Annotated in this window: 53 protein-coding genes, 2 tRNA genes and 1 pseudogene (2 of these 56 only partly in view); 37 read left to right on the forward strand and 19 right to left on the reverse strand. The window is 60.1% G+C overall.

Annotated elements, in window-relative coordinates; genetic code table 11:
- Window positions 1–975 carry the 3' end of an esterase-like activity of phytase family protein gene (locus tag AF71_RS13965; RefSeq protein WP_210258266.1) on the forward strand. It extends 1,236 nt beyond the left edge of the window, so only the last 975 of its 2,211 coding nucleotides appear in the window; its start codon lies off the left edge, out of view; it ends in the stop codon at window positions 973–975.
- 65 nt (window positions 976–1,040) lie between these two features.
- On the opposite strand, the gene AF71_RS13970 is transcribed toward AF71_RS13965, so the two are convergent.
- A complete protein-coding gene (locus AF71_RS13970; RefSeq protein ID WP_018857063.1) occupies window positions 1,041–2,027 on the reverse strand; it encodes an aldo/keto reductase in 987 nt (328 codons plus the stop codon).
- A gap of 308 nt (window positions 2,028–2,335) precedes the next feature.
- Here AF71_RS13970 and AF71_RS13975 point away from each other — a divergent pair, with 308 nt between their 5' ends.
- Entirely contained in the window at window positions 2,336–2,737 is a 402-nt protein-coding gene (locus AF71_RS13975) for a cupin domain-containing protein (protein WP_169681839.1), read from the forward strand.
- A gap of 6 nt (window positions 2,738–2,743) precedes the next feature.
- Here AF71_RS13975 and AF71_RS13980 read toward each other — a convergent pair whose 3' ends face one another.
- Together AF71_RS13980 and AF71_RS13985 are read right to left on the reverse strand one after the other, a co-directional pair.
- Entirely contained in the window at window positions 2,744–3,349 is a 606-nt protein-coding gene (locus AF71_RS13980; RefSeq protein ID WP_169681799.1) for a class I SAM-dependent methyltransferase, read from the reverse strand.
- 133 nt (window positions 3,350–3,482) lie between these two features.
- Window positions 3,483–4,529 (reverse strand): GGDEF domain-containing protein, encoded by a 1,047-nt coding sequence (locus tag AF71_RS13985; protein WP_018857060.1) that lies wholly within the window; start codon window positions 4,527–4,529, stop codon window positions 3,483–3,485.
- Between the two features lie 543 nt (window positions 4,530–5,072).
- Here AF71_RS13985 and AF71_RS13990 point away from each other — a divergent pair.
- The 25 genes from AF71_RS13990 (at window position 5,073) to AF71_RS14110 (ending at window position 28,935) form a co-directional block, all read left to right on the forward strand.
- Window positions 5,073–5,149: transfer RNA gene (locus tag AF71_RS13990), tRNA-Asp, on the forward strand.
- A 52-nt stretch (window positions 5,150–5,201) separates the two neighbouring features.
- Window positions 5,202–5,278, forward strand: a tRNA-Asp gene (locus AF71_RS13995).
- Between the two features lie 314 nt (window positions 5,279–5,592).
- On the forward strand, window positions 5,593–5,958 hold the full coding sequence (locus AF71_RS14000) for an NADH-quinone oxidoreductase subunit A (protein ID WP_169681801.1): 366 nt from the start codon (window positions 5,593–5,595) through the stop codon (window positions 5,956–5,958).
- Window positions 5,949–6,533, forward strand: coding sequence for an NADH-quinone oxidoreductase subunit B (locus tag AF71_RS14005; protein ID WP_018857058.1), 585 nt, complete (start codon window positions 5,949–5,951; stop codon window positions 6,531–6,533). Before AF71_RS14000 ends, AF71_RS14005 begins: the two co-directional genes overlap by 10 nt.
- A gap of 15 nt (window positions 6,534–6,548) precedes the next feature.
- Window positions 6,549–7,151, forward strand: a complete 603-nt coding sequence (locus tag AF71_RS14010; protein ID WP_018857057.1) for an NADH-quinone oxidoreductase subunit C — start codon at window positions 6,549–6,551, stop codon at window positions 7,149–7,151.
- Between the two features lie 73 nt (window positions 7,152–7,224).
- Window positions 7,225–8,415, forward strand: coding sequence for an NADH-quinone oxidoreductase subunit D (locus AF71_RS14015; RefSeq protein ID WP_025659947.1), 1,191 nt, complete (start codon window positions 7,225–7,227; stop codon window positions 8,413–8,415).
- Window positions 8,415–8,687: a hypothetical protein gene (locus AF71_RS14020; protein WP_025659948.1), complete on the forward strand. Its 273-nt coding sequence runs from the start codon at window positions 8,415–8,417 to the stop codon at window positions 8,685–8,687. Before AF71_RS14015 ends, AF71_RS14020 begins: the two co-directional genes overlap by 1 nt.
- Window positions 8,688–8,703: 16 nt before the next feature.
- Window positions 8,704–9,840, forward strand: a complete 1,137-nt coding sequence (locus tag AF71_RS14025; protein WP_018857054.1) for an NADH-quinone oxidoreductase subunit E — start codon at window positions 8,704–8,706, stop codon at window positions 9,838–9,840.
- A gap of 10 nt (window positions 9,841–9,850) precedes the next feature.
- Window positions 9,851–11,155 carry an NADH-quinone oxidoreductase subunit NuoF gene (gene nuoF, locus AF71_RS14030; RefSeq protein WP_018857053.1) on the forward strand — a complete coding sequence of 435 codons (1,305 nt, stop codon included), beginning with the start codon at window positions 9,851–9,853 and terminating at the stop codon, window positions 11,153–11,155.
- A 4-nt stretch (window positions 11,156–11,159) separates the two neighbouring features.
- The gene (locus tag AF71_RS14035; RefSeq protein ID WP_169681802.1) at window positions 11,160–11,783 is read left to right on the forward strand and encodes a 5' DNA nuclease; all 624 of its coding nucleotides are present in this window, start codon (window positions 11,160–11,162) and stop codon (window positions 11,781–11,783) included.
- 219 nt (window positions 11,784–12,002) lie between these two features.
- Window positions 12,003–14,084, forward strand: coding sequence for an NADH-quinone oxidoreductase subunit NuoG (nuoG, locus tag AF71_RS14040; RefSeq protein ID WP_018857051.1), 2,082 nt, complete (start codon window positions 12,003–12,005; stop codon window positions 14,082–14,084).
- A 12-nt stretch (window positions 14,085–14,096) separates the two neighbouring features.
- Window positions 14,097–15,140: an NADH-quinone oxidoreductase subunit NuoH gene (gene nuoH, locus AF71_RS14045; protein WP_018857050.1), complete on the forward strand. Its 1,044-nt coding sequence runs from the start codon at window positions 14,097–14,099 to the stop codon at window positions 15,138–15,140.
- A 40-nt stretch (window positions 15,141–15,180) separates the two neighbouring features.
- Window positions 15,181–15,672: an NADH-quinone oxidoreductase subunit NuoI gene (nuoI, locus tag AF71_RS14050; RefSeq protein ID WP_007789671.1), complete on the forward strand. Its 492-nt coding sequence runs from the start codon at window positions 15,181–15,183 to the stop codon at window positions 15,670–15,672.
- 141 nt (window positions 15,673–15,813) lie between these two features.
- Window positions 15,814–16,428 carry an NADH-quinone oxidoreductase subunit J gene (locus tag AF71_RS14055; protein ID WP_018857049.1) on the forward strand — a complete coding sequence of 205 codons (615 nt, stop codon included), beginning with the start codon at window positions 15,814–15,816 and terminating at the stop codon, window positions 16,426–16,428.
- A gap of 29 nt (window positions 16,429–16,457) precedes the next feature.
- Window positions 16,458–16,766, forward strand: a complete 309-nt coding sequence (gene nuoK / locus AF71_RS14060) for an NADH-quinone oxidoreductase subunit NuoK (RefSeq protein WP_007531803.1) — start codon at window positions 16,458–16,460, stop codon at window positions 16,764–16,766.
- 7 nt (window positions 16,767–16,773) lie between these two features.
- Entirely contained in the window at window positions 16,774–18,774 is a 2,001-nt protein-coding gene (gene nuoL, locus AF71_RS14065) for an NADH-quinone oxidoreductase subunit L (RefSeq protein WP_018857048.1), read from the forward strand.
- Window positions 18,774–20,285, forward strand: a complete 1,512-nt coding sequence (locus AF71_RS14070; protein ID WP_018857047.1) for an NADH-quinone oxidoreductase subunit M — start codon at window positions 18,774–18,776, stop codon at window positions 20,283–20,285. The genes nuoL and AF71_RS14070 overlap by 1 nt, the downstream gene beginning before the upstream one ends.
- An 18-nt stretch (window positions 20,286–20,303) precedes the next feature.
- Window positions 20,304–21,749: an NADH-quinone oxidoreductase subunit NuoN gene (nuoN, locus tag AF71_RS14075; protein ID WP_018857046.1), complete on the forward strand. Its 1,446-nt coding sequence runs from the start codon at window positions 20,304–20,306 to the stop codon at window positions 21,747–21,749.
- Entirely contained in the window at window positions 21,749–22,513 is a 765-nt protein-coding gene (locus tag AF71_RS14080) for a biotin--[acetyl-CoA-carboxylase] ligase (RefSeq protein ID WP_018857045.1), read from the forward strand. The genes nuoN and AF71_RS14080 overlap by 1 nt, the downstream gene beginning before the upstream one ends.
- 17 nt (window positions 22,514–22,530) lie before the next feature.
- Window positions 22,531–24,201: a ribonuclease J gene (locus AF71_RS14085; protein WP_169681804.1), complete on the forward strand. Its 1,671-nt coding sequence runs from the start codon at window positions 22,531–22,533 to the stop codon at window positions 24,199–24,201.
- A gap of 3 nt (window positions 24,202–24,204) precedes the next feature.
- Entirely contained in the window at window positions 24,205–24,609 is a 405-nt protein-coding gene (mce, locus tag AF71_RS14090) for a methylmalonyl-CoA epimerase (RefSeq protein ID WP_018857043.1), read from the forward strand.
- A 124-nt stretch (window positions 24,610–24,733) separates the two neighbouring features.
- Window positions 24,734–25,015: a DUF1467 family protein gene (locus tag AF71_RS14095; protein WP_018857042.1), complete on the forward strand. Its 282-nt coding sequence runs from the start codon at window positions 24,734–24,736 to the stop codon at window positions 25,013–25,015.
- Between the two features lie 575 nt (window positions 25,016–25,590).
- Window positions 25,591–26,913 carry a proline--tRNA ligase gene (proS, locus tag AF71_RS14100; RefSeq protein ID WP_018857041.1) on the forward strand — a complete coding sequence of 441 codons (1,323 nt, stop codon included), beginning with the start codon at window positions 25,591–25,593 and terminating at the stop codon, window positions 26,911–26,913.
- Window positions 26,914–26,929: 16 nt separating this feature from the next.
- A complete protein-coding gene (locus tag AF71_RS14105; protein WP_018857040.1) occupies window positions 26,930–28,237 on the forward strand; it encodes a lipoprotein-releasing ABC transporter permease subunit in 1,308 nt (435 codons plus the stop codon).
- A gap of 14 nt (window positions 28,238–28,251) precedes the next feature.
- A complete protein-coding gene (locus AF71_RS14110; RefSeq protein ID WP_018857039.1) occupies window positions 28,252–28,935 on the forward strand; it encodes an ABC transporter ATP-binding protein in 684 nt (227 codons plus the stop codon).
- Here AF71_RS14110 and AF71_RS14115 read toward each other — a convergent pair whose 3' ends face one another.
- Entirely contained in the window at window positions 28,936–29,400 is a 465-nt protein-coding gene (locus tag AF71_RS14115; protein WP_169681806.1) for a DUF5680 domain-containing protein, read from the reverse strand. It lies immediately after the preceding gene.
- Window positions 29,401–29,468: 68 nt separating this feature from the next.
- Window positions 29,469–30,053, reverse strand: coding sequence for a hypothetical protein (locus tag AF71_RS14120; protein ID WP_113470093.1), 585 nt, complete (start codon window positions 30,051–30,053; stop codon window positions 29,469–29,471).
- A 303-nt stretch (window positions 30,054–30,356) separates the two neighbouring features.
- On the opposite strand from AF71_RS14120, the gene dnaE reads away from it, so the two are divergent.
- Window positions 30,357–33,857: a DNA polymerase III subunit alpha gene (gene dnaE / locus AF71_RS14125; protein ID WP_169681808.1), complete on the forward strand. Its 3,501-nt coding sequence runs from the start codon at window positions 30,357–30,359 to the stop codon at window positions 33,855–33,857.
- A gap of 2 nt (window positions 33,858–33,859) precedes the next feature.
- Here dnaE and AF71_RS14130 read toward each other — a convergent pair whose 3' ends face one another.
- Together AF71_RS14130 and AF71_RS14135 are read right to left on the reverse strand one after the other, a co-directional pair.
- The gene (locus tag AF71_RS14130) at window positions 33,860–35,095 is read right to left on the reverse strand and encodes a L,D-transpeptidase family protein (RefSeq protein ID WP_018857034.1); all 1,236 of its coding nucleotides are present in this window, start codon (window positions 35,093–35,095) and stop codon (window positions 33,860–33,862) included.
- Window positions 35,096–35,189: 94 nt separating this feature from the next.
- Window positions 35,190–36,479, reverse strand: a complete 1,290-nt coding sequence (locus tag AF71_RS14135; protein WP_026371766.1) for a DNA polymerase IV — start codon at window positions 36,477–36,479, stop codon at window positions 35,190–35,192.
- Between the two features lie 75 nt (window positions 36,480–36,554).
- Here AF71_RS14135 and AF71_RS14140 point away from each other — a divergent pair, with 75 nt between their 5' ends.
- Window positions 36,555–37,142, forward strand: coding sequence for a GNAT family N-acetyltransferase (locus tag AF71_RS14140; protein ID WP_018857032.1), 588 nt, complete (start codon window positions 36,555–36,557; stop codon window positions 37,140–37,142).
- Here AF71_RS14140 and AF71_RS14145 read toward each other — a convergent pair.
- The gene (locus AF71_RS14145) at window positions 37,117–37,788 is read right to left on the reverse strand and encodes a hypothetical protein (RefSeq protein ID WP_169681810.1); all 672 of its coding nucleotides are present in this window, start codon (window positions 37,786–37,788) and stop codon (window positions 37,117–37,119) included. The two genes, AF71_RS14140 and AF71_RS14145, sit on opposite strands and share 26 nt — an antisense overlap.
- A 2-nt stretch (window positions 37,789–37,790) precedes the next feature.
- The gene (locus AF71_RS14150) at window positions 37,791–38,099 is read right to left on the reverse strand and encodes a DUF3572 domain-containing protein (protein WP_018857030.1); all 309 of its coding nucleotides are present in this window, start codon (window positions 38,097–38,099) and stop codon (window positions 37,791–37,793) included.
- Window positions 38,100–38,231: 132 nt separating this feature from the next.
- Here AF71_RS14150 and AF71_RS14155 point away from each other — a divergent pair, with 132 nt between their 5' ends.
- Window positions 38,232–38,603 (forward strand): response regulator, encoded by a 372-nt coding sequence (locus AF71_RS14155; protein WP_007531841.1) that lies wholly within the window; start codon window positions 38,232–38,234, stop codon window positions 38,601–38,603.
- Window positions 38,604–38,621: 18 nt separating this feature from the next.
- Entirely contained in the window at window positions 38,622–39,992 is a 1,371-nt protein-coding gene (locus AF71_RS14160) for a PleD family two-component system response regulator (protein ID WP_018857029.1), read from the forward strand.
- A 706-nt stretch (window positions 39,993–40,698) separates the two neighbouring features.
- Here the strand turns inward: AF71_RS14160 and rpmG are convergent.
- From rpmG to topA, 5 genes are all read right to left on the reverse strand, one after another.
- Window positions 40,699–40,866, reverse strand: a complete 168-nt coding sequence (gene rpmG, locus AF71_RS14165) for a 50S ribosomal protein L33 (protein WP_003587245.1) — start codon at window positions 40,864–40,866, stop codon at window positions 40,699–40,701.
- Window positions 40,867–40,959: 93 nt separating this feature from the next.
- Complete coding sequence (locus AF71_RS14170) at window positions 40,960–42,147, reverse strand: MFS transporter (protein ID WP_018857028.1); 1,188 nt, start codon at window positions 42,145–42,147, stop codon at window positions 40,960–40,962.
- A gap of 256 nt (window positions 42,148–42,403) precedes the next feature.
- Complete coding sequence (locus AF71_RS14175) at window positions 42,404–42,859, reverse strand: DUF983 domain-containing protein (RefSeq protein ID WP_018857027.1); 456 nt, start codon at window positions 42,857–42,859, stop codon at window positions 42,404–42,406.
- A gap of 31 nt (window positions 42,860–42,890) precedes the next feature.
- The gene (rnr, locus tag AF71_RS14180; protein WP_169681812.1) at window positions 42,891–45,263 is read right to left on the reverse strand and encodes a ribonuclease R; all 2,373 of its coding nucleotides are present in this window, start codon (window positions 45,261–45,263) and stop codon (window positions 42,891–42,893) included.
- On the reverse strand, window positions 45,260–47,911 hold the full coding sequence (topA, locus tag AF71_RS14185; RefSeq protein WP_018857025.1) for a type I DNA topoisomerase: 2,652 nt from the start codon (window positions 47,909–47,911) through the stop codon (window positions 45,260–45,262). The genes rnr and topA overlap by 4 nt, the downstream gene beginning before the upstream one ends.
- A 258-nt stretch (window positions 47,912–48,169) precedes the next feature.
- On the opposite strand from topA, the gene AF71_RS14190 reads away from it, so the two are divergent.
- Window positions 48,170–48,349, forward strand: coding sequence for a hypothetical protein (locus AF71_RS14190; RefSeq protein WP_018857024.1), 180 nt, complete (start codon window positions 48,170–48,172; stop codon window positions 48,347–48,349).
- Window positions 48,350–48,354: 5 nt separating this feature from the next.
- Here AF71_RS14190 and dprA read toward each other — a convergent pair.
- From dprA to AF71_RS14210, 4 genes and pseudogenes are all read right to left on the reverse strand, one after another.
- Window positions 48,355–49,463 (reverse strand): annotated as a pseudogene (gene dprA, locus AF71_RS14195) (DNA-processing protein DprA).
- A gap of 1 nt (window position 49,464) precedes the next feature.
- Window positions 49,465–50,085: a glycerol-3-phosphate 1-O-acyltransferase PlsY gene (plsY, locus tag AF71_RS14200; RefSeq protein WP_169681814.1), complete on the reverse strand. Its 621-nt coding sequence runs from the start codon at window positions 50,083–50,085 to the stop codon at window positions 49,465–49,467.
- 20 nt (window positions 50,086–50,105) lie between these two features.
- Window positions 50,106–51,395, reverse strand: a complete 1,290-nt coding sequence (locus tag AF71_RS14205) for a dihydroorotase (RefSeq protein WP_018857022.1) — start codon at window positions 51,393–51,395, stop codon at window positions 50,106–50,108.
- Window positions 51,392–52,348, reverse strand: a complete 957-nt coding sequence (locus AF71_RS14210; protein WP_018857021.1) for an aspartate carbamoyltransferase catalytic subunit — start codon at window positions 52,346–52,348, stop codon at window positions 51,392–51,394. Before AF71_RS14210 ends, AF71_RS14205 begins: the two co-directional genes overlap by 4 nt.
- A gap of 180 nt (window positions 52,349–52,528) precedes the next feature.
- Here AF71_RS14210 and AF71_RS14215 point away from each other — a divergent pair, with 180 nt between their 5' ends.
- The 5 genes from AF71_RS14215 to AF71_RS14235 all read left to right on the forward strand — a co-directional run bounded on the left by AF71_RS14215 (window position 52,529) and on the right by AF71_RS14235 (window position 56,233).
- Window positions 52,529–54,178, forward strand: coding sequence for an acyl-CoA dehydrogenase family protein (locus AF71_RS14215; protein WP_169681816.1), 1,650 nt, complete (start codon window positions 52,529–52,531; stop codon window positions 54,176–54,178).
- Window positions 54,178–54,795 (forward strand): GNAT family N-acetyltransferase, encoded by a 618-nt coding sequence (locus AF71_RS14220; RefSeq protein WP_029792758.1) that lies wholly within the window; start codon window positions 54,178–54,180, stop codon window positions 54,793–54,795. The genes AF71_RS14215 and AF71_RS14220 overlap by 1 nt, the downstream gene beginning before the upstream one ends.
- A 150-nt stretch (window positions 54,796–54,945) precedes the next feature.
- Entirely contained in the window at window positions 54,946–55,608 is a 663-nt protein-coding gene (locus tag AF71_RS14225) for a TetR/AcrR family transcriptional regulator (RefSeq protein WP_018857018.1), read from the forward strand.
- Between the two features lie 122 nt (window positions 55,609–55,730).
- On the forward strand, window positions 55,731–55,904 hold the full coding sequence (locus AF71_RS14230; RefSeq protein WP_018857017.1) for a hypothetical protein: 174 nt from the start codon (window positions 55,731–55,733) through the stop codon (window positions 55,902–55,904).
- On the forward strand, window positions 55,901–56,233 hold the full coding sequence (locus tag AF71_RS14235; protein WP_018857016.1) for a DUF6105 family protein: 333 nt from the start codon (window positions 55,901–55,903) through the stop codon (window positions 56,231–56,233). The genes AF71_RS14230 and AF71_RS14235 overlap by 4 nt, the downstream gene beginning before the upstream one ends.
- Here AF71_RS14235 and ruvX read toward each other — a convergent pair.
- Window positions 56,170–56,627: the 3' portion of a Holliday junction resolvase RuvX gene (gene ruvX / locus AF71_RS14240; RefSeq protein ID WP_018857015.1), read on the reverse strand. It continues 37 nt past the right edge of the window; 458 of the gene's 495 nt are visible here — the last part of the coding sequence; its start codon lies beyond the right edge, outside the window — the gene reads right to left on this strand; its stop codon occupies window positions 56,170–56,172. The two genes, AF71_RS14235 and ruvX, sit on opposite strands and share 64 nt — an antisense overlap.

The raw sequence follows: 56,627 nt of genomic DNA on the forward strand, positions 1-56,627 counted from the left end.
GTCGATCTCGGCAAGGATGGCGGACCGCGATCCCACGTAATGATCTATCAACTTGCGGAAGGCGAAATGGCCTATCCGCAGATCGTTGCGGCGGAGAAGGAGGGCAATCCGCTCGGCTTTGCAGCACTTTCGGGTCTTGCCGCCGTTCCGGAAAAGCCGGGCCAGCTGTTTGCCGTCAGCGACAGCGTTCTCGGCATGCAGCCGACGATCTACACTATCGACGCCACCAAGAAACCGGCCGTCATCACCGAATCGCTGACCGTCAAGCGCGATGGCCAGCCGGCCCAAAAGCTCGACATCGAGGGTATCGCCGTCGACGAGAAGGGCTGGTTCTGGCTGGCCTCGGAAGGCAACAGCGAGAAGCTTTTGCCGCACGCGCTGTACCACGTAAACCCGAAGGGCGAGATCAAGGAAGAAATCGCTCTGCCGAGCGAACTGACCGCCAACGAAATCCGCTACGGCTTCGAAGGCGTGACGATCATCGGTTCCGGCGACGATGCCACCCTGTGGATGGCTGTTCAGCGCGAATGGAAGGATGACGAGAAGGGTTTCGTAAAGCTCGTCTCGTACAACCCGAAGAGCACGGAGTGGGGCGCCGTGCGCTATCCGCTGGACAAGTCCGAAGCCGCTTGGGTTGGTCTGTCTGAGATTTCCGCTCAGGGCGACGGCGTCTATATCATCGAGCGCGACAACCTCGTCGGTGACGCAGCCAAGCTGAAGAAGCTCTACAAGGTCGCGGTATCGGATCTGAAGCCCGGCAAGCTTGGAGGCGAGTTGCCGCTCGTCAAGAAGACGGAAGCCCACGACTTCCTTCCGGAGCTGAAGACTGCCACCAACGGCTACGTCCTCGACAAGCTGGAAGGTTTCGCCTTCGACGCCTCCGGCAAGGCTTACGCTGTCACGGACAATGATGGCGTGGATGATTCCTCGGGTGAAACTCTGTTCTTCGAGGTCAACCTCGTCGGTACGAACTGAGATTGATTGAGCCAGAAACAGAATGGCCGGGTCTATGCCCGGCCATTTTTCTTGCAATGCCTGCCTTACCAGCGCTGGTGGACGTAAGGGGCGACCAGTCGGTCGTAGATCTCGCGCGTGGCCTCCATCACTTCGTGTGAGAGCGGCGCGAGGCTTGCTGCAGCAGCGTTGGCGCGTGCCTGTTCGGCGTTGCGTGCACCCGGAATGACGACAGTGACCGCATCGCTCATCAGGATCCAGCGCAGCGCGAAGGCCGCCATGGTCGTGCCTGATGGCACGAGCTTGCGCACTTCCTCCACGGCCTGCAGGCCGACCTCGAAGGGAACGCCAGCGAAGGTCTCGCCGACATCGAAAGCCTCGCCGTGGCGGTTGAAATTGCGGTGGTCGTCGCTCGCAAATTTCGTCTCGCGGGTGATCTTCCCTGACAGCAGCCCGCTTGCGAGCGGCACGCGGGCGATGACGGCGATGTTCCTCCGTCGAGCCTCCTGGAAGAACAGGTGATCGGGCCGCTGGCGGAAGATGTTGTAGATGATCTGGATGCTGACGACGCCAGGATATTCGATTGCCTTCAGCGCTTCCTCGACCTTCTCGACACTGACGCCGTAGCCCATGATCTTGCCGGCTTTCTGCAATTCGTTCAGGCCTTCGAAGACCTCCTGGCGATAAAGCACTTCGGTCGGGGGGCAATGCAATTGTACGAGATCGAGGCTGTCGACCCTCAGGTTCTTCAGGCTACGATCGATGAAGCCTTCGAGGTTGGCTTTGGTGTAGCCATCGGCGACATGCGGGTTGAGCCGGCGACCTGCCTTTGTCGCAACCATCGGCCGTTCTCCGCCACGGGTCGCAAGAACGTCGGCGATGATCTTTTCCGACCGGCCGTCGCCGTAAACGTCGGCGGTATCGATGAAGGTCATACCGGCATCGAGCGCCGCATTCAACGCATCGCGACCGTCCGCTTCGCTCACATCGCCCCAGGCGCCGCCGATCTGCCATGCGCCGAAGCCGATATTCGTGACGGTATGGGGCAGGTGGCCGAAAGAATGCTGTTTCATGGAAATCCTCCGCGTGATGAAATGCCTCGCCACTAGCAGTCGCCCAGGCAAGGAGCAAGCGCCTGCAGCGGAGATAGGGCGGTGTGTTGCGGTCGTCGCCATTTCTTCTGAGAAGCGACGCAATGGCGTAGCTGAGCGAGTGATTTGCGAGTTGCCTATCGTCGGATGCGCCGAAGTCTCCGACTGGTGATGCGGCGGAGGAAGTTGACATGACAGCACGTGCGATCAAGCAGGTATCGCTTGGATGCCGGGGACGCTTGGCTTACGGTCGGCTCAACTGGCCAGATCATCTTCGAAAGGAAAATCTGATGGAGATCAAACCCTGCGGATCGCGGCCCTCAATGAAGGCGCCGGCGGAATATTTCACGGGAGCGGTACGCCAGGATCCGTTGATGGACGCGCCGAGCCCGGCGCGAGTCAGGGTGGTCAGCGTCACTTTCGAACCGGGCGCGCGAACCGCCTGGCACACGCATCCTCTAGGGCAGACCCTTGTGGTGACGGCCGGAAAGGGTCTCGCGCAGAGCGAAGGCGGCCCGCTTCGTGAAATTCGCGCCGGCGACACGATCTGGTTTGCGCCAGGCGAAAAACACTGGCATGGCGCCGTACCCGATACCGCGATGACGCACATTGCAATTCAGGAAGCACTTGATGGCAGCGCCGCCGACTGGATGGAGCACGTCAGCGACGAGCAATACGCCGGAAAGGCCTGAAGCCGGTCAGAGCCGCTTCAGGCAGTAAGAAAAGTGCGCGTGCGATTCGACCGTCAGGAATTCGAATTGCCAGCCGTGGTCCTTGCAGAACTTGGTGACCGCTTCGACGACGCCATAGACGATTGGCTTCACAGTGTTGCCGGTGCAGAAGTCATGCCCGGCAATTCTTCCCGTTCGCTTGACCTTTTTCTCGCAGAGCAGAAGTTCCTGCCAGGTGAGCTCGAAGGAATGGTCCGTGTCGATGTAGGCCCAATCGAGGAAGTCGTCCTCGAATTCGGCAAGCTTTTCGAGCGAGGTTCCCTGCATCAGGTGCAGTTGCCCGCTCTCGATCTGGTCTTTGAACTGGGTGTGGATTTGAGCGAGCCCCGAACTGTAGCGGTCCATGCTCCAGGGGTCGATCAGGTAAAGCTGCGCGGGCCGGTTCTTCTCGAGAATCTCGGCCGTGTATTCTCCGAACGCTGCTCCCACCTCGACGCCAACGCCGCCATTCGGGATCCGGTACAAGAGCTCGCCGCGATCCGGCAGCAGCCGTGCATTTTCCATATGGTGCGCGCTCAACTGCGTGCGCGGCATCCCCGCCCGCTGCGCCTGCCGTTCTTCGCGTGTCTTCATGATGATGTCTCGGATATGGCTTCAGTGTCTTAGGGCTTAGGCCCGCGAAACGACCTTATAGCCATCCCTCAGCAACCTTGGCTAGGCTTTATCGGACGAACAACGTGCGACACCGTTGGCCGCGATGCAAAGTCTAACGATAGATCAGCCAATCCTTGGGTACAGTCGCGACATTGGTCACGCCGTGCACGGAAACGCTGTCTCCGCCCGATGCCTTCGCCATGCCAAGCGCCTGTTCGGCAAAGGCCATCAGGGAATCGGCTGTGCGTGCCTGCTTGGACATGCATATCCCCACGGCCAGCGACAGAACCGCCGCCTGTTTGCCAGTTACCGGGTGTGCAACGGAAATTCCCTTCAAGCGATCGCGAAGCCGGTCGACAAGCCGCATGATCTCGGATTCGTCGGCGGTCCGGAAAACGAAGCCGAAACGGCCGCGGTCGAATCGGCAGGCAACATCCTCCTTGCCGAACACAGCGCGGATCAATTCACCCGTTTTCTTCAGAACAGGCTCGATGAGATTCGGAATGCTCGCGATTGTCTCGTAGTTGTCGATGTCCGCAAACGCGATTCCACACAGGTCCGGCAGGCCTGCCTTCTCATAGATTCTCGCGAGCTCCTTGTTGAATACCCGGCGATTGCCCAATCCGGTCACGGGATCGGTGAATCTTGCGGCGTTCGCGGCGGCCGCCTCCCGCTGCACCTCTTCGAGCTTCTGCGATTTTTCGACAACCTTCGAGGCGAGCATGGCGCTGTGTGCCGCGTGTGCGTGCGTTGCAGAACTCACCGATTGGAGCGAATGGGTGAGGGCACCCTTGTCGCTTAGATCGTTACTGTCGAATATCCGCGCAGCCTGGTTGATGACACTGCCGTAGCGCGAGAGCGCCGACTTCTCCTCGTCGAGCAAGGAAAGGATGCTTTGCAGCTCTTGCTGTACTTGGCTCGAGCGTGCTTCAAGCAGACCGGCCTCGAAATGATGCGGCAGATACCGGCGGCCAAGTCGATCCAGGGCCTCCTGCGTCTTTATCGCGCCGAGCGACCTGATCTCGCGAGCGAGATCAGGCGCGTTGCCGGTCATCGCCTCGAATATAAGCTCATAATTCCTTGGCAGGCCCTCGATGCCTAGTTGCTGCAGAATCGTTGCAACGCGAAAGGCGAGATTCGTAGATGTGTTAGGCTGCACCAGATGCTCTCCGACGTGACGCTGTGTTATCGTCAACGAATTGCACCTGGGGCGGTGACCCCGATGCACTTTCGTCGAGGTAGGCAAGATATGCTGTGAATCTCGGCGGCCTTCATCGGGTTTGCCGAGGGCATGAGGCAGGGGTGATAAAGCGCCGCTGACGCATCATGCGTAAGCGGCAAAGCAACTTAGAGGAATGTTATCTACCGAGCTCAATTAAAACGAGGTAAATTAGTGTTTGCGGCCCCAGCTTTGGGCGAGAAACGTGGTGGCACGGCCAAATGCGTAAACCGGACACCGCTGGCAGGCGGGGCGGGCGTCAGGGACAGGTGGTTATTTCCGCGTGGCTCTAAAGGCACGTCTTTAATAATGCTCTGAATTTTCCCGGAGAACTTGGCTCGCTAAAAACAATTCGCGGACTGTCATCGTTTTGTCTCCAAAGCTGCTTGACACTCAAATGCGAACCCCTTAGTTAGCCGCTCATCGAAGCGGCGAAGCTGCTTTGACACGGACGCGAAAGCTTCCGGATCGCTTGAAATGAATGCGGGTGTAGCTCAGTCGGTTAGAGTGCCGGCCTGTCACGCCGGAGGTCGCGGGTTCGAGCCCCGTCACTCGCGCCATTTCAAGAAAGGCGCTGCATAGTGCTTGATCCGGTCTTTTTGTCCATGATGCGCGGGTGTAGCTCAGTCGGTTAGAGTGCCGGCCTGTCACGCCGGAGGTCGCGGGTTCGAGCCCCGTCACTCGCGCCATTCTCCCTCTCTATATTGACGTCTAGGTGGTCGCCGATTTCGCTGTTATCGCTCTGCTGCGACTTTGTCTTTTGCCGTTAGCCATGCAATATCCGACGGGCTGGCATGCAGTCTGAATCAACTTGTGTGGATTTGTCGCGACATCATTGCATCTGCTTGATAATGTCGCGCCTCGACAGTCGAATTGGTGCTCTAAAAGTCTTGCGCCGTGGCCCCGGCTGCGCTAACCACGGCTCTGTTGCAACGCACGTTCGCTTGCCGGGCAATTGCCCAGGTGCGCCGCCTGGCGCAGCCCGCAAGCAGGGAAGAACCTGATGACTGGACTGCTCAGTTCCTATACTCCGATCGCTATCTTCATTGCTATCGCCCTTGTGATCGGCCTGGCGCTTCTGATTGCGCCGTTTGCCGTTGCCTTCAAGGCGCCTGATTCGGAAAAGCTCTCGGCCTTCGAGTGCGGCTTCAACGCATTCGATGACGCTCGCATGAAGTTCGATATCCGCTTCTATCTGGTGTCGATCCTCTTCATCATCTTCGACCTCGAAGTGGCCTTCCTCTTTCCGTGGGCCGTTTCGTTCGGCGCGATCGGCTGGTTCGGCTTCTGGTCCATGATGGTCTTCCTCGGCGTGCTGACCATCGGCTTTATCTATGAATGGAAAAAGGGAGCCCTGGAATGGGAGTAGCCCCAAGCGACAAGGCGCTCGTCGCGCCGCACCCGAAAGGCATCATTGATCCCGCAACGGGCAAGCCGATCGGCAGCGACAGCGCCTTCTTCGGCGAAATCAACGATGAGTTGGCCGACAAGGGCTTCCTCGTTACGTCGACCCGCGATCTGATTACCTGGGCCCGCACCGGCTCGCTGATGTGGATGCAGTTCGGTCTCGCCTGCTGTGCCGTTGAAGGCCTGATGCAGGTCTCCGGTCCGCGTTACGACATGGAGCGCTTCGGCGTTGCTCCGCGCGCCTCGCCGCGCCAGTCCGACGTCATGATCGTTGCCGGCACGCTGACCAACAAGATGGCGCCTGCGCTCCGCAAGGTGTACGACCAGATGCCTGAGCCGCGTTACGTCATTTCGATGGGCTCCTGCGCCAACGGCGGCGGCTACTATCATTATTCATATTCGGTCGTGCGTGGCTGCGACCGTGTCGTTCCTGTCGATATCTACGTGCCGGGCTGTCCCCCCACGGCGGAAGCGCTGCTCTACGGGGTGCTGCTTCTGCAGAAGAAGATCCGTCGAACCGGAACGATTGAGCGCTAAGGGCGGAGGACTGTCATGAGTGAAGCCTTGAGCGAACTGTCCTCGTATCTCCGGGAGATGCGTGGTGATCTCTTTCTCGATGCATCCATCAGCTATGACGAGCTGAACGTAACTGCGACGCCGGAAACGATTCTGGCGCTGCTGACGTTCCTGCGCGACGACGCACGTTGCGGCTTTATTAGCATGATCGATATCTGCGGTGTCGACTGGCCGCAGCGCGAAAAGCGTTTCGATGTCGTTTATCACCTACTGTCGCCGAAGCAGAACCTGCGCATCCGCATCAAGGTTGCTGTGGCTGACGGCGAGTCCGTGCCGTCGGCAACCGCGGTTTACAAGGGTGCCGAGTGGTTCGAGCGTGAAGCCTGGGACATGTACGGCATTCCGTTCTCCGGCCATGCCGACCTGCGCCGTCTTCTCACCGATTACGGCTTTGAAGGCCATCCGCTGCGCAAGGACTTCCCGACGACTGGCTACGTCGAAGTGCGTTATGACGATGCCGCCAAGCGCGTCGTCTACGAACCCGTCGAGCTGAAGCAGGAATTCCGCAATTTCGACTTCATGTCCCCTTGGGAAGGCACCGAATATGTGCTGCCGGGAGACGAGAAGGCGGCGAAGTAAAGATGAGGCTCGGATTTCTTGAAGCCTCTTTATTTGCCGTCTCATGCCAATTGCCAGCGCGGAGCGCGTCGCTATGACTGAACATAACGTTCGCAATTTTACGATCAATTTCGGACCGGAACACCCGTCCGCGCACGGTGTTCTGCGTCTCGTGCTCGAACTCGATGGCGAAATCATCGAGCGCGTCGATCCGCACATCGGCCTGCTGCACCGCGGCACCGAGAAGCTGATCGAGACGAAGACCTACCTGCAGGCCGTCCCTTATTTCGACCGTCTCGACTACGTCGCGCCGATGAATCAGGAACACGCTTTCGCGCTCGCTGTCGAAAAGATGCTGAAGCTCGAAATTCCGATTCGCGGTCAGCTGATTCGAGTTCTGTACTCCGAAATTGGCCGAATCTTGTCTCACATCATGAACGTGACGACCCAGGCCATGGACGTCGGCGCGATGACGCCGCCGGTCTGGGGCTTCGAAGAGCGCGAAAAGCTGATGGTGTTCTATGAGCGCGCCTGCGGCGCCCGTATGCACTCGGCCTATTTCCGTCCGGGCGGCGTCCATCAGGATCTCCCGCCGGAGCTGGTCGAGGATATCGGCAAGTGGTGCGATCCGTTCCTGAAGATCCTCGACGATATCGAAGGCCTGCTCACGGACAACCGCATCTTCAAGCAGCGTAACGTCGATATTGGCGTCGTGTCGCTGGCGGATGCCTGGTCATGGGGCTTCTCGGGCGTGATGGTTCGCGGTTCCGGCGCCGCTTGGGACCTGCGCCGCTCGCAACCTTACGAATGCTATTCCGATCTCGAATTCGACATTCCGATCGGGAAGAACGGCGACTGCTACGACCGCTACCTGATCCGCATGATCGAGATGCGCCAGTCGGTTCGCATCATGAAGCAGTGCGTCGAGCGCCTGATGGGCAGCGCCAAGACCGGCCCTGTTTCGTCGATCGACGGTAAGGTCGTGCCGCCGAAGCGCGGCGAGATGAAGCGTTCGATGGAAGCGCTCATCCACCACTTCAAGCTCTACACCGAAGGCTATCACGTGCCGGCCGGCGAAGTGTACGCGGCCGTCGAAGCGCCGAAGGGCGAATTCGGCGTGTACGTCGTCGCCGATGGCAGCAACAAGCCGTACCGCTGCAAGATCCGTGCACCGGGTTACGCCCACCTGCAGGCGATGGACTTCCTCTGCAAGGGTCACATGCTCGCTGACGTGACGGCCGTGCTCGGCTCGCTCGACATCGTGTTCGGCGAGGTGGACCGCTGATGAAGCTGCTGCCGCTTGCCACCATCGCTCTTTTCACTGCCTCCGGAGCTTTCGCCCAGGAGGTTGGGGGAATGGGTCCAAAGCTGGGCCAGAGCGAGGTGCAGCCGCCGGCAGCAAAAGCCTCCATGGGCGAGCTTTTGTCCAAGGGCTATGAAATCAAGGCTGCCGTTCCGAACGGCGGCAAGTTCGTTGTGTTTTTGCAAAAAGACCAGTCGGCCTACGCTTGCGAGATGAAGTCTCTGACGGCATCGCAGTGTGGGACCCTAAACTGACAAGGCGTGAGGAAGAATGTCCGTTCGTCGATTAGCCGAAGATCAATTCCAGCCTGCCGCGTTCGCCTTCAATGACGAGAACGCGGTTTGGGCGGAAAAGACGATCAAGAAATATCCCGCAGGCCGTCAGCAATCCGCGGTCATCCCGCTGTTGATGCGGGCGCAGGAACAGGATGGTTGGGTCACCCGCGCCGCGATCGAAAAGGTCGCCGACATGCTCGACATGGCCTATATCCGCGTTCTCGAAGTTGCGACTTTCTACACGCAGTTCCAGCTGAACCCGGTCGGCACGCGCGCCCACATCCAGGTGTGCGGCACGACGCCTTGCATGCTGCGCGGTTCGGAAAGCCTGATGGCCGTTTGCAAGAGCAAGATCCATCATCACCCCTTCGAACGTAACGCTGAAGGCACGCTCTCTTGGGAAGAAGTCGAATGTCTCGGGGCCTGCGTTAACGCGCCCATGGTGATGATCGGCAAGGATACCTACGAGGACCTGACGCCGGAACGTCTCGAAGAGATCATTGATACCTTCGAAGCCGGCAATGGCGCCAGCATCACGCCCGGCCCGCAGATTGATCGTCACTTCTCCTCCCCCGAGGGTGGTCCGACGACGCTCGTAGCCGACGAGCCGAAGGCCAAGAGGGTTTCCGCCAAGAAGGCTGTCGAGGATGCCGCGACGGCAACCGTTGACGCAGCCCCGGTTCCCCCGTCTGAGGCCGCACGTGCAAAGAGCACCGACGCCGAGACCAATGCTGCGCTGAAGACGCCGGCCACCGCGCCGAAGGCGGCCGCGAAGAACGTCAAGGCTGTCGAAGAGCAGCCGGCGCCGGCGACGGCCGCACAGGCCGCTGCTACTGGCAAGCCCTCCCTCAGCGACAAGAACCGCCCGGCGGGCATCGAGAAGCCCGCGACGCCTGACGATCTGAAGATGATCTCCGGCGTCGGCCCGAAGATCGAGGCGACACTGCATGAGATCGGCATCTTCACCTTCGCGCAGGTCGCGGGCTGGAAGAAGGCTGAGCGCGAATGGGTCGACGGATACCTGAATTTCAAGGGCCGCATCGAGCGCGACGACTGGGTCAAGCAGGCCAAGGCGCTCGCCAAGGGCGGCGAAGCCGAATACATTAAAGTCTTCGGTAAGAAGCCGCGGTAAGGGGTGAAGCATGTTACAAGATAAAGACCGCATCTTTACCAACATCTACGGCCTCAAGGATAAGTCTCTGAAGGGCGCGATGAGCCGCGGCCACTGGGACGGCACCAAGCAGATCCTCGAAAAGGGTCGCGATTGGATCATCAACGAGATGAAGGCATCGGGTCTTCGCGGCCGTGGCGGCGCAGGCTTCCCGACCGGGCTCAAGTGGTCCTTCATGCCGAAGGAAAGCGATGGTCGTCCGCACTACCTCGTCGTCAATGCCGACGAGTCCGAGCCCGGAACCTGCAAAGACCGCGACATCATGCGCCACGATCCGCATACGCTGATCGAAGGCTGCGTTATCGCGAGTTTCGCTATGGGTGCGAACGCTGCCTACATCTACGTTCGCGGCGAATACATCCGCGAGCGTGAAGCGCTGCAGGCGGCAATCGACGAGTGCTATGACTACGGCCTGCTCGGCAAGAACAACAAGCTGGGCTGGGACATGGACATCTTCGTCCATCACGGTGCTGGCGCCTACATCTGCGGCGAAGAAACCGCGCTGCTCGAAAGCCTGGAAGGCAAGAAGGGTCAGCCGCGCCTGAAGCCGCCGTTCCCGGCAAACATGGGTCTCTACGGTTGCCCGACGACGGTCAACAACGTCGAGTCGATCGCCGTTGCTCCGACCATCCTGCGTCGTGGCGCTGGCTGGTTTTCGTCGATCGGTCGCCCGAACAACGTCGGCACCAAGCTGTTCATGCTTTCCGGCCACGTCAACAAGCCGTGCACGGTCGAAGAAGAAATGGGCATCACGTTCCGTGAGCTGGTCGATCGCCATGCCGGCGGCATCCGCGGCGGTTGGGATAACCTGCTCGCGGTTATTCCGGGCGGCGCATCGTGCCCGATCGTTCCGGCCAAGGACATCATCGACTGCCCGATGGATTTCGACGGCCTGCGCGCTGTCGGCTCGTCCTTCGGTACCGCGGCTGCGATCGTCATGGACAAGTCCACCGACGTCATCAAGGCTATCGCCCGCATCTCGGCCTTCTTCAAGCACGAGAGCTGCGGCCAGTGCACGCCGTGCCGCGAAGGCACCGGCTGGATGTGGCGCGTGATGGAGCGCATGGCCAAGGGCAATGCCCAGAAGCGCGAAATCGACATGCTGTTCCAGGTCACCAAGCAGATCGAGGGCCATACCATCTGTGCGCTCGGCGATGCGGCCGCATGGCCGGTGCAGGGTCTGATCCGCAACTTCCGTCATGAGATCGAAGCGCGCATCGACCAGTATACCGCAAGCGCACTGGATCACGGTGCGGTTCTCGAGGCGGCAGAGTAAGCTGATGACGAAGGCGTCCGACAGCATAGGCAAGGAAGGAGCGGCTGATTTCTCGGCCGACTTCGGCCGTCTTGCTGCCGAGATGCTGGAGAACGCCCGCGCGCTTCCGGTGCCGCCTGTGATGGTCAACCCGGCTGCGGCAATGGCGGCGGCCACGGCGATCGGCTTCGGCTTTTCGACGCAGATGGCGGGCGCTTTTTTCGGCGCGCTGCAGGGGGCGCTCGATGCAACGAGCAAGCTTGCAGCAGTTCTCCACGAAACGCCGCCCGACGAAGGTAAGCCGCAGGTCGAGATCCGGCCGGAGAACGTTCGTCCGGCGCCTGCCAGGAAAGCTGCAGAGAAGGTCAAGCTGTCTGTCGTTCCAGCAGAGCCGGTCGCAAAGCCCGCGGCCAAGCCCGCTTCGCGCGCTCGCAGGGCTGACGATCTGAAGCAGATTTCCGGCATCGGTCCGAAGATCGAGCAGGTGTTGAATAGCAAGGGTATTCGCTCCTTTGCCGTCATCGCCGGCTGGTCGGACGAGGACGCGGCGCGGATCGACGCAGAGCTTGGGTTTGATGGGCGGATCGCTCGTGATGGTTGGGTGGGCCAAGCCAAGGCCCTGGTCGCCAAGGGGCGAAAGCGGAAGTGAATTTTCGGCCGAATAGGCCGGAGCAAGGTCAAGGCTGAAGAGTGAAAGGGCAGGGGCCCGACACTATTGAGGCCCGAGGCTGATCCCGGGTCTCGGGATTGGCGGAGAATTTGAGCGACACCGATGCCAACGGGATAAGAATCCGGCCTGGCAGCGAAACTGTTGCAAAGTGGGTTTGTTTGCCGCCATCCGGCAAACGGAAAACAGGACTGAGTGACGATGGCAAAACTGAAGATTGACGGCAACGAGATCGAGGTTCCGGATCATTACACCCTCATTCAGGCGTGTGAGGAAGCCGGTGCTGAAGTTCCGCGCTTCTGCTTCCATGAGCGCCTTTCGGTTGCCGGCAACTGCCGCATGTGCCTCGTTGAGGTAAAGGGTGGTCCGCCGAAGCCGCAGGCATCTTGCGCCATGGGCGTGCGCGATATCCGCGGCGGCCCGAATGGCGAACTTCCTGAGGTCTTCACCAACACGCCGATGGTCAAAAAGGCCCGCGAAGGCGTGATGGAGTTCCTGCTGATCAACCATCCGCTCGATTGCCCGATCTGCGACCAGGGCGGCGAATGCGACCTGCAGGACCAGGCAATGGCCTTCGGTATCGACAGCTCGCGCTATCAGGAAGACAAGCGCGCCGTCGAAGACAAGTACATCGGACCGCTCGTCAAGACGGTCATGAACCGCTGCATTCACTGCACGCGCTGCGTTCGCTTCACGACCGAAGTTGCCGGCATCTCCGAACTCGGCCTGATCGGTCGCGGCGAGGACGCCGAAATCACCACCTATCTCGAGCAGGCGATGACCTCCGAGCTGCAGGGCAACGTCGTTGACCTCTGCCCGGTCGGTGCGCTGACCTCCAAGCCCTTCGCCTTCACGGCCCGTCCGTGGGAGCTGAACAAGACCGAATCGATCGACGTCATGGACGCCCTCGGTTCTGCGATCCGCGTCGATACGCGTGGCCGTGAAGTCATGCGCGTGCTGCCGCGCGTCAACGACCAGATCAATGAAGAGTGGATCTCCGACAAGAGCCGCTACATCTGGGACGGCCTGAAGACGCAGCGTATCGACCGCCCATACGTTCGCAAGGATGGCCGCCTGCAGCCTGCGACTTGGGGCGAAGCCTTTGGCGCGATCAAGGCCGCCGTTGCCGCAACCAGCGGTGAGAAGGTCGGCGCGATTGCCGGCGACCTCGCATCCGTCGAAGAAATGTACGCTCTGTCGGAACTCGTGAAGTCGCTCGGTTCCGAGAACCTCGACTGTCGCCAGGATGGGACGGCACTTGATCCGTCGCTCGGCCGCGCAAGCTACATCTTCAATCCGACGATCGAAGGCATCGAACAGGCCGACGCGCTGCTGATCATCGGCGCGAACCCGCGCTTCGAAGCCGCCGTTCTCAACGCTCGCATTCGCAAGCGCTGGCGTCGCGGCAACTTCCCGATCGGCGTGATCGGTGAAGCTGGCGAACTACGCTACGACTATGAATATCTCGGCGCTGGCCCGGATACGCTGAAGGACCTCGCCGACGGCAACCACGCTTTCGCGAAGGTTCTGACGGATGCCAAGAAGCCGATGATCCTCACCGGCCAGGGCGCACTGTCGCGCACCGATGGTGCTGGCGTTCTCGCAACTGCCGCAAAGCTTGCGGGCACGGTGGGCGCGGTCGTCGAAGGCTGGAACGGCTTTGCCGTGCTCCACACCGCGGCATCGCGCGTCGGCGGCCTCGATCTCGGCTTCGTTCCGGGCGCAAAGGGCGTCAACGCTGCAGAAATGCTGTCGTCGATGGACGTTCTCTTCCTGCTTGGCGCCGATGAGCTTGATTTCACGGCCAAGAAGGCAAAGCTGACTGTTTACATCGGCTCGCACGGCGACAACGGCGCCCACAATGCCGACGTCATCCTGCCAGCCGCTGCCTACACCGAAAAGTCCGGCATTTGGGTCAACACCGAGGGTCGCGTCCAGATGGGCAATCGCGCTGGCTTCGCACCGGGCGACGCCCGCGAAGACTGGGCGATCCTGCGTGCGCTTTCCGACGTGCTCGGCAAGAAGCTTCCGTTTGATTCGCTTAGCGAACTGCGCGCAAGGCTCTATGCGGCCTTCCCGCATTTCGCAGCGCTTGACGAGATCGCCGAAAGCGACAGCGCCAAAATTGCCGCAGTAGCGAAAAAAGCCGGCAAGATGAACAAATCCGGGTTTGCGTCGCCGGTCAAAGACTTCTATTTGACGAACCCGATCGCGCGCGCTTCGGCAGTGATGGCCGAGTGCTCGGCATTGGCCCGCAACAACTTCAAAGTCGCGGCAGAGTAAGGGCAGGGGACTATGGATTCGTTTGTTTCAACTTATGTCTTGCCCGGCCTTCTCATGGTCGGTCAGTCGCTTCTTCTCCTCGTCTGCCTGCTCGTCTTCATCGCCTACATCCTGTTGGCCGACCGCAAGGTCTGGGCAGCAGTACAGCTCCGTCGTGGTCCGAATGTGGTGGGTCCGTGGGGCCTTTTCCAGTCCTTCGCGGATCTTTTGAAGTTCGTCTTCAAGGAGCCGGTGATCCCGGCTGGCGCCAACAAGGCAGTCTTCCTGCTGGCGCCGCTCGTGACCGTGCTGCTGGCTCTGTCCACCTGGGCCGTCGTGCCGCTGGCGGATGGCTGGGTCATCGCCAACATCAACGTCGGTATCCTCTACATCTTCGCGATTTCATCGCTTGAAGTGTACGGCATCATCATGGGCGGTTGGGCCTCCAACTCGAAGTACCCGTTCCTTGGCGCACTCCGCTCCGCGGCACAGATGGTTTCCTACGAAGTCTCCATCGGCTTCGTTATCGTCACCGTTCTGCTCTGCGTAGGTTCGCTGAACCTGACGGATATCGTCCATGCACAGCAGACCGGCCTCGGCACGCGCCTGGGTCTCCCGGCGTCGTTCCTCGACTGGCATTGGCTGGCGCTGTTCCCGATGTTCATCGTCTTCTTCATTTCCGCGCTTGCCGAAACGAACCGCCCACCTTTCGATCTTCCGGAAGCGGAATCGGAACTCGTCGCCGGCTTCATGGTCGAATACGGTTCCTCGCTCTACATGATGTTCATGCTCGGCGAATATGCGGCCATCGTTCTGATGTGCTCGTTGACGACGATCCTGTTCCTCGGGGGCTGGCTGCCGCCAGTCGACGTATGGTTCCTGAACTGGGTCCCTGGTGTCATCTGGTTTACGCTGAAGTCGTGCCTGGTGTTCTTCATGTTTGCGATGGTGAAGGCATTTGTCCCGCGCTATCGCTACGACCAACTGATGCGCCTCGGCTGGAAGGTCTTCCTTCCGCTGTCGCTTGCCATGGTCGTTATCGTTGCATTCGTGCTGAAGCTGACGGGTTGGGCATGATCGTGCCGGCCCTCGTTTCAAGCAATATTGGAGGTTGAAGATGGCAGGCTTGTCCAACGCGGTCAGCTCGCTGTTCCTGAAGGAATTCGTCAGTGCGTTCTGGCTGACCTTCCGGTACATTTTTAAGCAGAAGGCAACGATCAATTACCCCTTCGAGAAGGGACCGGTCAGCCCGCGCTTCCGCGGCGAACACGCACTGCGTCGTTATCCGAACGGCGAAGAGCGCTGCATCGCCTGCAAGCTCTGCGAGGCGATCTGTCCTGCCCAGGCGATTACCATCGAAGCCGGCCCCCGCCGCAACGATGGCACGCGCCGCACGGTTCGTTACGACATCGACATGGTGAAGTGCATCTACTGCGGCTTCTGCCAGGAGGCATGCCCTGTCGATGCGATCGTCGAAGGTCCGAATTTCGAATTTGCAACGGAAACCCGCGAAGAACTTTACTTCGACAAGGCGCGGCTTCTGGAGAACGGCGACCGGTGGGAGCGCGAAATCGCGCGCAACATCGCACTGGACGCGCCGTACCGTTGATCGGAATTGAAATGCCGGAGTGCCGCCCCTTGCGCGGCTTCCGGTCAACATGCACCGAGGCTTTGCTGGATCTTTCCGCGCGAAGCTTCATCGGGCAGGGAAACTCCCGGCTGCCCGGGGGAAGATGAAAAAGGCACCAACATGGGTCTGCAGGCTCTATTTTTCTATCTTTTCGCCTTTGTCGCGGTAGCGTCGGCGTTCATGGTCATCTGGTCGAAGAATCCCGTTCATTCGGTTCTCTTCCTGATCCTGGTTTTCTTCAATGCGGCCGGCCTCTTCCTGCTGCTGGGCGCCGAATTCCTGGCGATGATCCTGCTCGTCGTTTATGTCGGCGCCGTGGCCGTTCTCTTCCTCTTCGTGGTCATGATGCTCGACATCGACTTCACGGAGTTGCGCGCCGGCGTTCTCGAATATGCGCCGATCGGTGCGATCATCGGCCTGATCCTCGCGGCTGAGCTGATCGTCGTTGTGGGTGGTAGCGTAATCTCGCCGGAAATCGCCAAGTCGGTGGCAATGCCGATCCCGGCGCTGACAGAGCGCACCAACACCGCCGCACTCGGCGACGTGCTCTATACGAATTACGTCTACTTCTTCCAGATCGCTGGTCTGGTGCTGCTCGTCGCAATGATCGGTGCGATCGTGCTGACGCTCAAGCATCGCCAGAACATCAAGCGACAGAATATCGCCAATCAGGTTGCCCGCAATCCTAAGACCGCCGTCGAGGTGGTCAAGGTGAAGCCGGGACAGGGCGTTTGAAGCAGGCGCGAGCTTAAGGAACAAATACAATGGTCATCGGACTTTCCCATTACCTGACGGTCAGCGCCATCCTCTTCACGCTCGGCGTCTTCGGTATCTTCCTGAACCGGAAGAACATCATCGTTATCCTGATGTCGATCGAGCTCATTCTGCTTGCGGTCAACATCAACATGGTCGCCTTCTCGTCGTTCCTGAACGACATCGTCGGCCAGGTTTTCGCATTGTTCATTCTGACCGTTGCTGCGGCTGAAGCGGCTATCGGTCTTGCAATTCTCGTCGTCTTCTACCGCAACCGCGGCTCGATCGGCGTTGAAGACGTCAATATGATGAAGGGCTGATAAGGCTATGTTTTTATATAAGGCTATCGTCTTTCTTCCCCTGATTGGCGCGATCATCGCAGGCCTCTTCGGCCGCGCGATCGGCGCCAAGGCATCGGAATACGTTACCTGCGGCCTGATGATCATCGCCGCGGTGCTGTCGTGGTATGTCTTCATGACCATCGGCATGGGCCACCACGAAGGCGGCCCGATCAAGGTCGAAGTGCTGCGCTGGATCCAGTCCGGCGGCATCGACGTATCCTGGTCGCTACGCGTCGATACGCTCACCTCCGTCATGCTGATCGTCGTCAACACGGTCTCGACCCTGGTGCACGTCTATTCGATCGGATACATGCATCATGATCCGCATCGTCCGCGTTTCTTCGCCTATCTCTCGCTCTTCACCTTCGCCATGCTGATGCTGGTGACGGCCGACAATCTGGCCCAGATGTTCTTCGGCTGGGAAGGCGTTGGTCTGGCGTCCTATCTGCTCATCGGCTTCTGGTTCAAGAAGCCGTCGGCAAACGCCGCTGCGATCAAGGCGTTCGTGGTCAACCGCGTCGGCGACTTTGGCTTCATCCTCGGCATTGCGAGCCTGTTCGTGCTCTTCGGCGCGATCAACCTCGACACCATCTTTGCGAACGCTGCGAGCTTTGCCCCGGGCGAAGCCGGCGGTGAGGGCGGAGAGGTCGTTCTCAACCTCTTCGGCATGCACCTCGACAAGGCACACGCACTGACCGGCGCCTGCCTGCTGCTCTTCATGGGCGCGATGGGTAAGTCGGCACAGTTCCTGCTGCACACCTGGCTGCCGGATGCCATGGAAGGCCCGACACCGGTGTCGGCACTCATCCATGCTGCAACGATGGTTACCGCAGGCGTCTTCCTCGTCGCCCGCATGTCGCCGCTGTTTGAGCTTTCGCCGGATGCGCTCGTCTTCGTAACGACGATCGGTGCGATCACGGCCTTCTTCGCAGCAACCGTTGGCCTCGTGCAGAACGACATCAAGCGTGTCATCGCTTACTCGACCTGCTCGCAGCTCGGCTACATGTTCGTTGCTCTCGGCGTCGGTGCTTATGGCGCGGCCATCTTCCACCTGTTCACGCACGCCTTCTTCAAGGCTCTCCTGTTCCTTGGCGCCGGCTCGGTGATCCACGCCGTCGATGGCGAGCAGGACATGCGTTACATGGGTGGCCTGCGGAAGCACATTCCGGTGACCTTCTGGATGATGACGATCGGCACGCTGGCACTGACCGGCGTCGGCATTCCGTTCACGCCGTTTGGTTTTGCCGGCTTCTTCTCGAAGGACGTCATCATTGAAGCCGCTTACGCGTCGCATTCACCGGTCGCAGGTTTCGCCTTCACGCTTCTGGTCATCGCTGCGCTGTTCACGAGCTTCTATTCCTGGCGTCTGGCGTTCCTGACCTTCTTTGGTCAGCCGCGCGCCTCGCACGAAGTAATGCACCACGTGCATGAATCTCCCCAGGTCATGCTCGTGCCGCTCTATATTCTTGCCGCTGGCGCGGTTCTCGCAGGCGTTCTCTTCGAGGGTCGCTTCTACGGCGAGGAATATGCCGAGTTCTGGAAGGGCGCGCTCTTCACCTCCGAGCACAACGAACTGCTGGAAGAATTCCATCACGTTCCGGCCTGGGTTGGCCTCAGCCCGTTCATCGCCATGCTCGTTGGCTTCGTCACCGCCTGGTACATGTACATCAAGTCGCCATCGACGCCGCGCGTTCTCGCTCAGCAGCACCGCGTCCTGTACCAGTTCCTCTTGAACAAGTGGTACTTCGACGAACTCTACGACTTCCTCTTCGTCCGCAGCGCCAAGGCCCTTGGCCGCTTCCTGTGGAAGAAGGGTGATGTCGGCGTCATCGACGCCTACGGCCCGGATGGCGTCGCCGCGCGCGTCGTCGATGTTACCAACCGCGTCGTCCGTCTGCAGACGGGCTACCTCTATCACTATGCGTTCGCCATGCTGATCGGTGTCGCAGCGCTCGTTACCTGGATGATGCTCGGGAGTTCCTTCTGATGACCGATTGGCCTATTCTTTCAACGGTCACCTTCCTGCCGCTCGTCGGCGTGGTGCTCCTGCTGCTGATGAATGAAAACGGTCCGAGTGGCCGCCGCAACGTGCTCAACATTTCGCTGATCACGACGGTCGTGACTTTTGTCCTTTCGCTCCTCATCTGGATCGGCTTCGACAATGCGAACCCCGGTTTCCAGATGGTCGAGAAGCACAACTGGCTCGGCACCGGCATCAGCTATCATCTCGGCGTTGACGGGATCTCGATGCTTTTCGTGATCCTGACGACCTTCCTCATGCCTTTTTGCGTGCTGGCGAGCTGGCTGTCGATCGAGAAGCGCCTCAAGGACTACATGATCGCCTTCCTGATCCTGGAAGTGATGATGGTCGGCGTCTTCGTTTCGCTCGATATCGTTCTCTTCTACGTGTTCTTCGAAGCCGGCCTAATCCCGATGTTCCTCATCATTGGCGTTTGGGGCGGCAAGGATCGCGTCTACGCCAGCTACAAGTTCTTCCTCTACACGCTGCTCGGCTCCGTTCTGATGCTGCTCGCCATCATGGCGATGTACTGGCAGGCCGGCACGACGGATATTCCGGCGCTGCTCGCCTATAAGTTCCCGCCGCAGATGCAGACTTGGCTCTGGCTTGCCTTCTTCGCGTCTTTCGCGGTGAAGATGCCGATGTGGCCTGTTCACACGTGGCTTCCGGACGCGCACGTTCAGGCGCCGACGGCCGGCTCGGTCATTCTGGCAGGCGTGCTTCTGAAGCTCGGTGGCTACGGCCTGATCCGCTTCTCGCTCGGGATGTTCCCGGTTGCCTCCGAGTTCTTCGCACCGCTCGTCTTCGCTTTGTCGGTCATTGCCATCATCTACACCTCGCTGGTGGCGCTGATGCAGGACGACATGAAGAAGCTGATTGCCTATTCGTCGGTCGCCCACATGGGTTACGTGACAATGGGTATCTTTGCGGCCAACGCGCAGGGTTTGCAGGGCTCGATCTTCCAGATGCTGTCGCACGGCATCGTCTCCGGCGCTCTCTTCCTTTGCGTCGGTGTGATTTACGACCGAACCCATACCCGCGAGATTGCGGCCTATGGCGGCCTGGTCAACAACATGCCGAAATACGCTGTTGCGATGATGGTCTTCACGATGGCGAACGTCGGCCTGCCGGGCACCTCGGGCTTCGTCGGCGAATTCCTGACCCTGATCGGCGTCTTCCGCGTCAACACCTGGGTCGCACTCTTCGCCGCGACGGGCGTTATCCTCTCCGCCGCCTATGCGCTCTGGCTCTATCGCCGGGTCATCTTCGGCGCGCTGGAGAAGGAAAAGCTCAAAGCGCTGCTCGACCTCTCTCGGCGTGAACAGCTGATCCTCTATCCGCTGATCGCACTGACCATCTTCTTCGGCGTCTATCCGGCTCCGGTCTTCGATGTGACCGCTGCATCGGTTGACCAGCTGATCCATAGCTATACAGCCGCAGTCCAGGCAGCGCAGGACGTTGCGCTGTCGATGAAATGATGACGGGACTTTTGGGACATGACCTCTGAAACTATTCTCGCAAGCCTGCATCTTTCCATACCGGAGCTGATCCTCGCGGTCGGCGCCCTCGCGTTGTTGATGATCGGCGTCTTCTCGGGAGAGCGCTCCGGCCGTATGGTCAGCGTTCTCGCGATAATCGTGCTGGCCGCTGCTGCGCTCTGGCTGATCTTCCTTCCGAGCGAAGGCGTTGCCTATGGCGGCGTCTTCCTGTCGGACGGCTTCGGCCGCTTCATGAAGATCACCGCGCTGGTCGGATCGATTACGGCGCTCTTCATGTCGCTGGGGCTTGCCAAGGAAAATCAGCTCGACAAGTTCGAGTTTCCGGTGCTGCTCGTGCTCTGCACACTGGGCATTCTGCTGATGATTTCGGCCAACGATCTCATCTCGCTTTATCTCGGCCTCGAACTGCAGTCGCTGGCAATCTATGTCGTCGCTGCGATCAACCGCGACAGCGTCAAGTCCACTGAAGCCGGCCTGAAGTACTTCGTGCTCGGCGCGCTGTCCTCGGGCATGCTGCTCTACGGCATGTCGCTGGTCTACGGCTTCACCGGTCACACGCAATTCGCTGCAATCGCTCAGGCCCTGACTGTCGAAGGTGCTCGTTCGCTTGGCCTCGTCTTCGGCCTCGTGTTCATCCTGGCCGGTATCGCCTTCAAGATCTCCGCTGTTCCATTCCATATGTGGACGCCGGACGTTTACGAAGGCGCTCCGACCCCGGTCACCGCTTTCCTTGCCAGCGCTCCCAAGGTCGCGGCAATGGCGATGTTGACCCGCATTGTAATCACTGCCTTCCAGCCGGTCGTGGCTGACTGGCAGCAGGTCGTGGTCTTCATTTCGATCGCTTCCATGCTGCTCGGCTCCTTCGCCGCAATCGGTCAGCGGAACATCAAGCGACTGATGGCCTATTCGTCGATCGGTCACATGGGTTACGCATTGGTTGGCCTTGCTGCAGGCAATCAGACCGGCGTCTCGGGCGTCATGCTGTACATGGTCATCTACATGGTCATGACGCTCGGCAGCTTTGCGATCATCATGTCGATGCGCCGCAAGGACGGCACGGTTGTCGAGGAAGTCAACGACTTGGCTGGCCTGTCGACCACCAATCCGTTCATGGCGACGGTACTGACCATCCTGATGTTCTCGCTGGCAGGCATTCCTCCGCTCGCAGGCTTCTTCGCGAAGTACTTCGTGTTTGTCGCTGCGATCGAGGCGAAGCTCTACGCTCTTGCGATCATCGGCGTTCTTGCATCGGTTGTCGGCGCTTACTACTACCTGCGCGTCATCAAGCTGATGTGGTTCGATGAAGCCACGGGCGAGTTCGCTCGCGTTTCGGGCTCGCTCCGTCTTGTCTTTGGTCTCTCCGGCCTCTTCGTTCTCGCCTATGTCATCATCGGCGGTCCGATTGGCGGTGCGGCCGAGCTTGCAGCTGCGACACTCTTTTGATGAACTCCGAGGCACGGCGCCGGATATCGCTCGACGATTTCAGGCACGAGGCTCTGCCGGAGACGTCGTCCACGAACAGTGAATGCCTTGCCCGTGCGCGGGCAGGGGACCGCGGTCACCTCTGGATCACGGCGGAAAAACAGACCGGCGGCCGTGGCCGCCGGGGACGCCCCTGGGTTTCAGAGCGGGGCAATCTCTACGCCTCGCTTCTTCTCATCGATCCGGCGCCCATGGAGCGCCTCGGCTCGCTGCCGTTGGCAATTGCCGTCGCCGTGCATCAGGCCGTTCGCCGTGTGCTCCCGCATACGGCCGAGCCGCTGGAAGTGAAGTGGCCGAACGATATCCTGATCGGACGCAAGAAGACTTGTGGCATTCTCGTGGAAGGCGAAGCCCTGTCGGAGGGACGCCATGCGCTCGTCATAGGCATCGGTATCAACGTCGCATTCATGCCTGACAACCCGCTCTATCCGGTGACCTGCCTGCGTGAGCAAGGGAGCTCTGCTTCCCCCGAAGAGGTTTTCGCCCATCTTTTTGCATCGATGGCCGAAGTCCTGGAAGCATGGGATCGGGGCCGCGGCGTGCGCGAAATCACGGAACGCTGGCGCCAGGTCGCCTGCGGCATTGGCGAAAAGATAACGGTGAACCTGCCGGACCGGTCGATTTCCGGCCACTTCGCCGGAATTGATGATAATGGCCTGTTGATGCTCGATATTGGCGCAGGCAGGATGATGACGATTGCCGCCGGCGACGTCTTCTTTGGTTGATTGGAAAAAAGAATAATATGGCGAAGCAGGACGAATTGGTATTTCTGCCGTTGGGTGGCGTTGGCGAGATTGGAATGAATCTCGCCCTCTACGGCTACGGCCCACCGACCCACCGCCAGTGGATCATGGTTGACTGCGGCGTTACCTTCCCGGGGCTTGATCTGCCAGGTGTCGATCTTGTGCTGCCGGACATTCGTTATCTCGCCACCGAGCGCAAGAGCCTGAAGGCGATCTTCATCACGCATGCGCACGAGGACCACTACGGCGCGCTCGCCGATCTATGGCCCGGTCTCAATGTGCCGGTCTATGCCTCTGCCTTTACGGCTGGCCTGCTCGAGGCGAAGCGCAACTTTGAAAAGTCGGCCATCGGGGAGATCCCGGTGACATTGTTTACGGCGGGCGACACCGTCAATGCCGGCCCCTTCAGCGTCGAAGGCGTGGCGGTCAACCACTCCATTCCCGAGCCGATGTCGCTGGTGATCCGCACGCCACTCGGCAATGTGATCCATACCGGCGACTGGAAGATCGACCATGAGCCGTCGCTCGGTCCGCTGACGGACGAGACCCGTTTTCGCCAGCTTGGCGATGAAGGCGTTCTGGCGTTGATGTGCGATTCCACGAATGCCCTGCGGGATGGTGTATCGCCATCCGAGAAGGACGTCTCCGAGAGCCTGCGCAAGATCATCGAGAACGCCGAGGGCCGCGTTGCGGTGACGACGTTCTCATCGAACGTCGGCCGTATCCGAACGGTAGCCGAGGCGGCCGAGGCTGAGGGCCGCGAGGTACTACTGCTTGGCAGTTCGCTCAAGCGCGTGGTCGACGTTTCCCGCGATATCGGCCTGATGGAGGGCATCAAGCCGTTCATTTCCGAGGAGGAATACGGTTACGTCCCACGCGACAAGGTTGTCGTCATTCTGACCGGTAGCCAGGGTGAGCCACGCGCGGCCCTTGCGAAGCTGTCGCGTGACGAGATGCGCAACGTGGCGCTTGCAGCAGGCGATATCGTCGTATTTTCCTCCCGCGCCATCCCGGGCAACGAGAAGGCGATCCAGGACATCAAGAACGGCCTCATCGAGCAGGGTGTCCATGTCATCACCGACAACGAAGCCCTTGTTCACGTTTCCGGACATCCGCGCCGCAACGAGCTGCAGAAGATGTATGAGCTGACGCGGCCGAAGATCGTCGTGCCGGTGCACGGTGAGGCGACGCACCTGACGGCGCACAAGGAACTGGCGGAGCAATCCGGCATCCCGATCGTGCCGCGCGTGCGCAACGGCGACATTCTTCGTCTGGCACCAGGACCAGTCGAGGTTATCGACGAGGCGCCGCACGGCCGTATCTATAAGGACGGCTCGCTCATCGGGGATTTCGACGAGATGGGCATTGGCGAGCGCAAGAAGCTCTCCTATGTCGGCCACGTTGCCGTCAACGTCGTGATCGACAGCCGCTACGATATCGTCGGCGATCCGGACCTCGTTGCGATCGGTCTGCCTGTCTACGACGACGAGGGCGACGATATGGAAGATACGCTTTACGACGCTGCTGTCGGCGCCATCGAGAGCATACCGCGGGCACGCCGGAAGGATCTCGACCTGCTGCAGGAGTCGGTCCGCCGTGCGATCCGCGCAACCGCAAACCAGACCTGGGGCAAAAAGCCTGTGGTCACGGTCTTTGTTACGAAGGTCTGACCCATGCTCGGCCGGGTCAACCATGTCGCCATCGCCGTTCCGGACCTTGCGGCCGCAACGGCCGCCTACCGGGGCACGCTCGGCGCAACTGTCTCTGCCCCGCAGGCTCTGCCGGAGCACGGCGTCACAGTCGTCTTCGTGGAGCTGCCGAATACCAAGGTCGAACTGCTGGAGCCGCTGGGAGCGGACTCGCCGATCGCTGCTTTCCTGGAGAAGAACCCATCTGGAGGAATGCACCATATCTGCTACGAAGTTGCCGACATCCTCGCCGCTCGCGACCAACTGGTGCAAGGTGGTGCAAGAGTGCTCGGCAATGGTGAGCCGAAGATCGGCGCCCATGGAAAGCCGGTGCTCTTTCTGCATCCGAAGGATTTTTTCGGCACCCTGATCGAGCTGGAGCAGGTCTGAGCGGGCTGCGGCAGAGTGACCGAGACGCGGCAAAAACCGTCATTGGGGTCCGAACCGGCTTTGAGTTAACGGACATTTCGGCTTATAAGCACCGCAGTCGCAGAGAGCCTAGCGGGACAATTCGATGCTGCAGATATTTCTACAGGGCTTTGCCGTCTACTTTATCGTCTGGTGGATCACGCTCTTTGCCGTCCTGCCGATTGGCCTGCGCACGCAAGCGGAAGATAACGATATCGTGTTGGGGACCGTACACAGCGCCCCGAGCCGGTTTCGGCCGGTATTCGTCTTTTCGATGACGACGATCATCTCGGCTGTCATCTACGGGCTCTGGTATATCGCTTCGAATTACTTCGGTTGGGGTTTCGACGCCCTGCCGCAGATTGGCCCATCGTTCTCAAACGTTTAGGGCGTTTGCCCAGTTTTTGGGCGGATACAGATATTCGCTGTCACACACATGTCATGAAGTTGCGGCATGGAGTTGCCGTAACGGCAGGCGAGGCCTCACGCAACGGCAGCGAGGGGCTCGGATGGCAGAACGTGGTTGAGAAAAGCCAAAAAAAAACAAGGCTGAAAGCCTTGTTTTAAGTATCGCGTGATCCTTATCCGTTGCCGGGGCTGCGACGAGCGCGCCTAAGATCTGATCCTCCCAAGACTTGACCGCGAAATCGGCAGGAATTTAGCTCCCTGCCTGTTTTGTGGGCTAAAGCTAGCTCAAAGAATGGGCTTTGTCATCAGGTTTTTTTGCATTTTTGCTACACTCCAGCAAATTTTTTCTGTTCATAAGAATATCGTACAAACCATTATAATTTCGCCTTTTTCTTACTTTGTCTGCTTTGCGGGTGCGAACTTGCTTTAACGGCAGACCGCTTCAGCCCGCGGCGGGTTTCTTTCCTTTCGCGAAGCAGCTATGAACGCTGCCAATATTTGTGATCCGCCTTCGATTCCGCGACATGCGGTGTCTCAACAGTTCTGGAATTCGCCATGCGCCTGTCTCGCTATTTCATGCCCATCCTTAAGGAAAATCCCAAGGAGGCGGAAATCGTCTCTCATCGGCTGATGCTGCGCGCCGGCATGATCCGGCAGCAGTCGCAGGGCATCTATTCCTGGCTGCCCCTCGGCAAGCGCGTTCTCGACAAGGTCAACAACATCATCCGCGAGGAGCAGAATCGCGCCGGCGCGATCGAACTGTCGATGCCGACGCTGCAGTCCGCCGAGCTCTGGCAGGAAAGCGGTCGCTACGACGCCTATGGCAAGGAGATGCTGCGCATCACGGACCGCCAGGATCGCCCGATGCTGTACGGCCCGACGAACGAGGAAATGGTCACGGATATCTTCCGGTCCTACGTGAAGTCCTACAAGAGCCTGCCGCTCAACCTGTATCACATCCAGCTGAAGTTCCGCGACGAGATCCGCCCGCGCTTCGGTACCATGCGCTCGCGTGAATTCATGATGAAGGACGCCTATTCCTTCGATCTGACTCGCGAAGGTGCGGAGCATTCCTACAACAAGATGTTCACCGCCTATCTGCGGACGTTCGATCGCCTCGGCCTGCGTGCGATCCCGATGCGTGCAGACACTGGTCCGATCGGTGGCAATCTCAGCCACGAATTCATCATCCTGGCCGACACCGGCGAATCCGAAGTGTTCTGCCACAAGGACTTCGTGAACTTCGATATCCCGGCTGAAGGCACCGACTTCGACAGCGTCGAGGGCCTGAAGGCTGTTTTCGACAAGTGGACGTCGCTTTATGCCGCCACATCGGAGATGCACGACGAAGCGGCGTTCAACGCCGTTCCGGAAGGCGAGCGTCTCTCTGCGCGCGGCATTGAAGTGGGTCATATCTTCTACTTCGGCACGAAGTATTCCGAGCCGATGGGCGCGAAAGTGCAAGGGCCTGATGGCAAGGAACATACGGTCCACATGGGTTCCTACGGGATTGGCCCGACCCGCCTTGTTCCCGCCATCATCGAAGCATCGCATGATGAGAACGGAATCATCTGGCCGGCGTCGGTAGCGCCGTTCGATGCGGTCGTGATCAACATGAAGGCCGGTGATGCGGCGTGCGATGCAGCCTGCGAGAAGATCTATGCGGCGCTCTCGAATGCCGGCAAGGACGTCCTCTACGATGATACGGACGATCGCGCCGGAACGAAATTTGCGACCGCCGACCTGATCGGTGTTCCGCTGCAGATCATCGCCGGCCCGCGTGCGGTCGCGAGCGGCGAAGTCGAAGTGAAGGACCGCAAAACGGGCGCCCGCGAAACGATGACCATCGACGCGGCGATCAACAAGCTCTTGGGCTAAGAAGGCGGGAGGCAGGATGGCAGATGTAGCGGTGAGCCAGCAGGGTTCTAAATCCGGCTCGGCGCCGGCCAGCCGGCCATTTTCCGCCTTCGAACGGCTTGTGGCGTGGCGCTATCTGCGCGCCCGCCGCAAGGAGGCGTTCATTTCGGTGATCGCCGGTTTCTCCTTCATCGGCATCATGCTCGGCGTTGCGACGCTGATCATCGTCATGGCTGTCATGAACGGCTTCCGTACGGAGCTGATCTCCCGCATTCTGGGCATCAACGGTCACATGATCGTTCAGCCCGTCGATACTCCGTTCACGGACTATCCGGCGTTGACCGACAAGCTTGCCGGCGTGCCGGGCATTAAGCTTGCGCTGCCGCTGGTCGAGGGCCAGACATTGGCCTCAGGTCAGGGCGGTGCGGGCACGGGCGCGCTGGTACGCGGCATCCGACCTGAAGACCTGGAAAAGGTGAAGACCGTCTCCGGTAATATCAAGTCCGGTGATCTGGTCGGTTTTGCCGCCGGGCAGGGCGTGTTGATCGGTTCGGGCATGGCTGCCCAACTCGGCCTCCAGGCAGGCGACAACATTACGCTGATATCACCGGAAGGTGACGTCACACCGATGGGCGTCAATCCGCGGGTGAAGTCCTACAAGGTCTCCGGCATTTTCGAGATCGGCATGTCGGAATACGACGCGACGATCATCTACATGCCGCTTGAGGAAGCGCAGCTCTATTTCAATGCCGAGGGCCTGGTTCAATCCATCGAGCTTTTCGTCGACAATCCCGACGACATTGACAATATGCGGCCGAAGGTCGAGGCCGCAGCCGGTCGGCAAATTGCGATTACCGACTGGCGCCAACGCAACCAGACCTTCTTCTCGGCGCTCGAGGTTGAACGGAACGTGATGTTCATGATCCTGACGCTCATCGTCCTCGTTGCGGCGCTGAACATCATTTCCGGCCTCATCATGCTGGTGAAGGACAAGGGCAGCGATATCGCGATCCTGCGCACGATGGGCGCGAGCTCTGGCGCGATCATGCGCATCTTCTTCATGACCGGTGCGGCGATCGGTGTCGTCGGAACGATAGCCGGTGTCCTGCTTGGTGTCGTTGTCTGTATCAATATCGAGAAAATCCGCGAGTTCTTTTCTTGGGTTTCCGGCACGGTGCTGTTCGACCCGCAACTCTACTTCCTCAGCCAGCTGCCTGCGGAAATGAGTATGAGAGAGACGCTTTCAGTTGTGATCATGGCGCTGACCCTGTCCTTCCTCGCCACCATCTTCCCGGCATGGCGAGCCTCCAAGCTCGATCCCGTGCAGGCCCTGCGCTACGAATAAGGAATGCTCTCTTCATGAAGCGGAATACCGTTCTCAAGCTTTCCGGTGTCGAGCGCCACTATGGTCAGGGCGAGACGCTGCTCTCGATCCTCAAGGGTGCGGACTTCACGCTGAACAGCGGCGAAATCGTCGCCCTCGTCGCGCCGTCAGGCACAGGCAAGTCGACGCTTCTACATATTGCCGGCCTGCTTGAGCACCCCGATGGCGGCGAGGTGATCATCAACGGAAAGGCCTGCGATGGTTTGCCGGACGATAAGCGCACCGCGATTCGCCGCAGCGAAATCGGCTTCGTCTATCAATTCCACCACCTGCTGCCGGAATTTTCTGCGATCGAGAATATCATGATGCCGCAGATGATCGCAGGGCTGCCGCGTAAGGAAGCGAAGGAGCGAGCCGGCCAGCTGCTCGATTATATGCGCATAGGCCATCGCGGCGCGCATCGCCCCGGAGAGCTTTCCGGTGGCGAGCAGCAGCGTGTGGCGATTGCGCGTGCCGTCGCGAATGCGCCAAGCCTGCTGCTGGCGGACGAACCGACTGGCAACCTTGATCCTGAAACGGCAAGCTATGTCTTTGACGCGCTTGAAGCGCTGGTGCGTCAATCAGGCCTGGCGGCGCTGATCGCGACCCACAATCACGAACTCGCCGGGCGCATGGACCGCCGCGTGACTATCGCCGACGGCAAGGTCGTGGATTTCTGATTAGGGGTGGATGAGACCGCCACGGTAGTCCAATTCGTAGGCTCTGCGCTCGTTCACGACGATCACTTCGCGACCGCTGAAATGGCTGCAGTCCCCTATGCTTTGATCGGCATAGTAACCGAAGGCGTGCTCGAACTCCATGCCGCCGAGGAAGCGCCGATATTCGGCATACATTTTTGACAGTGCAGCCTTGATCACCGTTCCCGCCCGTTCTCCGCCGATCAGCGAATGCTCGACGATGCGTCCGAAGTAGTTCATCGCCCAGACCGGTTCGCTCTCCAGCCAGACCACTTCTTGCCCGGCGAAATCTGCGCCGCCGAAATAGCTGTCGAGATAGCGCCAGGCGCCGCGCTGATATCCGATGTCGCGCGATCCTGTCCGGCAGGCGGGCACAGGGCTTCCGCCACCGACATAGGTATTCGCCTTCGCCTCGACGATGAAACTGTTCAATGCGACAATATCCATGGCGTTCCCTCCGCTCGACAGCGTCTCAACAACGCTATTAAATGTAAAGAACAAAATAAGAACAAGCCTCACGGTCCGCAGATCGTTTGTCCAGTGTCGTCGTTCCACTCAGCGATCGGGAGGACACGTGGCTCGGCTTTGACATCCTTGCCATCCTTCTGCAGCTTGCCGGTCAGTGCATTGTAGTCGCAGGAGCCGGCCGCATTGGGGTCGAGCGTGTCGTAGTGGTTGTAGGTATAGCCGGCAACGACGAACTGCTTGTTCCGATAGGCCACCGTCAGCGTCTGGTCCCAGCGATCGCGCCCGATCGCGCTGTTCTGTGAGTGTACGGCGATGGAGGATTTGCCGACGGCCTTCAACGACGGTTCCTGTCCGAAGACGCCGTCCGCATTGGTGCTGCCCCAGATCTTGTTTGGTGCGGCCAGCGAAAGCCGCAGAAGTTCGTGGTCGCTGTCACGAAGATAGAGGTAGATGCCGATTTGATCATAGTTGGCGCCCTCCTCGGGAGCAACCAGCAGCGCGAGGTCCGCACGCCCATCGCCATCCCAATCCCCCGTCGCCGCGTCGACGATCCGCGTGGGATCGATTTGCTCGGCTCGAGCGGTAAACGCCGCCGATAGAGCCAATCCAGCAATTAATACAAACTTAAACATGCTTTTCTCCCATCGCCATGCGGTCAGCAAAACGGAAAAGAATCCTGTTGACAATAGAACAATAGCGGAACAAATTGAAAACATAAGAGAACAGGAGAGCCAAATGACTGACTTGATCCGTGATATCGCAGCATTCACCTCCATCGCAATGTTCGTTGCCAGCTTCTCGCTTATCTGCATGGCAATGTAAGAATTCCGGGGACCGCATGGCTGCCATGCGGTCCGAGCGCAGCCCTTGTCTGGACATCAACCCCTCAATGCTGAGAATAGACCTGATTGATTCAGGTGATCGGAAGGCATGTCATGGCGGGTGCGGAGAAAGACGCGGAAGGCGGTTTCATCGGTGGTACGCCGGGCTTCGTTCACCTTCGGGTCCACTCGGCCTATTCGCTCCTTGAAGGTGCGCTGCCGCTTAAGAAGATCCTCTACAAGGCGTCGGGCGACAGCCAGCCGGCCATAGCGATCACCGACACCAACAACCTGTTCGTCGCCCTCGAATTCTCACAGAAGGCGATGGACGAGGGCCTTCAGCCGATCATCGGCTGCCAGGTCTCGATCGACATGGAGGATGGACTGGAGACGGAACGGCGCGGCGGCCAGCAGGCGCTCGCCAAGCTGCCGTCGCTGGTGCTCCTTGCGGCCACCGACGCCGGCTACGAGCGGCTGGTGGACCTTGTCAGCCGCGCCTATCTCGGCGGCGAGGGCAACGGTCAATCGATCCACATTCGTGCCTCCTGGCTCGACGAGATCGGCACCGACGGCCTGATCGCTTTGACCGGCGCCCTGACGGGGCCGGTCGACGTGGCGCTGAAGGATGGGCATGCCGCCCAGGCGGAAGCACGCCTCCTGCTGCTGAAGCGCCATTTCGGTAACCGGCTCTATGTTGAGTTGCAGCGGCACGGCACTTACGACAAGCGTCATGAGCAGAAGCTCGTCGGCCTTGCCTATGAGCACGACCTGCCGTTGGTCGCCACCAACGAAGCCTTTTTCCCGACCCGTGACGACTATGATGCGCATGACGCCCTGATGGCCGTCGCCCACAACGCCATCGTTTCGGATGATACCCGGTTTCGCCTGACGCCTGATCACTACCTGAAAAGCCGCGCCGAAATGGCGAAGCTGTTTGCGGATCTGCCGGAGGCGCTGGAAAACACCATCGAGATCGCGCGGCGCTGCTCGTTCATCCTGAAGACGCGCAAGCCGATCCTGCCGCGTTTCACCGGCGCCACCGCCGATCCCGAGGAGGCGGAACGCGAAGAGGCACTCGAACTGCGCCGGCAGGCGGAGGAGGGGCTGGATAAGCGCCTTGCCACTCTCGGCATGTCGCCCGGCTATGAGGAGAAGGATTACCGCGAGCGCCTGGAATTCGAGCTGAGCGTCATCGAGCGCATGAAATTCCCGGGTTACTTCCTCATCGTTTCGGACTTTATCAAATGGGCAAAACAGCATGACATCCCCGTCGGCCCGGGCCGCGGCTCCGGTGCAGGCTCTCTCGTTGCCTACGCGCTGACGATCACTGACGTTGATCCCTTGCGCTTCTCGCTGCTCTTCGAACGCTTCCTCAACCCGGAACGCGTCTCGATGCCCGACTTCGATATCGACTTCTGCCAGGACCGCCGCGAAGAGGTGATCCGTTATGTGCAGCGCAAGTACGGCCGCGAACAGGTCGCGCAGATCATCACCTTCGGTTCGCTGCAGGCCCGCGCGGCGCTGCGCGACGTCGGCCGTGTGCTGGAGATGCCCTACGGTCAGGTCGACAAGATCTGTAAGCTGGTGCCGAACAATCCGGCCAACCCGACGCCGCTGTCGAAGGCGATCGAGGAAGAGCCGAAGCTGCAGGAGGAGGCCGACAAGGAGCCGGTCGTCGCCCGCCTGCTCGATATCGCCCAGAAGATTGAAGGTCTCTACCGCCACGCATCGACCCACGCTGCCGGTATCGTCATCGGCGACCGCCCGCTGTCGAAGCTGGTGCCGATGTACCGCGATCCGCGTTCCGACATGCCTGTCACCCAGTTCAACATGAAGTGGGTCGAGCAGGCCGGCCTCGTCAAGTTCGACTTCCTCGGGCTGAAGACGCTGACCACGTTGAAGGTCGCCGTCGATTTCGTCGCCAAGCGTGGCATCAAGGTCGATCTTGCCTCGATCCCGCTGGACGATAAGCTGACCTACGAGATGCTCTCGCGCGGCGAAACGGTTGGCGTGTTCCAGGTTGAAAGTGCGGGCATGCGCAAGGCGCTGATCGGCATGAAGCCGGACTGCATCGAGGACATCATCGCACTCGTGGCGCTTTATCGCCCAGGCCCGATGGAAAACATCCCGGTCTACAATGCCCGCAAGCACGGCGAGGAAGAGATCGAGTCGATCCATCCGACGATCGACTACCTGCTGAAGGAAACGCAGGGGGTTATCGTCTACCAGGAGCAGGTGATGCAGATCGCCCAGGTCCTGTCGGGCTACTCGCTCGGTGAAGCCGACCTTCTGCGTCGCGCCATGGGTAAGAAGATCAAGGCGGAGATGGACCAGCAGCGCGAGCGCTTCGTCGATGGCGCCGTCAAGAACGGCGTGAAGAAGCCGCAAGCCGATGTGATCTTCGACCTGCTCGCCAAGTTCGCCAACTACGGTTTCAACAAGTCTCACGCCGCCGCTTACGCGATCGTTTCCTACCAGACCGCCTATATGAAGGCGCATTATCCGGTCGAGTTCCTCGCCGCGTCGATGACGCTCGATATGTCGAACACCGAAAAGGTCAACGACTTCCGGCAGGACGCCAAGCGTCTCGACATCGAGGTAATCCCTCCTTCGGTACAGACCTCGTTCCGCCATTTCGAGACCGGCGACAACAGGATCTACTACGCGCTGGCGGCGCTGAAGGGGGTCGGCGAATCGGCTGTCGATCATATCGTGGAGGTCCGCGGTGGCACTCCATTCGCGAGCCTTGAGGATTTCTGCCTGCGCATTGATCCGCGACAGGTGAACCGCCGCGTGCTGGAAAGCCTGATCTTCGCCGGTGCTTTCGATTGTTTCGGGCTCGACCGCGCGCAACTGGCGGGCGGGCTCGACCGCATCATGGGCTACGCCCAGCGTGCGCAGGAAAACAAGCTGAGCGGCCAGTCGGATATCTTCGGCAGCGCTCTTTCATCCGGCCCAGAGAGAATCTCGCTGCCGCCGTTTTCGCCGTGGCTGGCCTCAGAAAAGCTGCTCAAGGAATTCCAGGTCCTGGGCTTCTACCTGACCGCGCATCCGCTCGATAGCTACCAGAGCATTCTGCAGAAGATGCGCGTGCAGACCTTCGCCGAGTTTTCGGCGGCCGTGAAGCAGGGCGCGAGCAACGGCCGCCTTGCGGGCACCGTCATTTCCAAGCAGGAGCGCAAGACCAGGACCGGCAACAAGATGGGTATCATCGTGTTCTCCGACTCCTCGGGTCAGTTCGAAGCCGTTCTGTTCTCCGAGATGTTGAACCAGTATCGCGACGTGCTGGAGTCCGGAAAGTCCTTCGTTATCACGGCGACAGGGGAAGAGCGGCCGGAAGGCATCGGCCTTCGCCTGCAGACCATTCAGTCGCTGGAAGAGAAATCGCTGCAGATGCAGAAGGCCCTGCGCGTCTACGTGCGCGATTCCGGGCCGCTTCGTGCCGTCGCGGCACACCTCAATGCCAAGGGCGATGGCCTTGTCTCCTTCATCGTGATCAAGGAGGAAGGCAAGCGCGAGGTGGAAGTCGAGCTTCCGCAGAAATATCGTATCACGCCGGAGATTGCTGCCGCACTGCGCGCAGCGCCCGGCGTCATCGACGTCGAGCTGGTCTGACGTCAACCTCTTGTAAGGGTGATGAAGTCGGTTCCTTCGCCGGTCTCCGGTCCGAGGCCGGTGTCTGAGATTGTCAACGTCGAGCCGGTGGTCAGCATGGCGTCGATCTTCCGCCGCGCCTCCTCAGGAATATCGATACGGCTCAGCGCATTGGCGATCGGCGTGCCTGATATGATCGAGCTTTCCAGGCTGCTAATGCCGAGCCGGTTCATGATCGCGCGGGCGAGTGTGTTGGGAAGCGTCGCTCCCATCCAGTCCGCCGAGCCGGTTTCGAAATCGACGTTGTGGACAGAGAAGAAATGCGTACCGAGGGCAAGGCCCGGGTTCTCGATCGAGATCGGCGCTTCAAGAACCGGCTGGAAGCCTTGGCGAACCATGATGACGCCGTTCGGCGGCGCTCCCTTGCCCGCCGCGGCATAGACCGCCTTAATGAGCGCGTCACTTGCCGGTGACTTGTCGTTGGTCGGCTCGACTGGATGCTGCAACTTGAAATCACTGATTGCCTGAAGCGTTGCCGACCCGAGGAGGCCATCCGGTTCACCCGCGGCAAATCCGAGCTCGTTGAGATATGTCTGAAGGTCGATGATCTCCTCGCGCAGACTGCGGCGCGTAATGAGAATACGGATCGGTGTGTCGTTTGCGGGAGCGCTCGCTGCCGGCATTTGTGCAGGCGGTGGCGCGACGTCGTTCATGGCGACCTGAACGGGAGCCTGCCCGATCGTCGGCCTCAGCGAAGCGTCGGAAAGCAGTGCTGGCGGCTCCGGCATATCCGGCCGGAAGAGCGTCGGGTGATCGATCGGTTCCGGCGTTACTTCCGCGTCGGTAATGACAACCGGAACGCCCATTGCCGTCATCTTGTAGAGCTGCTTGGCGAAGGCTGCCGGCATTCGGACGCAGCCATGCGATGCTGGGTAGCGCGGCACGGAATGCGACTCGTGAAGCGCGATGCCAGACCAGGTCAGCCGCTGCATGAACGGCATCGGCGCAGCCGAATAGATATTGGATTCGTGATATCTCTGCTTCTCGATGACGGAAAAGATGCCGCTCGGCGTCGTATGGCCCGGCTTCCCCGTCGAAACCTTCGAGGTCGCCACGACCTCTGTGCCGTCGTAGAGCGTAAGCGACTGCGCATCCTTCGATACGAAGATCTGCAGCGTGCGTGCATCCGCCGCGAGAGCGGGATGCACGAGCGCGGTGGCCGACAGCAAGCCGAGGCCAAAAACGAGACGCGACAACATATGACTCAACCGATACGCAATACTTGAAGCCGAAGCCTAGTCGGTGAAGCTTAAGGAAAACTTGATATAAGGAACCCTGAGGCAGCCTCACGTATTAGTGATCGCGCTTGCCGCCAAACGTATATCCGGTCTGGACGGTGCCTTTGCCGAACTTGTCGCGCAACTTGTCCATTGCCGCTTCGGCTGCGGCCCTACGACCTGATTGCTCATCGATAAGGTCGGGCGGATCTGCGCGCGCGGGGTCGCAAAGGTCGGTGACGCCGATCCCGATGAGACGAAACTTCGTGCCGTCCGTTTCCTTCTCCAGCAGGTCCAGCCCGGTACGGAATATCCGGTCGGCAAGCCGGGTCGGGTCTTCAAGTTTGCGATTGCGGGTGCGCAGCTTGAAGTCCGCCGTCTTCATTTTGAGAACCACGGTCTGGCCGGCGATATCATCTTTCTTCAGCCGCCAGGAGACCTTTTCGGAAAGACTGCGGAGGATCGGAACAAGCTCGTCATGGCGGGATATATCGTCGAAGAAAGTCGTTTCGGACGAGACGCTCTTCGCCGCGTCGTTCAGATGCACTTCGCGGTCGTCGATGCCGCGGGAAAGACGCGCCAGCCGCTGCCCCATGCTGCCATATCGGCGCATCAGGTCGTTTTCCTCCATCGTCTGCAACTGGCCAATCGTCCGGATGCCGTCGGCCTCCAGCGTGGCTGCAAACGCCTTGCCGACGCCCCAGATCGTCGTCACCGGCCGCGGTGCCAGGAAAAAAACTGCTTCCTCGCGGCCAATGACCGAGAAGCCGCGAGGTTTCTGAAGGTCGGACGCGACCTTGGCGAGAAACTTGCAGTAGGAGAGCCCAACGGAGATGGTTATGCCGATCTCCTTCTCGATGCGCTGGACGAACTTGGCAAGCGTGCGCGCCGGCGGATCGTGATGCAGCCGCTCGGTGCCGCCGAGTTCCAGAAACGCCTCGTCGATCGAAAGCGGCTGAACGAGCGGGGTCAGTTCCTGCATCAAGGTGCGGACTTCGCGTCCGACCTTCACGTACTTTTCCATGTCGGGTCGGATGACGACTGCCTGGGGGCAGGCCTCAAGAGCCTTGAACATCGGCATTGCAGAACGAACGCCGTGGATACGCGCAATGTAACATGCGGTCGAGACCACCCCGCGTTTGCCGCCGCCGATGATGACGGGCTTATCGGCGAGTTCTGGATTGTCACGCTTCTCGATCGCTGCATAGAAGGCGTCGCAATCGATATGCGCCAGCGTCAGTTCGTACAGCTCCTTGTGTCGCACAAGCCGGGGGCTGCCGCACGCCACACAACGGCACGTTTCGGCCTTCTGCTCGGCAAGGCAGTCGCGACAGAAGCCGGGTGTCTTGGCGTAGGCAAGTGTCATGATGAGAACAAAGATTGAACATCGCAACATTAGCCTCTAAACTTTCGAGTCTCAAGAGAGGCTGGGAGGTTTGCATTGGATATCGATCTCCGTTTCGAGCCGGTGACAGCAGACCGGTGGAGTGACTTCGAACGGCTCTTCGGTCCCCGCGGAGCGTTTTATGATTGCTGGTGTGTCGCGCTTCGCTTGCCTCATGCCGTGCGGACGAAGATGAGGCCGGACGAGCGAAAGTCGCACATGCTTGGCAGGATCGCTGTCGGGCCGCCGCCAGGTATTCTGGCCTATGCCGATGAGGAACCGGTCGCCTGGGTTCAGGTCGGGCCAAGGCACGACGTACCGCAATTCAACTCGTCGCGGACAGTGTCCCGACCGATGGAAGAGGGTGATGCACACGATCCGTCATTCTGGGCGGTGAGTTGTTTCTTCCTGACATCGCATTTGCGTGGGCAGGGGCTCAGCCATCAACTGCTTGCCGGTGCGATCGACCATGCGTGGCGCCACGGTGCCCGCTACCTCGAGGGCTGTCCGATTGACCACGTCAAGCAATCGAAGTCGGTGACGCTCTGTATTGGATCAACCGCGATCTTCGATGCGGCTGGATTTGAAACCGTGGCCAGACGAAAGGATGGCCGACCGCTCATGCGGCTGGACTTGCGCCCTTGAGGACATCCGCCGAGAAATGCGCCCTCAGCAACTCTGCGGCATGGTCCCAGCCGGCGGCGGCGACGATGTTTCCAACTGGCGGTGGCGCGAACGGCTTGAAATCCGCGTTGGCCATCATGGTCAGGAGCAAGCACTTAGGCACATGATGGGCAACGGAAAGGAGATTGCGTTGCATATCATCGATGAAGGCGACTGGCAGGCTTCGGCAATCATGCAGCCTTGCGACGACGGGCCCCTTGGGCTCTTCCGTGGCGATCAGGTCGAACGAGAGGTCGAGCTGATTGAGAAATTCGCGCCGGATACCGTGGTGCCGAGGTGGCATCGCGGTCAAGAAGACGATGTCGGCGTCGGCCGAAAGCGACTGCAGTGTTTCAACGGCTTTTTCCGCCGGTTTCTGCCAGAGGTGCTGGTTCGCGAAGAACACTTCCTCGAACGAATCGACGGCGTCCCTATCCAGCTCGCTGCCGTCAAGCAGAGAGACGATATTACCGTAGAGGCGGAACGACCGCGGCAGGAGGTCGTAGCTGTGCGAGCGCAGGAAAGCGGTGAAGGGAGTGAGGAACTCGAGAACCACTTCGTCGATGTCGCACACAACCAAAGGCCGGTCGCCCAGGCGCACCTGGCTGACGTTGGTAGCAATATCCATGCTCAAAATTCTCCCGAGCCAAGTCCCGGCGGCGAAAAGTGCAGCCATGCCGCATTCAATGCGTCGGGCGCGGTGCCGGTCGCTTGGCAGAAGGCCATCGCCGTCGGCTCGTGCTGCATGACGAAATCCATCATGCCGGAAAGGAAGCCGGGATCGCTGACCACGCGGCGCACCTGGGCCGGTTCAACACCGGTCAATGCGAGAAAACGACCGAACAGATCCGGATCGTTGGCAAGCCAGGCAAGAACGGAGATCGCAGTCTGCTGCGGATCGGCCGCGAGTTGTTTCGAAGTCTTGAAGTTGCTTTGCATTTTTCTGGGTAAATTACCTATTTTTCAACCAAATAGCGATAGTGTGCCGCGATCGGTTCTATGGAACCATGCCATCGCAGAAGTCTTCTTCATGCGGGGAAGCGGTACCGGAACGGACGTAGGACGCGTGTCATGCCCAAGCAGGTGATGATTGTAGAAGATAACGAGCTCAACATGAAGCTCTTTCGCGACCTCATCGAGGCGTCCGGTTACACGACGATTCAGACCCGAAACGGCATGGAAGCGCTCGACCTCGCGCGCAAATACCGGCCCGATCTGATTTTGATGGATATCCAACTCCCCGAGGTTTCTGGTCTCGAGGTTACCAAATGGCTGAAGGAAGACGATGACCTGCACGTCATTCCTGTTATCGCCGTTACAGCATTTGCCATGAAAGGTGACGAGGAACGCATACGCCAGGGCGGCTGCGAGGCCTATGTCTCCAAACCCATTTCCGTTCCTAAATTCATTGAGACGATCAAGACCTATTTGGGCGATGCCTGACGCATCGGAAAGAAGCCTATGACTGCGCGCATTCTCGTGGTTGATGACATTCCGGCCAACGTCAAGTTGCTCGAGGCGCGGCTAGTCGCGGAGTATTTCGATGTCTTGACCGCCGGCGACGGCTATCAGGCCCTCGCAATATGCGAGCGCAACCAGGTCGATCTTGTCCTTCTTGATATCATGATGCCGGGGATGGACGGCTTCGAGGTCTGCGAGCGCCTGAAGGCCAATCCCAAGACCTCGCACATACCTGTCGTCATGGTGACGGCCTTGGATCAGTCGGCCGATCGCGTGCGTGGTCTGAAAGCCGGCGCAGACGATTTTCTCACCAAACCGGTCAATGACCTTCAGCTGATTTCCCGGGTGAAGAGCCTGTTGCGGCTGAAGACGCTCAGCGACGAATTGCGCATTCGCGCCGAAACAGCGCAGACCATGGGGATCGATGAACTGCTGCGAACCGGCGAGGGGCGGGGCGACGAATCGGGCCAGGTGCTGCTGGTCGACGGACGCGCCAATTCGCAGGAACGCATCATCAAGGCGCTGAAGCCCATCGCCGATGTCTCGGCAATCTCGGATCCGCAGGCGGCACTCTTCGAAGCGTCGGAAACCCCCTTTGAACTGGTTATCGTCAACGCCAATTTCGACAACTATGATCCGCTGCGCCTGTGCTCGCAGCTTCGTTCGCTCGAGCGCACGCGCTTTCTACCGATCCTGATCATCACCGAGCAGGGCGACGACGACATGGTGATCCGGGCCCTGGAACTCGGCGTCAACGACTATATCGTCCGGCCGGTCGATCCCAATGAGCTGGTGGCGCGCAGCCTGACGCAGATGCGCCGCAAGCGTTATAATGATCGCCTGCGCGCGAGCGTGAAGCAAACGATCGAGCTTGCCGTGACCGATCCGCTGACCGGGCTCAGCAACCGCCGCTACCTGGATAATCACCTCAGCACGCTCTTCAATCGCTCGATGGCGCGAGGTCGTCCGCTATCGGTGCTGATCACCGATATCGATCGCTTCAAGCAAGTCAACGACACCTATGGCCATGATGCGGGGGATGATGTGCTGCGGGAGTTTGCAAGGCGCATCCGCTCCACCGTCCGTGGTGCCGATCTGGCCTGCCGATACGGCGGCGAGGAATTCGTAGTGGTTATGCCGGATACCTCGCCCGAAGTGGCGGCAGCCGTCGCGGAGCGACTGCGCTCGGTGGTCGAGACGGTACCGTTCCTGCTGAAGTCAACGGGGCAGGAACTGGACGTCACGGCGTCCTTCGGCATTTCGTCGCGGATCTCCTCCATCCTCACTCCAGGGCAGTTGATGAAGCAGGCGGACCTTGCGCTTTACGAGGCAAAAACGGGTGGCCGTAATCGCGTGGTCGCCGCCGCTTGAGCAATGCTTCTATGAGGCATTTCAGGTCATCCACAACTTGCTAATTAAGGGCGGACGGCACGGCAACGAAGTAATTGCAGTTGCAAAGCCGGCATTTCCCTCCGAAGGTTTGCTCGCTCTTGATATCATGCTAGGCAGATGCCGCGCGGTTGCTGGGACAAATGTGAGGATCAATCGGATGTAGCCGGCATTTCGCAAGTAGCCGCGAATGGACAAGCTTTGGCCCGCATCGGCGGAAGCTAATACTATTGGGCTATAGTTTCGGCCTTCTTTGCCCATTAGGCGCTATTCTTGCAAAAGTACGCGATTCCAAGCTTTAAAAACTGTCCCAAAGCCGTACTTTTAACCATGAAATCAAGCCCAGAAATCTAACCATTAAGAATTTGTTGATTTTCTTTCATTTTCGAGCAAATTATCGGCCATAAGAGATAAGTACTCCCGTGAGGAGTCCGAGGTACCCCATGATGCTCAGGTCCGCCGCATCTCCTGGGTCGTGGGGTCGGTCGGCTGGTTTGCAACAATAAGCGGTTCCTCGTGCCGCGTTGCTTGCTGGTCGACCCCCTTTCAGGAAAACGCCGTCCTTTCCGCATTTTAGGAAGGACGGCGTTTCTGTTTTCAGGCCTCGAGACCAGACGGCAAAGCCGGCAAACAAAAAGGCGCGCAGCCCATGGGCGCGCGCCTCTTCGAAAAACGTCAGATCAAGCGATTACTTGATCTTGGTTTCCTTGAACTCGACGTGCTTCTTAGCAATCGGGTCGTACTTGGTCTTCGTCATCTTGTCGGTCATCGTACGGCTGTTCTTCGTCGTGACGTAGAAGAAACCGGTGTCGGCCGTCGACAGCAGCTTGATCTTGATTGTGGTAGCCTTGGCCATGGTCGTCCTGCCTTTAATAAAATGAAAGCCGTGGCAGGCCGGATAGGCTCCACGGCAAATTCTGGCGCGAAACTACGAATCCCGCCCGAAAAGTCAAGCCCGCTTTCGGAGGAAAAGCAGCCTGATCGAGGAAAGCAGGGCATAAAGCCCGAAGAATCCGGCGATCGCCCAGGCAAAACCGTTGTTGCCGGCAACGTCGATGGCGGCGCCGATAACCTGCGGCCCGGCCACAGTGCCAACCGCGTAACAGAATACAAAGGCCGCGTTGGCTGCTGCGAGGTCCGAGCCGGTCAGGCGAGAGCCGAGGTGACTGAGTCCCACCGTATAAAGGCCCGCGACACAGCCGCCCCAGAACAGAAGTACGGTCGCCATCAGAATCCAGCTGTGCACGAGAACCGGCAGCATCAGGGAACCTATCAGGCCCATGAAGGCCATCGCGGCCAGCAGCGGGCGCTTGTCCTTCATGCGGTCCGAGAGCAGCCCAACCGGGATCTGGAAGATCACGTTGCCGATTCCCATCACCGTCAGCAGCAGCGCGGCCTGAGATTCCGTAAAGGAGGCGCGCACCGCATAGATCGGGAACAGTGCCAAACCGCCGGCTTCGACGGCCCCGAAAATGAAGACGGCGGCCGTTGCGGTGGGCACAAGGAAGACGTAGCGCATGAAATGAAGTTCAGGCTTCTCCTCGAGAACCGGGCTTTCGTAGCGTGCGATGTAGATGGGAATGGCGGCCAACAAGACGGCACCAGCGCCGACCGCGAATGGAAGCACGCCCTCGCTGCCGAGAATCGAAAAGAGCAGCGGCCCGCCTGCAAAACCGAGCGAAAGGACGGTTGCATAGATGCCGAGCACGAAGCCGCGCTTGGAGGGCGGCGAGGCGGCATTGATCCAGAATTCCGATAGGATGAACAGCGTCGTCGTCGCGCCGTGAAAAGCGAACCGCAGCGGAAACCACATCCAGAAGTCCTGGGCATAGTAGAAGCCGAGTGCGCTGATCGCTGAAATCACGACGGCCCAGATCATCGTCGGGGCGACGCCGTATTTGTGCGCCAGTTTCGTGGTGATCGGCGCAGCCGCCATGGCGGCAACCCCGGCCATCGCCGTATTCAGTCCGATCAGTGTCGATGGAATGCCGCGCTTTTCGAGAATGATGCTGAGAAGCGGGAGTCCCAGGCCGATTGCTATGCCGACAGCGGAGATGGACGAAATGGCTGCCACCAGTGAAGGCCAGTGAATTTCTTCGACATCGCCTGGTGTTGTGCCGTTCCGCGGCTGAGACATATACGCATCCTTAGAGACCTGCTGCACAGAATCGCTCACCGCGACGCACCATAGAAAGGCACAGGCGTGCCAAATCCAAGTGACGGCTGTGCTTTACAAGATGAAATGCGCTGGCGGCAATAACCTGGATGATCTTGAAGTCGTATAGTCAAAGAAGCTTACCGAATACACATGAGATTTCGCCCCGCGGAACCGCAGCGCCGTTGGGGCTGCCACTACACGTCAATTGTGTCGTCAAGGTGAAGGCAGAAATGTCCTAGCGCTTGCGGCCCGGTATCTCGTAGGCGTCATGATCGTCGGTTTGTCCACCGAAGCCGTGCATCTTCAACGCCCATTGCAGACCGATGACACCGCCCTTGATCGGCTGGATGATCAAAAGCGTGGCAATCAATGTGATGGGTGTCCAGATCGCGAAGGTCAGCCAGAGGGGCATTGGCCAAACGAGATCCGTTGCCATGTAGCCGCCGATGATGACATGGCCGATCACCACGATTGCAAGGTAAGGCGGTAGGTCGTCCGAGCGATGATGGTACATGGCCTCGCCACAGGCGGCACAATTGTCCACCGGCTTCAGGAAGCTTTTGAAGAGTTTGCCGCTGCCGCATGCGGGGCAGGTGTTCATCATGCCGCGCTTGACAGAGCGGCCGAGCGGACGTTCCGCCTCCTGATTGCTTCCGTAACGGATCGTCTGGTCGCTCGAGGTGGTCGTCATCGTTCGTTTCCTTTCGCGGCGCCCTACACGCCTATCGCCGTCCTCTTGGCGGCCTTGTCCCGGCCTTCTTGCGTGCCCGGCTTGCGTCCCGCCGGCCCGCCTTGTGGAACGAACGTACAGCTGTGGGCATTTTTCGCCCTTCGCTGATCATCTCGAAGCGTAGCGCACCGGCAAGCGGAATGGCTTCTGCAAGCTTGACCGTGACACTGTCGCCGAGGCGATATCCGAGCCCGGTCTTTTCGCCAGACAGCGCCTGGTGCGCCTCATCATAGATGAAGTAGTCCGTTCCGAGCGTAGATATAGGAACGAAGCCGTCTGCTCCATAGTCCGGGAGAGTGACAAATAGTCCCGATTTCGTCACACCTGATACGCGTCCTTCGAATTCCTCGCCGACGCGGCCGGCAAGATGATGCGCAATCAGGCGGTCTACCGTTTCGCGCTCGGCCGCCATCGCGCGGCGCTCGAAGGTTGAGATCTCGGCGGCGATGTCGTCGAGCGCGGCCTCTTCGTCGGGCGTGATCCCGCCTTCACCGAAGCCGAGCGAACCGACCAGCGCCCGATGCACGATCAGGTCCGCATAGCGCCGGATGGGCGAGGTGAAGTGCGCGTATTTCATGAGGTTCAGGCCGAAATGCCCGATATTCTCGGGGCTGTAGATCGCCTGGCTCTGAGAACGCAGCACCATCTCGTTGACCATCGTCTGGTGCGGCGTGTCGTCTGCCTTGGCGAGGATCATGTTGAAATTGTTGGCGCGCATGTTGCCGCACTTGGCAAGCGATATGCCAAGCGTTGCCAGGAACTCGCGCAGCACTTCCTGCTTGGCGAGCGTCGGCCCGTCATGGATACGGTAGATCAGGACTTGCCGCTTCTTCTCCAGCGTCTCGGCGGCCGAGACGTTGGCCTGGATCATCATTTCCTCGATCAGCTTGTGTGCATCGAGGCGCGGCGGCACGAAGACGCGCTCCACGGTGCCGTCAGGCTTTAGCAGGATCTTGCGTTCCGGCATGTCGAGTTCAAGCGGCTGCCGGCGCTCGCGGCCGCGCGTCATGATCCTGTAGGCATTCCACAACGGCTTCAAGATTGGTTCCAGAAGCGGTCCCGTCTTGTCATCCGGCTTGCCATCGACGGCCGCCTGCGCCTGCTGATAGGAGAGCTTTGCAGCGCTCTTCATCATGACACGGTGGAAGGTGTGGCCGATTTTGCGGCCTTCCTTCGAAAACACCATGCGAACGGCAAGCGCCGGCCGGTCCTGACCTTCTCTCAGCGAGCAGAGATCGTTCGAGATGCGCTCCGGCAGCATCGGCACGACCCGGTCGGGGAAGTAGACCGAGTTGCCGCGCTTCAGAGCTTCGCGGTCGAGTGGCGAGCTCGGGCGGACGTAATAGGAGACGTCGGCGATGGCGACCGTAACGATAACGCCGTCCGGATTGTCGGGAGAAGGGTCAGTTTCCGCATAGACGGCGTCGTCATGGTCTTTCGCATCCGCCGGGTCGATGGTGATCAGCGGGACATCTCGCCAATCTTCGCGATGCGACATCGTCGCAGGTTTGGCATCGTCGGCTTCGGCGACCACAGCAGGCGGAAATATATAAGGGATTCCGTGAGCATGGATGGCGATCATCGAGATCGCCTTCTCGGATGCGACCGAACCGACAATCGACAGGACCTTGGCGCGTGCCAGGCCGAAGCGCCCAAGGCGAGCGACTTCGACTTCAACCAGGTCGCCGTCCTTGGCCTCGCCCTTGTAGTCAGGGTCGATCACCATTTCCTCGCCGCGTCGGTCGATCGGAAGCAGACGGCCGGCTCCTCCCGGCGCATCCTTGAAGACCCCGAGCAGCGCACCGCGGCGCTTGTCCAAAATCTTGATGATGCGCGCCGTGTAGGCCGGCCCACCACGGTCGGCGGCCGGAAAGATCTTCGCCAGGATGCGATCGCCCATGCCGGCAACCAGCGCCTTGCCCTTGCCGTTGCGCCCGGCAGGCGAGGTCGACTGGCGAATAGCGACAGCAGGCGCAACGCCCTGATCGTCAGGCCACTCCGCCGGGCGGCCGATCAGTTCGCCATCCTTGTCGCGCGTCGTGATGTCGAGCACGGTGACAGGCGGCAGTGCGCCCGGCCGGATCAGCGACTTGCGCGTCTTCTGCAGCATGCCTTCCTGCTCCAGTTCGCGCAGGAGGTGTTTCAGCTCGACCCGGCTGTCGCCTTTCAGCCCGAAGGCCTTTGCGAGTTCGCGCTTCGAGGCCTTCTGCGGATGATCGGCGATGAAGCGCAGGATCACGTCGCGGGAAGGCAGGGCTCCGTGAGCGATGTTCAGCGGTTCGGCTGCGGGTTGTTGGCTGGCGCGTCCAATCTTGCCGGGACGCTTGCCCATGCCCTTCATTCTTTCCCGCGGGATTTTGCTCACTCTTTGCTCTTTTTCGTCTTTGCCGGCGCCTTGGCCTTCGCCGTCTTCGGCTTGGCCGCGGTCTTGGTCGTCTTGGTTTCAGCCGCAGCGGCCTTCGCCTTCGGTTTTGCCTTACTCTTCGAAGCCGGTGCCTTGCCGGCCTTGGCGGCGATCAGCGCCAGCGCTTCCTCGACGGTCAGGGCCTGCGGATCGGTGCCCTTCGGCAGCGTCGCATTGACCTTGCCCCAGTTCACATAGGGGCCGTACTTGCCGTCGCGAACCGTGATTGCGCCGCCGTCGGGATGGTCGCCGAGCTCTTTCAGAGCTGCCGCCGCCGTCCTCCCACCCGGCGCCTTGCTCGCCTTCTCGGCGATCACGGTGACAGCGCGGTTGAGGCCGATCGAGAAGACGTCTTCGACGCTTTCAAGGTTGGCGTAGCCTCCATCATGCAGCAGGAACGGCCCATAACGGCCGATGCCGGAAGAAATCATCTTGCCGGTTTCCGGGTGCTTGCCGATGTCGCGTGGCAACGAAATCAGCGCCATCGCCTTTTCGTAATCGATGTCCTCAGGCTTCCAGCCCTTCGGCAGGGAAGAACGCTTGGCTTCCTTGCCTTCGCCACGCTGGATGTAGGGGCCGAAGCGTCCTGAACGCAGGGTCAGTTCTTCGCCAGTCACCGGATCGGAACCGAGATTCTTAGGCTCGTTCAGCGCAACGCCTTCGGCCTCCGAACCGCCTTCTGACGAAAGCTGGCGGGTATAGTTGCATTCGGGATAGTTCGAGCAGCCAACGAAGGCGCCGTATTTTCCAAGCTTAAGCGAAAGATTGCCGGTGCCGCAAACTTGACAGATGCGCGGATCACCGCCGTCTTCTCGTTTCGGGAATACAAGTGGCGCCAGTGCCTCGTTAAGCGAATCGAGGACGTTGGTGACACGAAGTTCCTTCGTATCCTCGATCTGGGAGAAGAAGTCCTTCCAGAAATCGCGCAGCACCTGCTTCCAGTTCAGCTCCCCGGCAGAGATCCGGTCGAGCTTCTCTTCAAGATCTGCCGTAAAATCGTATTCGACGTACTTGGTGAAGAAGCTTTCGAGGAAGGCCGTCACCAGCCGGCCCTTGGCCTGCGGGATCAGTTTGCGCTTGTCGATGGTGACGTATTCGCGGTCACGCAAGGTCGCCAGCGTCGCCGCGTAAGTCGACGGACGCCCGATGCCGAGCTCTTCCATCTTCTTGATCAGCGTTGCCTCGGAGTAGCGCGGTGGCGGCTCAGTGAAGTGCTGAGTCGAATTGATCTTCTGCTTCGCAAGGTTCTCACGAGCGTTGATCTCGGGCAGGCGACCATCCTCGTCACCGTCGTCGCTCTGTTCGCCATCTTCCTTCTGGTCGGTATAGGCGGCGATGAAGCCGTCGAAACGGATCACCGAGCCGACAGCGCGCAGCCCAGCTTTCTCACCTTTGTTGTCGGCGGTGATTTCAGCCGTCGTGCGTTCGATCTCAGCCGATGCCATCTGGCTCGCAATGCCCCGCTTCCAGACGAGGTCGTAAAGCCTCAACTGGTCGGCATCCAGATACTGCCGCACGCGGTCGGGCGACCGATTGAAATCAGTCGGGCGGATCGCTTCGTGCGCCTCCTGTGCGTTCTTTGCCTTGGTCGAATAGAAGCGCGCCTTCTCGGGCATGTAGCGCTGGCCGAATTGATCGACGATGGCCTTGCGTGCCGCGTCGATGGCTTCGGGCGCCATCTGGACGCCGTCCGTACGCATGTAGGTGATCAGACCAACTGTTTCGCCACCAATATCAACACCCTCGTAGAGCTTCTGGGCGATCTGCATCGTCCGCGACGCCGAAAAGCCAAGTTTCGAAGACGCTGCCTGCTGAAGCGTGGAGGTTGTGAAGGGTGGTCCCGGGTTGCGCTTGACCGGCTTCGCCTCGACCGTGTCGACGACATAGGTCGCGCCTTCCAGAAGTGCCTTGAGCTTGCCGGCTTCTTCGCCGTTTCCGATCGCGCGAGGCTGCAACCGCTTGCCATCAGCCGCAACCAGTTTCGCTTCAAACTCGTCGCCTCGCGGCGTTTTCAGGAGAGCCGAAAGGTTCCAGTACTCTTCAGAGATGAAGCGTTCGATTTCGGATTCGCGATCGCAGACCAGGCGCAGCGCCACTGACTGTACGCGGCCGGCCGAACGCGCGCCGGGGAGCTTGCGCCAGAGAACCGGCGACAGATTGAAACCGACGAGATAGTCGAGGGCACGGCGAGCGAGATACGCATCAACCAGCGGAACATCGATGTCGCGCGGGTCGGCCATGGCGTCGAGCACGGCCTTCTTCGTGATCGCATTGAAAACGACCCGCTTCACGGTCTTGCCGTTCAGGACACGCTTCTTGTTCAGCATGTCGAGGACGTGCCAGGAAATCGCTTCACCCTCGCGATCCGGGTCGGTTGCGAGGAATAGGCTGTCGGATGACTTCACAGCGTCGGCGATGTCCTTCAGTCGCTTGGCAGACGCGCCGTCGACCTCCCACAGCATCTCGAAATCCTGGTCGGGAAGGACCGAGCCGTCCTTGGCAGGCAGATCGCGGACATGGCCGAAGGAGGCGAGCACCTTGTATCCGGAGCCCAGATACTTGTTGATCGTCTTTGCCTTGGCGGGCGATTCTACCACTACAACATTCATCATGATTCTCTAAAAAAACGTGCCAAGCCGGTGCATAAGCAGATGGAATCCCTGCCGTGCCAGGATAACCGGCTCTTCGACATGGACAGGGAAATCGTTTCGGTCAAGTGGTCTGACCTCATTTTTGCGTATTACAACGCGATGCAACCAATGCGAGATAGCGAACGTACTGCAAGTTAGGATAATTTAGGTATCGTTTTTGGAGTGTGGTTCGGGCTAGCCGAAAGGCGGCGTTTCTCTTTCCTCAGAGACTATCCCATGGCGGCCAAGTTCGCAAAGAAAGATACCGGACGATCCGGCTCGCAAGAGAACATCGCGTTCATCAGGCAGATGCTGGCTGAGTTGCGGCGAGTGGCGGAAAAAGAGAACGCCGATATGCTCTGCTATCTGATCGTGATGGCCTACGTGGAGGCCGGCGATCTGCAGGCCCGGATGTAGGGATCTCAGTCGCCAATCGCAAGAGAGACGAAGCCGCCGGGATGGCGATGAAGCCGTCCGGCAATATCAAGCTCCAGCAGGACAAGATAAACCGAAGCCGCCGGCAAACCGGTGTGAAGGATGATATCATCGATCTCGACGGGCGTCGGGCAGAGCGCATCGACGAAAAGCGAGCGATCGGATTCGTCGGGCGGAAGCATCGAACGGCCACCCTCGCGCTCCGGCTCCTCGGCGACCGGCGTTGAGTACCGTTCGATCTGCGAGAGGGGCGCCAGAGCTTCGGTGACGTCATCTGGCGTCGTGACAATCATGGCACCGTCTTTCAACAATCCATTCGTGCCATGGCAGCGCGGATCGAGCGGTGAACCCGGCACCGCAAATACCAGCCTGCCAAACTCGCCGGCCAGTCTTGCGGTGATCAGCGAGCCCGAGCGCATCGCTGCTTCGACGACAACGACCCCCAGCGAAACGCCGGCGATGAGCCGATTTCGGCGCGGAAAGTCGCGTGCCCGCGGTTCCCAGCCGAACGACATCTCACTGACGGCGAGCCCGTTGCCATTCCAGATATCGTCAAGCAGATCGGCATTCTCCGGCGGGTAGGGCTGATCCAGACCTCCGGCCATGGCGACCACCGTTCCGGTATCGAGGCTTGCACGATGCGCTGCGGTATCTATGCCGCGCGCAAGGCCGGAGACCGCGACATAGCCGGCTCGGCCGCACTGGCGCGCAATCGTGGCGGCGAACTTGGCGCCGCTGATGGAGGCATTGCGGGAGCCGACGATACCGACGCCAGGCTGCGAAGAGACGGCGAGATTGCCTTTGACGGCAAGCAGCGGCGGCGCACGTCGACTTGCTTCAACGCCTGTGTGTATTCTGGCTCGCCGATGCCAACAAAGCGGGCGCCGAAGCGGCGCGCGGCCTCCAACTCCTTATGCGCTTCGCTCTCCGTCGCTATCCGGATGGAGAGCGTGGCGCCGCCGCGCGCAGAAAGCTCGGGCAGGGCGGCCAGCGCCGTCTCGGCGGATCCGAAGTGATTGACGAGATCGCGAAAGGTCGCAGGCCCGACATTGTCCGAGCGAATGAGACGCAGCCACGCGCCGCTGAGAGCGTCCATCCTATCCCTTCGCCCCGATCTTGGTTTCCGTCCCGCTCATCAGGCGGGAGATATTGGCCTTGTGCTTCCAGTAGGAGATAATAGTCATGATGGCCATAACAGCTGCAACCTTCTCGGCGCCCAGTATCCACAATGCAACCGGAATTACAAGCATTGCAACCAGTGCTGAAAGCGATGAGTACCGGGTCGTGAAGGCGACGGCCAGCCAGACCGCGGCGAAGACGAGAACCATGATCGGCGCAATGCCGAGCAGTGTTCCGATATAGGTGGCAACACCCTTGCCACCCTTGAAGCCGATCCAGACCGGGAAGAGGTGACCGATAAAGGCAAAGAAGCCGGCGATCAGCGCCGCCTCGCTGCCCAAAAAATAGCCGACGATCCAGGCTGCTGCAGACGCCTTCAGAGCATCGAGAAGAAGCGTTGCGGCTGCAAGCTTCTTGTTGCCGGTTCTGAGCACATTGGTCGCGCCGATATTGCCGGATCCGATGCTGCGGACGTCACCGAGCCCGGCTGCCTTCGTCAGGATCAGGCCGAAAGGAATGGAGCCGAGCAAGTAGCCGATGGCGGCAGCCACGAGCGCGATAGGCAGCGTGATCTGCCAGGTCATAAGATCCGAGACCATGTTCCCCTCCGGTGGTCTTTTTATATGCTATGCACGCACTGTCCGGCGACATAGGTCGCTACAGCGCGTCCGCTGAAGCGCGCGTCTTCGAACGGCGTATTCTTCGAGCGGGAAAGAAGCATGTCCTTCGAAACCAGCCAAGGGTCATCGAGGTCGATCAGCGTAATATCTGCCTTCGCGCCCGGCTTCAGCGTGCCCGCCTCGAGGCCGAAGATCTGCGCCGGCCGCGTCGACATGGCATCGATGAGGCGCATCAGGCTGACCTGGCCGCTGTGATGCAGGCGGAGTGCCGCAGCAAGCATCGTTTCAAGGCCGATGGCGCCATCAGCCGCTTCGCCGAACGGTAGGCGCTTTGTGTCGACATCCTGCGGATCATGCGAGGAGACGATGATATCGATCGCGCCGCGCGCCAGCGCATCCACCATCGCGACGCGATCGTCTTCGGATCGCAGCGGCGGGTAGAGCTTGAAGAAGGTGCGGTACTCGCCGATGTCGTTCTCATTGAGGGAGAGATTGTTGATCGAGATGCCGCAGGTCACGGTCGCACCGCGGCTCCGGGCAAGCTCAATCGCCTCGACCGATTCCGGCACGGAGATCATCGCGGCGTGGTAGTTGCCGCGCGTCAGCTTGGCGATGCGCAGGTCGCGCTCGAGCGGGATCAGTTCCGCTTCCTTCGGGATGCCGCCGAGACCGAGCCAACTGGCAAACAGTCCCTCATGCATGACACCGGTGGCGCCGAGATATTTGTCGCGGGTCTCGCAGGATATCACCGCGCCGAATTCGCGCGCATAGGTCATCACCCGGCGCAGGACCTGCGTGTCGTGGACACTCGAGCGGCCGTCGGTGAACGCGACTGCGCCCGCTTCCATCAGCAGGCCGATCTCGGTCATTTCCTCGCCGGCAAGATGCTTGGTGATCGCCGCAGCCGGATAGACGTGGACCAGCGCCTTGTCCTTCGCCGTCTTCTTGACGAACTCGACCAGCGCGATGTCGTCGATGACAGGATCGGTATCCGGCATCATGATGATCGAAGTGATGCCGCCGGCTGCCGCCGCACGGCTCGCCGATGCCATTGTCTCGCGATGTTCGGCTCCGGGTTCACCGATATGGACGCGGGCATCCACCAAGCCTGGGGTGGCGACGAGACCGGTGCAATCGCGCACGTCGGCGCCAGCGGGCGCTCCTTGGTTCTGCGCATCCGCGCCGGCTGCCACGATCATGCCATCCTTGACAATGATCGTGCCGACTTCATCGAGATTGCGCGAGGGGTCGATGATACGAACGTTCTTGAGGACGATCGAGTTCTTCATGCGCCGGCTCCTTCGGTACGCGGACCCTGATTTTGCGAGACCAGCAGCGTCTCCATCACGGCCATGCGCACCGCGACCCCCATTTCCACCTGTTCTGCAATCACGCTCTGCGGTCCATCCGCAACCTCGGAGGAGATCTCGACGCCACGGTTCATCGGGCCGGGATGCATGACGAGGGCATCTTCCTTCGCCGCCTTGAGGGTCTCCGCGTCGAGCCCATAGAAGTGATAGTACTCGCGAACCGACGGCACGAAGGCCCCGGACATGCGCTCGCGTTGCAGGCGCAGCATCATCACCACGTCAGCGTCCTTCAGGCCCTCCTTCATGGAATGGAAGACCTCGACGCCCATGTCGGCGATGCCAGCCGGCAGTAGCGTTGCCGGCGCGACAACTCGCACGCGTGCGCCCATGGCATTCAGCAAAAGGATGTTCGAGCGCGCCACGCGCGAATGCAGGACGTCGCCGCAGATCGCGACGATGATGCGCGACAGCTTGCCTTTGGCGCGGCGGATTGTCAGCGCGTCGAGAAGCGCCTGGGTCGGATGCTCGTGCTGGCCGTCGCCGGCGTTGACCACCGAGCAGGAAACCTTCTGCGCGAGCAAGGCGGCGGCACCAGCGCTCGAATGGCGGATGACAAGCACATCGGGCCGCATCGCGTTCAGCGTCATCGCCGTATCGATCAGCGTCTCGCCCTTCTTCACCGAAGAATTGCCGACGGACATATTCATCACGTCGGCGCCGAGGCGCTTTCCGGCGAGCTCGAAGGAAGATTGGGTGCGCGTCGAAGCTTCGAAGAACAGGTTGATCTGTGTCAGGCCTCGCAGCGTCGAGGTTTTCTTCTCTCTCTGCCGACTGATCTTGACGGCCTCGTCGGCCTTGTCGAGGAGAAAGGTGATATCCTGCTCGGTGAGCCCTTTGATACCGATGAGGTGGCGGTGGGGAAAGAAGACCATGAACCTGCCTCTTGCTGTCGTCTGCGGGGTCTATAAAGAGTGAGCCGGGCGGCGGCAAGCTTGCGCTGTGGGCAAAGGCCCGTCTCCCCCTGCAATTTTACCCGAATTCAACTATTGCAGAGGTAGGGAAATTATAACTTCCGGTTTCCCTTTGCCTGCCTCTTACACTAGAAGCGATTCATGACGCCTGCCGAAGAGAAACTTGCCGAACTCAACCAGCCGAGCCTTTGGTCCGGCATCAATGCCTACAGGTCCGATCCGCTGATCGTCGATCTGACCGGCACGTTGCCGCGTGGGATCCGCGACGACCTCGACAATATGGGGCGGTACGTGACCTCGCCGGAAGCGCAGGAGCTGGCGCGCATGGCGAATCAGGGCACGCCGCAGCTGCGCACGCACGGTCCGCGCGGCGAGCGGCTCGATGTCGTCGAATTCCACCCGGCGTGGCACGCGCTGATGCGCCGTTCGATGGCATCGGGACTCCACTCGTCGGTCTGGGATCCGCAGGCGGACACCGAGGCGAAGAACCAGGCGCACAAGGTCAGGGCAGCGCGCTTCTACCTGACCGCACAGCTGGAATCCGGTCACCTGTGCCCGCTGACGATGACGAGTGCGTCCGTCGCGGCGCTGTCGGCTTCGCCGGCCGTGCAGAAGGACTGGGCGCCGAAGATCCTGTCGCGCAAATATGATTCCACCAACAAGCCGGCCATGCAGAAGTCCGCCGTGACCATCGGCATGGGCATGACCGAGAAGCAGGGCGGCACTGACGTCCGCGCCAACACGACGACGGCGGAAAAGGTCAGCGAAGGCATTTACCGTCTGTCCGGTCACAAGTGGTTCATGTCGGCGCCGATGAGCGACGCCTTCGTGATGCTGGCGCAGACGAAGGATGGAATGGGATGCTTCCTCGTTCCACGTCTGCTGGAAGATGGCTCGGCAAACGGCCTGCACTTCCAGCGTCTGAAGGACAAGGTCGGCAACCGCTCCAATGCTTCGTCAGAAGTTGAATTCAGCGATACGTTCGGATTTCTGCTCGGTACGCCGGATGGCGGTATCCGCACTATTCTCGACATGGTGACACTGACGCGGCTCGACTGCGCGCTGGCCTCCTCGGGCATTATGCGCGCCTCGCTGGCTGAAGCCGTGCACCACACCCGTGGGCGCAGCGTCTTCGGCAAGATGCTGGTCAGCCAGCCGATCATGACGCGCGTCTTGGCCGATATGGCGCTCGATGTGGCGGCGGCGACAGCGCTGTCCTTCCGCCTTGCCGATGCGTTCGACAAGGCGCGCAGCAGCGCTGAAGAAGCAGCCTACGCGCGTGTCATGACGCCGGTTGCGAAATACTGGTGCTGCAAGATCGCGCCGCCATTGATCTACGAGGCGATGGAGTGCATCGGCGGCAGCGGCTACATTGAGGAGCGCCCGATCGCTCGTCATTATCGCGAAGCGCCGGTCAATGCGATCTGGGAGGGCTCGGGCAACGTCATGGCGCTCGACGTGCTGCGCATTCTGAACCGCGGCAAGGATCTCTTCGAGACGGTGTTTGCCGGGCTCGCGCGCGATCTCGGCCCGGCCGGGAAGAAGACGATTGATGTGCTGCGCGCCGCCATGGCGCTCTGCGAGCGGGACGAGGGCGCTGCGCGCCTCCTGGTCGAGCAGTTGGCGCTCGCCGCCGGCGCCGCCGAGCTTTATCGCCTTGGGGCGGGGCGGATCGCCGATGCCTTCATCGAGACCCGCCTCGCGGGCGGCTGGCGCTCGACCTATGGCATGCTGGATTCACGTTTCGACGCCAGCTACATCGTCGATCTTCTTTATCCGCCGGCAAGCTGATGACAGCGCTGCGTCCCATCCGCACCGATGATCTCGAGCAGATCTATCTGATATCGCTGGTGACGGGCGATGCTGGCGGCGATGCGACCAGATTGCATCGCGACGGCAAGCTGATCGGACACATCTATGCTGCGCCTTACGTCTTGCTCAGTCCGGAAACCGCTTTAGTGGCGGAAGATTCTGAGGGCGTGGCCGGGTATATCGTCGGCGTTCACGACACGCGTTCCTTCGAGGAGCGGCTGGAGCGCGAGTGGTGGCCGGCGCTTCGCAAGGTTTACGCCGACCCGCGGGGCGATTCTGCCGGCTGGGACGCGGATCAGAAGCGCATTGCCACAATCCATCACCCGGCGCATGCGCCTGCAGCGCTGGTCGAATCCTTTCCGGCCCACATCCACATGAACCTCCTGCCGCGATTACAGGGACAGGGGATGGGCACCAAGCTGCTCGATCGATGGTTTGCCGATGCGCTGGAGGCAGGCGTGGAGGGTGTCCACCTCGGAGCCAGCGCGAGCAATCATGGTGCGGTACGATTCTGGGGCTCTCGCGGTTTCGCCCGCCTCGCTCCACCGCTGGTGGAGCCTTCCGACCGGACCGTCTGGTTTGGGCAGAAACTCTAGGGGCACAGCACTTGTGTCGCTGAGCGGTGACACCTGCTCACCTGTTTGCACCCATAGCAAACTGTCCACAATCTTTGAGCGGCCTGTCCGTTGCCGGGTCCGAGCGGCGTTGCTACTCACCGCAAAGTGACAATTCGGACCGAATCCCTGATGCTCAATGATCCCATGGTGTTGGCGCCCGTAGTCGGCAGCGTCGTCGTCGAACCCGAAAAGCGTATCCGCGACCGAAGCGCGACGGAGAAAGCGATCCTCTGGGCAGCCAAGTCGCTGCTGGCGGAGGAGGGGTTCCAGAATTTCGGCATCAACGCCGTTGCCCGCCGCGCGGGGTGCGACAAGCAGCTGATCTACCGCTACTATGGCGGCCTCAACGGGCTGGTGGAGGCGATCGGCGCGGATCTTGGTACCTGGGTCAAGGATCGCATTCCCGAAGATACCGGCGGCATGTTTCTCCTGACTTACGGCGATCTGATGGAGCGGCTATCGCTGCTGTTCCTCGAGGCCTTGCGAGACGATCCGCTTGTTCGCCGCATCGTCGCCTGGGAAGTTTCCGAAAACACCGAGCAGGTGAGGCGGCTTTCGGAGGCGCGGTCGAAGGCCTTGGCAAACTGGCTCGATCGCATGCGAGGATCGCTGACGCCGCCGAAGGGTGTCGACGTCCTGGCCGTCAATGCGATTCTGATCGCAGCTATCCAGCATCTCGTGCTTTCCGCGTCCTCGAGCGATCAATGCGCGGGCCTCGCATTGAAAACGCCGAGGGATTGGGAGAAGGCGGCGACCGCCCTGAAGCGCATCGTTCGCGGAGTCTACGGCTGAGGCGAGTTCGGCCATCCACAGGCGTCCCGTTACGCGTTAACCTTAACAAATGGTTTACGTTGCGCTCTCGCGGTTAACAAGTCACGTTGCTGGGCAGTCCAAAATGTTGGGTGTCTGGGACCATGGGAACCAAAATCGCGAGAGCCACGTTTCTTGTTGCCGCGATGATGTTTTTCGCTGTGCTTGCGCTGGATATTGCCGTACCGGCGCTGGTTCTGGGTTCGATGGCGTTGTCGATATGGGCGGTGTCTTACGAGGGACTATCCATTCGAAAAGAACGAGAGACGACCGCATGAAGTGGTTCCTGATCTTCTGGGCCGGTCCCATTGTCTTCCTAGCGGGATGGTACTGGCTCTCTTACTACGACATGAATTTCGGTATCTTCATGCTCAGCAGGCAAGTCCATGACCTGACCTTCGAGATTTATGGGAAGGTGCTCGGCATTCCTCCGGAAACCATTCCGCCGCTGGTCGCCCGTGCGATCGTCGTCGACAGTCTTGTCGTTTTCGCAATTATTGGGTTCCGCCGGCGTAAGGCGATCACCGCATGGTGGCGTGCCCGTCACGCATCGAAATCGTCCCATGCCGCTCTGCCGAGCAAGGAAAGCCTGTCGAGCGCTCCTTGAAGAATGAAGCTTGCCGCCGCCGAGTCGATGCGCTCGGCACGCTGCCTGCGCGATACGTCCATTTCCAGTAGCGCGCGCTCGGCAGCGACCGTCGACAGACGCTCGTCCCAGTAGACGAAGGGCAAGGCGGTCTTCTGCTCCATGTTGCGCACGAAGGCGCGTGTTGCCTGCACGCGCGGCCCGGCCGATCCGTCCATGTTGATAGGCAGGCCGATGACGAAGGCCGCGGCCTTCTCCTTCTCGGCAAATTCCAGCAACGTTGCCGCATCGATCGTGAATTTCTCGCGCTTGATGACAGGGCGCGGCGTCGAAAAGCGCCGGCCGAGATCGGACATCGAAAGCCCGATCGTTTTCGTGCCGAGATCGAGACCCGCGATCGCCTGTCCCGGCTGCA

The organism is Rhizobium sp. 57MFTsu3.2, assembly GCF_012932765.1.
Classification (GTDB): domain Bacteria; phylum Pseudomonadota; class Alphaproteobacteria; order Rhizobiales; family Rhizobiaceae; genus Rhizobium; species Rhizobium altiplani.

Excerpts from the sequence above, each read along its gene's own strand:
- AF71_RS14190 (WP_018857024.1), top strand. The coding sequence starts at position 48,170 with ATGGCGGCCAAGTTCGCAAAGAAAGATACCGGACGATCCGGCTCGCAA.
- AF71_RS14005 (WP_018857058.1), top strand. The coding sequence starts at position 5,949 with ATGGGAGTAGCCCCAAGCGACAAGGCGCTCGTCGCGCCGCACCCGAAA.
- AF71_RS14115 (WP_169681806.1), bottom strand. The coding sequence starts at position 29,400 with ATGGATATTGTCGCATTGAACAGTTTCATCGTCGAGGCGAAGGCGAAT.
- AF71_RS13975 (WP_169681839.1), top strand. The coding sequence starts at position 2,336 with ATGGAGATCAAACCCTGCGGATCGCGGCCCTCAATGAAGGCGCCGGCG.
- AF71_RS14080 (WP_018857045.1), top strand. The coding sequence starts at position 21,749 with ATGAACTCCGAGGCACGGCGCCGGATATCGCTCGACGATTTCAGGCAC.
- AF71_RS14070 (WP_018857047.1), top strand. The coding sequence starts at position 18,774 with ATGACCGATTGGCCTATTCTTTCAACGGTCACCTTCCTGCCGCTCGTC.
- mce (WP_018857043.1), top strand. The coding sequence starts at position 24,205 with ATGCTCGGCCGGGTCAACCATGTCGCCATCGCCGTTCCGGACCTTGCG.
- AF71_RS14110 (WP_018857039.1), top strand. The coding sequence starts at position 28,252 with ATGAAGCGGAATACCGTTCTCAAGCTTTCCGGTGTCGAGCGCCACTAT.
- AF71_RS14035 (WP_169681802.1), top strand. The coding sequence starts at position 11,160 with ATGACGAAGGCGTCCGACAGCATAGGCAAGGAAGGAGCGGCTGATTTC.
- AF71_RS14095 (WP_018857042.1), top strand. The coding sequence starts at position 24,734 with ATGCTGCAGATATTTCTACAGGGCTTTGCCGTCTACTTTATCGTCTGG.
- AF71_RS14160 (WP_018857029.1), top strand. The coding sequence starts at position 38,622 with ATGACTGCGCGCATTCTCGTGGTTGATGACATTCCGGCCAACGTCAAG.
- AF71_RS14155 (WP_007531841.1), top strand. The coding sequence starts at position 38,232 with ATGCCCAAGCAGGTGATGATTGTAGAAGATAACGAGCTCAACATGAAG.
- topA (WP_018857025.1), bottom strand. The coding sequence starts at position 47,911 with ATGAATGTTGTAGTGGTAGAATCGCCCGCCAAGGCAAAGACGATCAAC.
- nuoF (WP_018857053.1), top strand. The coding sequence starts at position 9,851 with ATGTTACAAGATAAAGACCGCATCTTTACCAACATCTACGGCCTCAAG.
- nuoK (WP_007531803.1), top strand. The coding sequence starts at position 16,458 with ATGGTCATCGGACTTTCCCATTACCTGACGGTCAGCGCCATCCTCTTC.
- AF71_RS14055 (WP_018857049.1), top strand. The coding sequence starts at position 15,814 with ATGGGTCTGCAGGCTCTATTTTTCTATCTTTTCGCCTTTGTCGCGGTA.
- AF71_RS14210 (WP_018857021.1), bottom strand. The coding sequence starts at position 52,348 with ATGGTCTTCTTTCCCCACCGCCACCTCATCGGTATCAAAGGGCTCACC.
- AF71_RS13980 (WP_169681799.1), bottom strand. The coding sequence starts at position 3,349 with ATGAAGACACGCGAAGAACGGCAGGCGCAGCGGGCGGGGATGCCGCGC.
- AF71_RS14025 (WP_018857054.1), top strand. The coding sequence starts at position 8,704 with ATGTCCGTTCGTCGATTAGCCGAAGATCAATTCCAGCCTGCCGCGTTC.
- nuoH (WP_018857050.1), top strand. The coding sequence starts at position 14,097 with ATGGATTCGTTTGTTTCAACTTATGTCTTGCCCGGCCTTCTCATGGTC.
- AF71_RS14235 (WP_018857016.1), top strand. The coding sequence starts at position 55,901 with ATGAAGTGGTTCCTGATCTTCTGGGCCGGTCCCATTGTCTTCCTAGCG.
- nuoG (WP_018857051.1), top strand. The coding sequence starts at position 12,003 with ATGGCAAAACTGAAGATTGACGGCAACGAGATCGAGGTTCCGGATCAT.
- AF71_RS14215 (WP_169681816.1), top strand. The coding sequence starts at position 52,529 with ATGACGCCTGCCGAAGAGAAACTTGCCGAACTCAACCAGCCGAGCCTT.
- AF71_RS14170 (WP_018857028.1), bottom strand. The coding sequence starts at position 42,147 with ATGTCTCAGCCGCGGAACGGCACAACACCAGGCGATGTCGAAGAAATT.
- AF71_RS14020 (WP_025659948.1), top strand. The coding sequence starts at position 8,415 with ATGAAGCTGCTGCCGCTTGCCACCATCGCTCTTTTCACTGCCTCCGGA.
- nuoN (WP_018857046.1), top strand. The coding sequence starts at position 20,304 with ATGACCTCTGAAACTATTCTCGCAAGCCTGCATCTTTCCATACCGGAG.
- AF71_RS14220 (WP_029792758.1), top strand. The coding sequence starts at position 54,178 with ATGACAGCGCTGCGTCCCATCCGCACCGATGATCTCGAGCAGATCTAT.
- AF71_RS13970 (WP_018857063.1), bottom strand. The coding sequence starts at position 2,027 with ATGAAACAGCATTCTTTCGGCCACCTGCCCCATACCGTCACGAATATC.
- AF71_RS14135 (WP_026371766.1), bottom strand. The coding sequence starts at position 36,479 with ATGACACTTGCCTACGCCAAGACACCCGGCTTCTGTCGCGACTGCCTT.
- AF71_RS14015 (WP_025659947.1), top strand. The coding sequence starts at position 7,225 with ATGACTGAACATAACGTTCGCAATTTTACGATCAATTTCGGACCGGAA.
- AF71_RS14150 (WP_018857030.1), bottom strand. The coding sequence starts at position 38,099 with ATGCAAAGCAACTTCAAGACTTCGAAACAACTCGCGGCCGATCCGCAG.
- AF71_RS14230 (WP_018857017.1), top strand. The coding sequence starts at position 55,731 with ATGGGAACCAAAATCGCGAGAGCCACGTTTCTTGTTGCCGCGATGATG.
- AF71_RS14120 (WP_113470093.1), bottom strand. The coding sequence starts at position 30,053 with ATGTTTAAGTTTGTATTAATTGCTGGATTGGCTCTATCGGCGGCGTTT.
- AF71_RS14000 (WP_169681801.1), top strand. The coding sequence starts at position 5,593 with ATGACTGGACTGCTCAGTTCCTATACTCCGATCGCTATCTTCATTGCT.
- nuoL (WP_018857048.1), top strand. The coding sequence starts at position 16,774 with ATGTTTTTATATAAGGCTATCGTCTTTCTTCCCCTGATTGGCGCGATC.
- AF71_RS14205 (WP_018857022.1), bottom strand. The coding sequence starts at position 51,395 with ATGAAGAACTCGATCGTCCTCAAGAACGTTCGTATCATCGACCCCTCG.
- AF71_RS14085 (WP_169681804.1), top strand. The coding sequence starts at position 22,531 with ATGGCGAAGCAGGACGAATTGGTATTTCTGCCGTTGGGTGGCGTTGGC.
- AF71_RS14105 (WP_018857040.1), top strand. The coding sequence starts at position 26,930 with ATGGCAGATGTAGCGGTGAGCCAGCAGGGTTCTAAATCCGGCTCGGCG.
- AF71_RS14175 (WP_018857027.1), bottom strand. The coding sequence starts at position 42,859 with ATGACGACCACCTCGAGCGACCAGACGATCCGTTACGGAAGCAATCAG.
- nuoI (WP_007789671.1), top strand. The coding sequence starts at position 15,181 with ATGGCAGGCTTGTCCAACGCGGTCAGCTCGCTGTTCCTGAAGGAATTC.
- rpmG (WP_003587245.1), bottom strand. The coding sequence starts at position 40,866 with ATGGCCAAGGCTACCACAATCAAGATCAAGCTGCTGTCGACGGCCGAC.
- AF71_RS14010 (WP_018857057.1), top strand. The coding sequence starts at position 6,549 with ATGAGTGAAGCCTTGAGCGAACTGTCCTCGTATCTCCGGGAGATGCGT.
- dnaE (WP_169681808.1), top strand. The coding sequence starts at position 30,357 with ATGGCGGGTGCGGAGAAAGACGCGGAAGGCGGTTTCATCGGTGGTACG.
- AF71_RS14145 (WP_169681810.1), bottom strand. The coding sequence starts at position 37,788 with ATGGATATTGCTACCAACGTCAGCCAGGTGCGCCTGGGCGACCGGCCT.
- AF71_RS14225 (WP_018857018.1), top strand. The coding sequence starts at position 54,946 with ATGCTCAATGATCCCATGGTGTTGGCGCCCGTAGTCGGCAGCGTCGTC.
- proS (WP_018857041.1), top strand. The coding sequence starts at position 25,591 with ATGCGCCTGTCTCGCTATTTCATGCCCATCCTTAAGGAAAATCCCAAG.
- plsY (WP_169681814.1), bottom strand. The coding sequence starts at position 50,085 with ATGGTCTCGGATCTTATGACCTGGCAGATCACGCTGCCTATCGCGCTC.
- AF71_RS14130 (WP_018857034.1), bottom strand. The coding sequence starts at position 35,095 with ATGTTGTCGCGTCTCGTTTTTGGCCTCGGCTTGCTGTCGGCCACCGCG.